The 57,671-nt window shown below is 39.2% G+C and carries 51 protein-coding genes (2 of these 51 cut by a window edge); 18 read left to right on the top strand and 33 right to left on the bottom strand.

Annotated features, from left to right (window positions below; genetic code table 11):
• The 8 genes from BUA96_RS01965 to BUA96_RS01930 all read right to left on the bottom strand — a co-directional run.
• On the bottom strand, positions 1-76 hold the beginning of the coding sequence (locus BUA96_RS01965; protein ID WP_072979787.1) for a DUF1684 domain-containing protein. The gene continues 530 nt to the left of window position 1, outside the view; the window shows 76 of its 606 coding nt (coding positions 1-76); it begins with the start codon at positions 74-76; its stop codon lies off the left edge, out of view.
• Between the two features lie 92 nt (positions 77-168).
• The gene (locus BUA96_RS01960; RefSeq protein ID WP_072980439.1) at positions 169-3,411 is read right to left on the bottom strand and encodes a S41 family peptidase; all 3,243 of its coding nucleotides are present in this window, start codon (positions 3,409-3,411) and stop codon (positions 169-171) included.
• 105 nt (positions 3,412-3,516) lie between these two features.
• Complete coding sequence (locus BUA96_RS01955) at positions 3,517-6,216, bottom strand: prolyl oligopeptidase family serine peptidase (protein WP_072979785.1); 2,700 nt, start codon at positions 6,214-6,216, stop codon at positions 3,517-3,519.
• A 179-nt stretch (positions 6,217-6,395) separates the two neighbouring features.
• Positions 6,396-6,881 carry a hypothetical protein gene (locus BUA96_RS01950; RefSeq protein WP_072979783.1) on the bottom strand — a complete coding sequence of 162 codons (486 nt, stop codon included), beginning with the start codon at positions 6,879-6,881 and terminating at the stop codon, positions 6,396-6,398.
• Positions 6,882-7,090: 209 nt separating this feature from the next.
• Positions 7,091-8,416 carry a DEAD/DEAH box helicase gene (locus BUA96_RS01945; protein ID WP_072979781.1) on the bottom strand — a complete coding sequence of 442 codons (1,326 nt, stop codon included), beginning with the start codon at positions 8,414-8,416 and terminating at the stop codon, positions 7,091-7,093.
• Positions 8,417-8,603: 187 nt separating this feature from the next.
• Positions 8,604-9,479 (bottom strand): CPBP family intramembrane glutamic endopeptidase, encoded by an 876-nt coding sequence (locus tag BUA96_RS01940; RefSeq protein ID WP_072979779.1) that lies wholly within the window; start codon positions 9,477-9,479, stop codon positions 8,604-8,606.
• Positions 9,480-9,512: 33 nt separating this feature from the next.
• Complete coding sequence (locus BUA96_RS01935) at positions 9,513-10,049, bottom strand: hypothetical protein (RefSeq protein WP_128755715.1); 537 nt, start codon at positions 10,047-10,049, stop codon at positions 9,513-9,515.
• Positions 10,050-10,274: 225 nt separating this feature from the next.
• A complete protein-coding gene (locus BUA96_RS01930) occupies positions 10,275-11,318 on the bottom strand; it encodes an arabinan endo-1,5-alpha-L-arabinosidase (protein WP_072979774.1) in 1,044 nt (347 codons plus the stop codon).
• Between the two features lie 284 nt (positions 11,319-11,602).
• Here BUA96_RS01930 and BUA96_RS01925 point away from each other — a divergent pair, with 284 nt between their 5' ends.
• Together BUA96_RS01925 and BUA96_RS01920 are read left to right on the top strand one after the other, a co-directional pair.
• Positions 11,603-12,118 (top strand): peroxiredoxin-like family protein, encoded by a 516-nt coding sequence (locus BUA96_RS01925; RefSeq protein WP_072979772.1) that lies wholly within the window; start codon positions 11,603-11,605, stop codon positions 12,116-12,118.
• A gap of 12 nt (positions 12,119-12,130) precedes the next feature.
• On the top strand, positions 12,131-12,550 hold the full coding sequence (locus BUA96_RS01920) for a hotdog fold thioesterase (protein WP_072979770.1): 420 nt from the start codon (positions 12,131-12,133) through the stop codon (positions 12,548-12,550).
• Between the two features lie 89 nt (positions 12,551-12,639).
• Here BUA96_RS01920 and BUA96_RS01915 read toward each other — a convergent pair whose 3' ends face one another.
• On the bottom strand, positions 12,640-13,545 hold the full coding sequence (locus BUA96_RS01915) for a LysR family transcriptional regulator (protein ID WP_072979768.1): 906 nt from the start codon (positions 13,543-13,545) through the stop codon (positions 12,640-12,642).
• A gap of 91 nt (positions 13,546-13,636) precedes the next feature.
• Between BUA96_RS01915 and BUA96_RS01910 the strand changes: the two genes are divergently transcribed.
• Positions 13,637-14,242, top strand: coding sequence for an NAD(P)H-dependent oxidoreductase (locus BUA96_RS01910; RefSeq protein WP_072979766.1), 606 nt, complete (start codon positions 13,637-13,639; stop codon positions 14,240-14,242).
• Positions 14,243-14,341: 99 nt separating this feature from the next.
• On the opposite strand, the gene BUA96_RS01905 is transcribed toward BUA96_RS01910, so the two are convergent.
• The 8 genes from BUA96_RS01905 to BUA96_RS01870 all read right to left on the bottom strand — a co-directional run bounded on the left by BUA96_RS01905 (position 14,342) and on the right by BUA96_RS01870 (position 21,307).
• Positions 14,342-15,379, bottom strand: coding sequence for a serine hydrolase domain-containing protein (locus BUA96_RS01905; protein WP_072979764.1), 1,038 nt, complete (start codon positions 15,377-15,379; stop codon positions 14,342-14,344).
• Between the two features lie 252 nt (positions 15,380-15,631).
• The gene (locus tag BUA96_RS01900) at positions 15,632-16,252 is read right to left on the bottom strand and encodes a hypothetical protein (RefSeq protein WP_072979762.1); all 621 of its coding nucleotides are present in this window, start codon (positions 16,250-16,252) and stop codon (positions 15,632-15,634) included.
• Positions 16,253-16,401: 149 nt separating this feature from the next.
• Positions 16,402-16,596: a hypothetical protein gene (locus BUA96_RS01895; protein ID WP_072979760.1), complete on the bottom strand. Its 195-nt coding sequence runs from the start codon at positions 16,594-16,596 to the stop codon at positions 16,402-16,404.
• Positions 16,597-16,800: 204 nt separating this feature from the next.
• Complete coding sequence (locus tag BUA96_RS01890) at positions 16,801-17,730, bottom strand: helix-turn-helix domain-containing protein (RefSeq protein ID WP_394365237.1); 930 nt, start codon at positions 17,728-17,730, stop codon at positions 16,801-16,803.
• Positions 17,699-18,058 (bottom strand): hypothetical protein, encoded by a 360-nt coding sequence (locus BUA96_RS01885; protein WP_072979756.1) that lies wholly within the window; start codon positions 18,056-18,058, stop codon positions 17,699-17,701. The genes BUA96_RS01890 and BUA96_RS01885 overlap by 32 nt, the downstream gene beginning before the upstream one ends.
• A 9-nt stretch (positions 18,059-18,067) precedes the next feature.
• Entirely contained in the window at positions 18,068-18,973 is a 906-nt protein-coding gene (locus BUA96_RS01880) for an alpha/beta hydrolase (protein WP_072979754.1), read from the bottom strand.
• Positions 18,974-19,449: 476 nt separating this feature from the next.
• On the bottom strand, positions 19,450-20,346 hold the full coding sequence (locus BUA96_RS01875) for a DUF5677 domain-containing protein (RefSeq protein ID WP_072979752.1): 897 nt from the start codon (positions 20,344-20,346) through the stop codon (positions 19,450-19,452).
• A 145-nt stretch (positions 20,347-20,491) separates the two neighbouring features.
• Positions 20,492-21,307, bottom strand: coding sequence for a hypothetical protein (locus BUA96_RS01870; protein ID WP_072979750.1), 816 nt, complete (start codon positions 21,305-21,307; stop codon positions 20,492-20,494).
• A 619-nt stretch (positions 21,308-21,926) separates the two neighbouring features.
• On the opposite strand from BUA96_RS01870, the gene BUA96_RS01865 reads away from it, so the two are divergent.
• Together BUA96_RS01865 and BUA96_RS01860 are read left to right on the top strand one after the other, a co-directional pair.
• The gene (locus tag BUA96_RS01865; RefSeq protein ID WP_072979748.1) at positions 21,927-22,664 is read left to right on the top strand and encodes a hypothetical protein; all 738 of its coding nucleotides are present in this window, start codon (positions 21,927-21,929) and stop codon (positions 22,662-22,664) included.
• A 312-nt stretch (positions 22,665-22,976) separates the two neighbouring features.
• Positions 22,977-23,972 (top strand): NADP-dependent oxidoreductase, encoded by a 996-nt coding sequence (locus BUA96_RS01860; RefSeq protein WP_072979746.1) that lies wholly within the window; start codon positions 22,977-22,979, stop codon positions 23,970-23,972.
• A 78-nt stretch (positions 23,973-24,050) separates the two neighbouring features.
• Here BUA96_RS01860 and BUA96_RS01855 read toward each other — a convergent pair whose 3' ends face one another.
• Positions 24,051-25,028, bottom strand: a complete 978-nt coding sequence (locus BUA96_RS01855; RefSeq protein ID WP_072979744.1) for an acyl-ACP desaturase — start codon at positions 25,026-25,028, stop codon at positions 24,051-24,053.
• 253 nt (positions 25,029-25,281) lie between these two features.
• On the bottom strand, positions 25,282-27,732 hold the full coding sequence (locus BUA96_RS01850) for a S9 family peptidase (RefSeq protein WP_072979742.1): 2,451 nt from the start codon (positions 27,730-27,732) through the stop codon (positions 25,282-25,284).
• Positions 27,733-27,964: 232 nt separating this feature from the next.
• Here BUA96_RS01850 and BUA96_RS01845 point away from each other — a divergent pair, with 232 nt between their 5' ends.
• Positions 27,965-28,972, top strand: coding sequence for a 3-oxoacyl-ACP synthase III family protein (locus tag BUA96_RS01845; RefSeq protein WP_072979740.1), 1,008 nt, complete (start codon positions 27,965-27,967; stop codon positions 28,970-28,972).
• A 78-nt stretch (positions 28,973-29,050) separates the two neighbouring features.
• Here the strand turns inward: BUA96_RS01845 and BUA96_RS01840 are convergent, their stop codons facing one another.
• From BUA96_RS01840 to fahA, 3 genes are all read right to left on the bottom strand, one after another.
• Positions 29,051-30,055 (bottom strand): acyl-CoA dehydrogenase family protein, encoded by a 1,005-nt coding sequence (locus tag BUA96_RS01840; protein WP_072979738.1) that lies wholly within the window; start codon positions 30,053-30,055, stop codon positions 29,051-29,053.
• Positions 30,033-30,638 (bottom strand): nicotinamide riboside transporter PnuC, encoded by a 606-nt coding sequence (gene pnuC / locus BUA96_RS01835; RefSeq protein WP_072979736.1) that lies wholly within the window; start codon positions 30,636-30,638, stop codon positions 30,033-30,035. The genes BUA96_RS01840 and pnuC overlap by 23 nt, the downstream gene beginning before the upstream one ends.
• A gap of 249 nt (positions 30,639-30,887) precedes the next feature.
• The gene (fahA, locus tag BUA96_RS01830; RefSeq protein WP_072979734.1) at positions 30,888-32,180 is read right to left on the bottom strand and encodes a fumarylacetoacetase; all 1,293 of its coding nucleotides are present in this window, start codon (positions 32,178-32,180) and stop codon (positions 30,888-30,890) included.
• Positions 32,181-32,289: 109 nt separating this feature from the next.
• Here fahA and glyA point away from each other — a divergent pair, with 109 nt between their 5' ends.
• On the top strand, positions 32,290-33,564 hold the full coding sequence (gene glyA, locus BUA96_RS01825; protein ID WP_072979732.1) for a serine hydroxymethyltransferase: 1,275 nt from the start codon (positions 32,290-32,292) through the stop codon (positions 33,562-33,564).
• A gap of 132 nt (positions 33,565-33,696) precedes the next feature.
• On the opposite strand, the gene BUA96_RS01820 is transcribed toward glyA, so the two are convergent.
• Complete coding sequence (locus tag BUA96_RS01820; protein ID WP_072979730.1) at positions 33,697-34,140, bottom strand: hypothetical protein; 444 nt, start codon at positions 34,138-34,140, stop codon at positions 33,697-33,699.
• Positions 34,141-34,363: 223 nt separating this feature from the next.
• Here BUA96_RS01820 and BUA96_RS01815 point away from each other — a divergent pair, with 223 nt between their 5' ends.
• Positions 34,364-36,553 carry a transferrin receptor-like dimerization domain-containing protein gene (locus tag BUA96_RS01815; protein WP_072979728.1) on the top strand — a complete coding sequence of 730 codons (2,190 nt, stop codon included), beginning with the start codon at positions 34,364-34,366 and terminating at the stop codon, positions 36,551-36,553.
• 35 nt (positions 36,554-36,588) lie between these two features.
• On the opposite strand, the gene BUA96_RS01810 is transcribed toward BUA96_RS01815, so the two are convergent.
• Together BUA96_RS01810 and BUA96_RS01805 are read right to left on the bottom strand one after the other, a co-directional pair.
• Positions 36,589-37,188, bottom strand: coding sequence for an RDD family protein (locus tag BUA96_RS01810; RefSeq protein WP_072979726.1), 600 nt, complete (start codon positions 37,186-37,188; stop codon positions 36,589-36,591).
• The gene (locus BUA96_RS01805; protein ID WP_072979724.1) at positions 37,189-38,145 is read right to left on the bottom strand and encodes an alpha/beta fold hydrolase; all 957 of its coding nucleotides are present in this window, start codon (positions 38,143-38,145) and stop codon (positions 37,189-37,191) included.
• Between the two features lie 171 nt (positions 38,146-38,316).
• Between BUA96_RS01805 and BUA96_RS01800 the strand changes: the two genes are divergently transcribed.
• The gene (locus BUA96_RS01800) at positions 38,317-39,237 is read left to right on the top strand and encodes a metallophosphoesterase family protein (RefSeq protein WP_084673019.1); all 921 of its coding nucleotides are present in this window, start codon (positions 38,317-38,319) and stop codon (positions 39,235-39,237) included.
• Here the strand turns inward: BUA96_RS01800 and BUA96_RS01795 are convergent.
• Positions 39,230-39,694 (bottom strand): Lrp/AsnC family transcriptional regulator, encoded by a 465-nt coding sequence (locus BUA96_RS01795; RefSeq protein ID WP_072979722.1) that lies wholly within the window; start codon positions 39,692-39,694, stop codon positions 39,230-39,232. The two genes, BUA96_RS01800 and BUA96_RS01795, sit on opposite strands and share 8 nt — an antisense overlap.
• A 166-nt stretch (positions 39,695-39,860) precedes the next feature.
• On the opposite strand from BUA96_RS01795, the gene BUA96_RS01790 reads away from it, so the two are divergent.
• The 4 genes from BUA96_RS01790 (at position 39,861) to BUA96_RS01775 (ending at position 44,573) form a co-directional block, all read left to right on the top strand.
• Positions 39,861-40,823, top strand: coding sequence for an NAD-dependent epimerase/dehydratase family protein (locus tag BUA96_RS01790; protein ID WP_072979720.1), 963 nt, complete (start codon positions 39,861-39,863; stop codon positions 40,821-40,823).
• Positions 40,824-40,833: 10 nt separating this feature from the next.
• A complete protein-coding gene (gene kbl / locus BUA96_RS01785; protein WP_072979718.1) occupies positions 40,834-42,021 on the top strand; it encodes a glycine C-acetyltransferase in 1,188 nt (395 codons plus the stop codon).
• Between the two features lie 263 nt (positions 42,022-42,284).
• A complete protein-coding gene (locus BUA96_RS01780) occupies positions 42,285-44,183 on the top strand; it encodes a PAS domain S-box protein (protein ID WP_072979716.1) in 1,899 nt (632 codons plus the stop codon).
• Positions 44,184-44,186: 3 nt separating this feature from the next.
• Positions 44,187-44,573: a response regulator gene (locus BUA96_RS01775; protein WP_072979714.1), complete on the top strand. Its 387-nt coding sequence runs from the start codon at positions 44,187-44,189 to the stop codon at positions 44,571-44,573.
• A 1-nt stretch (position 44,574) separates the two neighbouring features.
• Here the strand turns inward: BUA96_RS01775 and BUA96_RS01770 are convergent, their stop codons facing one another.
• From BUA96_RS01770 to BUA96_RS01760, 3 genes are all read right to left on the bottom strand, one after another.
• Positions 44,575-45,885, bottom strand: a complete 1,311-nt coding sequence (locus tag BUA96_RS01770) for a rhamnogalacturonidase (RefSeq protein ID WP_072979712.1) — start codon at positions 45,883-45,885, stop codon at positions 44,575-44,577.
• Between the two features lie 208 nt (positions 45,886-46,093).
• On the bottom strand, positions 46,094-47,122 hold the full coding sequence (locus tag BUA96_RS01765; RefSeq protein ID WP_072979710.1) for a LacI family DNA-binding transcriptional regulator: 1,029 nt from the start codon (positions 47,120-47,122) through the stop codon (positions 46,094-46,096).
• Positions 47,123-47,345: 223 nt separating this feature from the next.
• Entirely contained in the window at positions 47,346-47,786 is a 441-nt protein-coding gene (locus BUA96_RS01760) for a hypothetical protein (RefSeq protein WP_072979708.1), read from the bottom strand.
• 89 nt (positions 47,787-47,875) lie between these two features.
• Between BUA96_RS01760 and BUA96_RS01755 the strand changes: the two genes are divergently transcribed.
• Positions 47,876-48,907 carry an LLM class flavin-dependent oxidoreductase gene (locus BUA96_RS01755; RefSeq protein ID WP_072979706.1) on the top strand — a complete coding sequence of 344 codons (1,032 nt, stop codon included), beginning with the start codon at positions 47,876-47,878 and terminating at the stop codon, positions 48,905-48,907.
• On the opposite strand, the gene BUA96_RS01750 is transcribed toward BUA96_RS01755, so the two are convergent.
• The 4 genes from BUA96_RS01750 to BUA96_RS01735 all read right to left on the bottom strand — a co-directional run bounded on the left by BUA96_RS01750 (position 48,904) and on the right by BUA96_RS01735 (position 50,950).
• Positions 48,904-49,842, bottom strand: coding sequence for a cellulase family glycosylhydrolase (locus BUA96_RS01750; protein ID WP_233430591.1), 939 nt, complete (start codon positions 49,840-49,842; stop codon positions 48,904-48,906). The genes BUA96_RS01755 and BUA96_RS01750 overlap by 4 nt on opposite strands.
• 76 nt (positions 49,843-49,918) lie before the next feature.
• Entirely contained in the window at positions 49,919-50,302 is a 384-nt protein-coding gene (gloA2, locus tag BUA96_RS01745; RefSeq protein WP_072979704.1) for an SMU1112c/YaeR family gloxylase I-like metalloprotein, read from the bottom strand.
• Between the two features lie 9 nt (positions 50,303-50,311).
• A complete protein-coding gene (locus BUA96_RS01740; protein WP_072979702.1) occupies positions 50,312-50,617 on the bottom strand; it encodes a DUF6122 family protein in 306 nt (101 codons plus the stop codon).
• 9 nt (positions 50,618-50,626) lie between these two features.
• A complete protein-coding gene (locus tag BUA96_RS01735) occupies positions 50,627-50,950 on the bottom strand; it encodes a YbaB/EbfC family nucleoid-associated protein (RefSeq protein WP_072979701.1) in 324 nt (107 codons plus the stop codon).
• 113 nt (positions 50,951-51,063) lie between these two features.
• Here BUA96_RS01735 and BUA96_RS01730 point away from each other — a divergent pair, with 113 nt between their 5' ends.
• The 4 genes from BUA96_RS01730 to BUA96_RS01715 form a co-directional block, all read left to right on the top strand.
• On the top strand, positions 51,064-53,145 hold the full coding sequence (locus BUA96_RS01730; RefSeq protein ID WP_128755716.1) for a S9 family peptidase: 2,082 nt from the start codon (positions 51,064-51,066) through the stop codon (positions 53,143-53,145).
• Between the two features lie 85 nt (positions 53,146-53,230).
• A complete protein-coding gene (locus BUA96_RS01725; RefSeq protein WP_072979696.1) occupies positions 53,231-54,271 on the top strand; it encodes a cysteate synthase in 1,041 nt (346 codons plus the stop codon).
• A gap of 106 nt (positions 54,272-54,377) precedes the next feature.
• A complete protein-coding gene (locus BUA96_RS01720) occupies positions 54,378-55,637 on the top strand; it encodes a cysteate-C-fatty acyltransferase (protein WP_072979694.1) in 1,260 nt (419 codons plus the stop codon).
• Between the two features lie 386 nt (positions 55,638-56,023).
• Positions 56,024-57,671, top strand: the 5' portion of a protein-coding gene (locus tag BUA96_RS01715; protein WP_072979692.1) for a SusC/RagA family TonB-linked outer membrane protein. Its footprint extends 1,409 nt past the window's final position; 1,648 of the gene's 3,057 nt are visible here — the first part of the coding sequence; the start codon lies at positions 56,024-56,026; the stop codon falls past the right edge of the window.

Here is a 57,671-nt window from a genome sequence, read left to right as displayed (position 1 = left end):
CGGCTTCATATGTAGTTTGGGAAAAGGAATAAAGACTGGTAAATATTAAAATGACGGTTTGAAATAGGTTTTTCATAGCTATAAAAAACGGGTGTTTTTGTTGGTGTCGTCCAAAGTCGTTTTACTCAACTTGGCTACTTTACAAGAACAAAAACACCCGATATGAATTTAATTTTTGGTTTTATCCGGATATTCCGGAGTAGTGAGTGACTTCGGTGGATTTTCTTTAAGCTGTTGTAAGATGATCTCGATCGCTTTTTCTAACTGTGGATCTTTACCGGCGATCACGTCTTTTGGAGTTTGCTCTACTTCAACATCTGGTGGTGTTCCCACATTTTCAATTCCGAAGCCTTCTTCATTGTAAAAGGCCACGTTAGGCGCAGTCACATAACCGCCATCGATGAATTCCGGATATCCTAAAACGCCCACGAGTCCGCCCCAGGTACGTTTTCCTACCAGCGTTCCTAGTTTATTTCTTCGGAATAAATAGGGTAAGTAATCTCCTCCCGAACCTGCAGTTTCATCAATGAGCATCACTTTTGGTCCCTGAATAGAAGCGCTAGGTGCTTTCATATCCTTACCATATCTGAAATTCCAATAACTCTGCATCGGCTTGTTTAACAGGTCAATCACATAATCTGCCAGTTGACCACCACCATTAAAGCGCTCGTCAACAATAATCGCTTTTTTGTCTGCCTGCGGATAGAAATAGCGTTTAAAATACTCGTGGCCTGCTGTTGCGGTATTTGGCACATAAACATAAGCGACCTGGCCGTCTGTGGCTTCGTTCACTTTCTTGATGTTGCCTTCTACCCAATCGCGATTGCGTAACGCACGTTCTGAAGCGATCGTGGTTACTTCTTCGTCATGTGCATTGGTTCCATTGGCATTGCTAGACAAGGTAAGGGTCACAATATCTTCGGCTTTATTTTCAAAAAAGCGGTAGAGGTTGTCTTCGCCGGTTACTTCTTTTCCGTTTACTTTTATGATATAATCGCCTTCGCTGGCATTTACACCAGGTTCGGTAAGTGGAGAACGCAGATCTGGATTCCAATTGAGTCCACCGTAGATTTTAGTGATCTGGTAACGGTTATTTTTGATCTCAAAATCAGCACCTAGTAAACCTCCGTTGATGTTTTCTTTTTCTACGCGAGAATCACCTCGGTAGTCAAAACGATGATGCCCAACTGAAAGCTCGGCAAACATCCAACTCATCACGCGGTAGAGGTCGCTTTTTGAAGGAACATCAGGAAGGAATACGCTGTATTTTTCTTTCATCGCATCCCAGTCTACGCCGTGCATTCCCGGGTCATAGAAGTAATCGCGATTCACGCGCCAGGCTTCATTAAATATGTTTTCCCATTCTTGTTTAGGATCGATCTTAACCTTGATCGCATCAAAAGCCAACGGACCTTGATCTGATTTTTTTCCGGTGTCAGAAACAAACCAGCTTCCATTACTGTAATACATCATTTTCTCTCCGCTCGCAGAAATTTCAAAGGAATCTACCTCAAAAAGTTCTTCGTCTTTTTGTTCGCCTAAATTGTACAGATGCAACATCGCAGGAGCATCATAGGAAGGATAGGAAATGTAGTACAGCATTCCTTCTTTAGGAGCAGCAAGCGACATAAAATTGCCTGTGCCTACCGGTACCGAAACCATACGATCCATAATGCCATCCCAATCAATTTCTAAGGTCGGTACGCTTTCCTCTTTTTTATCTTCCTTTTGTTCTTCTTCAGCTTCAGCGATTTTTTCAACATCATTTTCTTTAGCAAAAGGCGATTTCACCTCCTTTTGAAGCGTAATTAAATACAAAGCATTTGATGAGGTCATATCTTGATTAGACTGGTCAAACCAGTTTACCACAGGGCCTGCATCGGTAGAAGCGGTGAGGTAGAGGTATTTTCCGCTAGGGTCAAAGGTAGGTTCGGTTACGTTAGATAAGCCGTCTGAAATGGGATAAGACTTGTTTTCGCTAAGCGAATACACATACGCCTGTTCAAAGTTGGTGTTGGTGATTAAGGTGTAAGCGAGCCAATTTCCGTCTGCAGACCAGCTTCCGAATAAATCCCGGTAATCGCCCGGCTGATACAATACATCTTGAGCTATTTTTTGGGTTTTACCAGTTGCAATGGTGGTGATGTATAAGTTTCTACCGTTATCTACGTAAGCGATTTTTTCACTATCTGGAGACCAGTGCAGGTGCGCATAAAATCCGGTTCCTTCAAGGGCGATCGCTTTGGCAGCGTCGGAGCTGTTTTGATCTTTGATATGCAACGCATACTCACCGCTAGCATCAGAAAAATAAGCAATATGCTTGCTATCCGGCGACCATTTTGGGAAGGTCTCGTGAACTCCGGGAGTTTGGGTAAGATTGACCATATCTCCCTTTTCTGAAGGAAGCGTTACAATTTCTCCTCTAAAATCAGCAACCACACGCGCTCCGGAAGGGGAAATACCGCCGCTGCGTACATAGTAACTTCCGCTTACAAAACGCGGACGTAGCTCTAATAAATCAGTTGCGATACCTATTTTAAGCTTGGTAAGCTGCTTGTTTGAAGGATTGAAGGTGTGCAAGTATCCGGCTTGCTCTAAAATCAACATTCCATCGCTACTTGCTTCTAAATCTTCCAGACCAAAATCTTGAAAGTCGGTCAACTTACTCACTTGTTTTGAAGCCACATCATAAGCGTAGAGGTTGAATTCTCCATCGCGATCGCTTCTAAAATAAACAGTATTCCCAACAAACTCCGGTTGCGCATCGTTGCTTCCTGCTGCCGGTTTTGGGATTTCTACCACCTCTTGCGTTGCAGTATCATAGATATAAATGCGAGTTTGCGTTCCGCCGCGGTAATGTTTCCATTGGTTGAACCGATCAGGAATTGGCGTATACGCGATGTATTTTCCATCATCAGAATAGCTTGCCCAATATGCGTTAGGAATCTCTAACTCTGAAACCGGACCACCATCTAGAGCCACTGTAAATAGTGAAGTATAACGATTGGTAAATAAGGTACGCTGCGAGGCAAAAACAACCTTTTTTCCGTCAGGTGTAAAATCCCTAGCGATATCCGGATACGGATGATAGGTTAATCGAGTAGGGACACCACCGGTGACCGGCACGCTGAAAATATCCATATTGCCATCATATTCTGCACTGAAAGCGATGGTTTTACCGTCTGGTGAAAAAATAGGATTAGACTCTACGCCTTCGTCGATGGTCAGGCGTCTTGGTTGAGATCCATTACGATTAGCAACCCAAAGATCTTCGGCATAGATAAATGCGATATGGCTATCGCTAATGGCCGGTTCGCTCATTAATCGGGTATCTGTCTGATTGATCTGTGCCACCGCCGTGACTGAAACTGTCCCAACAATGAAGTTTAAAAAGTACTTTGTGATTTTCATGATTTGATTGATAAAATTTATTGGCGTCACCAAAAGATATCAAACCCTTTGGCTTGCCTAACATTTAATAGTTGTTTCTAACGAATGCCTCGTAACTGCGTTTATTTATTCTTTTACTACTCTAAAACCCACGTGTTTACTGCTCACAGGTTTCTGATCATAAGGGTCAGCAAAATCGTAGGCGCTGTAATCGTAAGTTCCTGTGGCACTGTATTCGGCGACATTTCCTCCCAAATCATAGAGTGTTGCATCGCCAACTTTTACACCTTTATTAGAACCTACCGGCTTTAAAAGAGAATAGTTTAAGCTTTTTACTTTTTGAAGTAACAGGTCAGCATCATCTGCGGTGAGGTCGTATCCCGCCCAAGTATTCAGGTTGTTTTGACCTTTAGAACTTTTTGCTGCTTTTAGCTGAAGTTTTTCAGCTTCTTTAGCATTGGGAAGGCGATAGGTTTTTCCGGTTTGTGCTGAAAGCCAAGTCACATAGTTTTCAGCATCTGTTTTGGAAACCACGGCCGGATAATTATCTTTTCCGGTATCAAAAGAGAATGTGTTTTTAAAAGCTTTAAACTGTGCGTTAGTAACTTCAAAACGACCTAAACTGATGGAGTCTTCTTTCACCTGAACAGTTTCAGGAATCAGTATATCTTTATTTAAAACTCCATACAGCCCGTTTTCTTGTTGCGCTTCTTCAAGTTTAAATATTTCCGCCAGCGGACTATCTTCTTTGAATGCTTCGTTATCGGTAGGTTTTTTATCAAAAAGGTAGGTGTCAATCCAGGCAATCTCTTCTTTCATTTTACGTAGCTGGTGCGTGATCTTTCCTAAACTGTGAGGCTGACCGGGAAACCATAAAAATTTCACCGGTGTTTTGCCTACTTGCTGTAAGCCGCGGTAATATTCCCAACCCTGATCGCGTGGCACTGCGCGGTCTTCACTTCCGTGGAAAATTATAGTTGGGGTTTTAATCTTTTCAATCTCAAAAAGTGGCGATTTGATGAGGTAATTCTCGTTATAGGTTTTGCCGTTGGTATCATCCCAAGGCGCACCGCCAAAATAACTCTGGTCAAAACTCACCCCAAACTGGCAAGTACCAAAATCAGAAGTCCAGTTCACATCGCCGGCACCCGGCGCAGCAACTTTAAACATATCAGGATATTTGACCGTAAGCATTGTGGTAAGGATCGCACCGTTAGACCAACCCATAGTTCCCATTTGATCCCGATCTACTTTGCCTTCGGAAACAAGTTTGTCGATCCCTTTGGTGATGTCTTCTAATTCAGGTTCGTAATAATTGCCCTTTATCGCTTCGGTATATTCTAGTCCGTGATTGGTTGAACCGTGATAGTTGGGCATCAATACAAACATATTTTTTTGCGTTAAAATCGAAGGATAATACGCCCAGCTGCCCGACCATTCATCGGTATCTTGACTTGATGGGCCACCGTGAATATTGAGCATCAATGGATATTTCTTTCCTTCTTGATAATCATTTGGATAGTATAAGATCCCGGTTACTTCATCACCGTTATAGCCCGTCCAGGTCATAATTTCGCTTTTAGGCATATACTTTTTTTCAAGCTTTTTGTTGAGCGTGATGAATGTTTCTTCGTTGCTAACTTTAGCTTTTTTTAGATCTGCGATCAGGTACTGCGGAAGTTTTGAAGCGGTAGAGTAGGAGTACACGATCTTAGAAGCATCTTCAGTAATTGCATTGAGACTTACGTGCTCATTTTTGTCATCAAAATCCATTTCAGAGCGTGACCAGCTCGTTCCTTTTTTGGTGTAATAGGCAAGCTTCATTGTGGCTTTATTGGCTAATGAAACGATCACGTCATTCCCCGCCACGGTATAGCCGCCACCTACACCAAGTTTCCAATCGAGATCAACTTTAGTTGCTTTAGCCGAAGCCAAATCGTAATAATACAATTCGGTGATCCCGGCGCCATTCCATTCAGGATCTGAAGAAAAGCCGGTTCCGAAATAAAAACCGCTATCATCAGCCGTGAATTGTACGTCATAAATAGGGAATTCAAAGTCTTGCAAGACTTGCTTTTTGGCGCCAGTTTTAAGGTTTACAAGATAGCTGTACGGATCTTTCTGTGCATCTGCGCCATAGCTCAAACTGCGTGTGATAGTATAATATAACCAGTTGCCATCGTGCGAAAGTTGGTAGCTGCGTATGGGTTTTTCATTATCGGTGATTCTGGTAATTTGGTCTTCTTTAAGGTCAAATGCATAAATGTGACTTGGCTGCCAGTGCAGCGAATCTTCAATGATCTGAACATCATCTTCTTTTTCTTCTGCTTCAAGATCGTATAATGTTTTTCCGTTTTTAGCAGTGAAGAACAAGGTGTTTTCATCTTTAAGCTGAATGCTCGAGATACCGTTGTCAAACTCGTGGATTTCTTCGGCTTCGCCACCATAAAGGCTGAGTTTCCAAAGTTTTTTGCCTTTGTCTCGCGAACTCAAAAAATATAGTGATTTTCCGTCTTTAGAGAATATAGGGCTGTAATCGCTATCGTCACCGTAGGTGAGTTGGGTAGTGAGAAAGGAATCGTCTTCTTGGATGTTCAGACGCGTCAGATAAAGATCAGCAACAAAACGGTCTTTTTTCTTTACCGCTTTACTTTTGCTCCAGACCACCATAGTACCGTCTGGCGAAAAAACAGGCGAGCGCATAGACTCGGTGTAAACAATATCTTCTGGAGTCCAGGCTTTAGGGTCTTTGTTGTCTTCTTGACTAAAAACCTGTGAGAGGCTTAAAATGCTAATACTTAGTAGCGTGAAAATGTTTTTCAGCATGAATGGAAATTCTATTGATGTGGAATTATTAAATCTTTGAAGTTACTAAAAACTCCTCTTTTTTAATGCTGAAAAATGGCTGTTGCGCTATAAAAAAGTCCGTTGAAAACAATTTCAACGGACTTGTAGTTATTGCCAGTTATTTTTAGAAAATCGAAAAATACAGGTGTTATAATTTGTTATTCTTCAGAATCCTGATTTTTTAGGATCTCTTGTTCTGCTTCAATTTTTTGTAATTCGGTTTTGATCTGATTTAAACGAGCAGCGATCTCTTCGTTATTGGCTTCCATGTCCAATAGTTGTTGCTCCATTTGCTCCACCGAAATGCTGTCTGACATAAAATAGCCCTTTACATCGGCGTGGCTTTCGATCAATTTTTTGAGTTTGGCGAGGCTGGTTGCTTGCGCTTTCAATTGCATTTGATGTTCTTGTACATCGGTCATTGCGATAGAGTCTGTGGCCTCAACATCCTTAAGTTTTTGGGCTAGCGTACGTGTATCTGCTTTTACAGCTTTGTGAGATACAACCATAGCTTCGTGCACGGTTTCAAGACTGTCTGTATGCATTACAAATTCTAAGTATTCATCGTGCATTGCTTTACGGGTATCGTCGCAGGCGGTAAAAAGTATTGTAGCCAAAAAGCTAAATACAAGGTATTTTTTCATAATAAATAATCAATTAATTTATGATTAAAGATAGCCAAGAATGCGATGCACGTGCTGTTAAATAATCGTTAGAATTTAAAGGAAAAGTTAGAAATCTAAAGTTGCTTTTGCTGAAGGTCTAAATATAGCTCGAATAAAAAAATCCGTTCTAGAATTACTAAAACGGATTTCATTGATACTGTCAATCGCGTGGCATTTTCTGCGCTCGTTTATTCAGTCTTTGGCTTGCTGCCAAAACGTTTGTTAGGTTTTCGGGCAGTCTGCTTTTTTGGTCCGTTGTTGTTCTGACCTTTAGGTTTGTTGCGGTTTCGGTTGCGGTTTCTAGAACGGTTACGATTGTTGCGTTTAGGCTGCTCTGGCGCATCACCACCTTTCATCTGGCCGGCTTCAGAAGCTTCATCGCTTAAAAATGGATGCTCTGCTACCACGTGCACTTTTTGTTTGATGAGTTTTTCAATATCCTTTAAATATGTGCGCTCATCAGTTGCGCAGAACGAAATTGCAATTCCGCTGGCTTTAGCTCTTCCGGTACGGCCAATGCGATGCACATAAGTTTCGGGCACATTAGGCAGATCATATTGAATAACGAGTTCGAGTTCAGAAACATCAATTCCGCGGGCAGCGATATCGGTAGCGACTAGAACGTGCAATTTTCCATCTTTAAAATCATTCAATGCTTTTTGTCGCGCCCCTTGTGATTTATTACCGTGAATCGCAGCTGATTGAATTCCGGCTTTATCTAGAACTTTAACGATTTTATTGGCACCGTGCTTGGTACGCGAAAAAACCAAAAGCGACTGAGGTTTTTCGGTTTCAATAATAAATTTTAGCAGATTAGCTTTATTGCGTTTTCCCACAAAGTAAACAGCCTGATCTACACGTTCTGCGGTGGGTTTTTCCGGAGCGATGGTAACTTTTTCAAAATCGCCCAGAATCAGTTTAGAAAGATCAACGATCTCTCTGGGCATTGTTGCCGAAAAGAACAAAGATTGACGCTTGTGCGGTACCAGTTTCAGAATTTTTTTAATGTCGTGAATAAAACCCATATCAAGCATCTGGTCTGCTTCATCAAGCACCAGATATTCAATGCTCCCCAGATCTATAAACCCTTGTTTTACTAAATCTAATAAGCGACCGGGAGTAGCAGTGAGCACGTCAACGCCTTTACGCATAGCCAAAACTTGCGAGGCTTGTTTAACGCCCCCAAAAATAACGGTACTTTTAATACCCGTGTATTTGCTGTACTCGGTGACATTGTCATTAATTTGGATAGCGAGTTCACGTGTAGGTGTAACGATAAGCGCTTTGAGCTTTCGTCCCCCTTTTTTAGCACCAATACCGTTGTAGATCTGTTGCAGGATAGGAATGGTAAAAGCTGCGGTTTTTCCGGTACCGGTTTGCGCAGAACCCAAAAGATCTTTTCCTTTTAAAAGTATGGGTATCGCTTGCTGTTGAATTGGGGTAGGGTGGGTATATCCTTTGTCGGTCAATGCCTTAAGGATGGGGTCAATAAGACCTAAATCTTTAAATGTCATATAGTGTTATAAGCGGCAAAGATACGGTTATTCTTTTAGCCAAAATAACATTGTACATTTTGCCGACGGTAAGTGCTTCGGCCGGTATTAAAAACCGGGAAGTAGTTGCTTGAGCATATCCCAATTTGAAAACAGGGCATAGCCTAATAGAAAAGAGACCGCTAGCAAAAGCAATGATTTTTGTTTTTTAGTATTCGGTTGTTGATGTTGTGACGGCATCCGTTTTTCTTTTTGAATTATAATATATCGCGATCGCAGCAATGGTAATTAATTGTGCAATGACAGCAATATACGAACCTTCAAAACCAAAAGCGCCTCCATTTAGCCTATTTGCCTGATCTACCTGAATTTTTACTACGGAATAGAATCCTTGACCGCTCACGTTAAACCCGAAGAGCGACTGAAATAGATTCCAGCTGAGATGCAAAGCGATTGGAAACCAAAGATTTTTAGTGTACACATACGAAAGGCCTAAAAGAATTCCCGCTAAAAAAATATTGAATAGCGCAAAACTACTCACGTTAGGATTGAAGGCGTGCATCAAAGCAAAAACCAAAGCCGAAACACTCAACGCAATATATTTAGGCATTGAGAGCATTAAATTACGCAGGATGTAACCGCGGAAAATACTTTCTTCAACTACGGCGATAATACTGAAAAACACCACTGATTGTATCAATTTTGTAGCATCTAGATCTGTTGTGATTACCGTTATTTCGCTAGAAAAATACAAGATGCTATACCCCATGAACATAATCAGAAATCCAATGGCTATCCCCGTCCAGAATTCGCGCTGTCGTTTGTGTGTTTGAAATCCCAGCGCGACAAAAGGTTTTTTGTCTAAAAAGGTCATAAAAAAATATAAAACCAATAGTGTACCCACGAGATCAAAAACTCTAATAATGAGTTGATGACTGATACTCTTTGTAGGTTGAGGGTCAGTAATGTCAAGGCCTGCGATCAAATACCCCGCATATTGAAAGAGACCTACTACAAACAAATAGGGAATAATGAATAGTATAATACGTTGCCAACCTTTGTGGGAGTAGTTTTGTTCTTGCATTTAATGAGTCTTGGAAAGACAAATATGCATAAACTAATTGCAATATTTTGATCGGAGCATTTTTGCTTCAGCATCACTTGAATAACCGTGTAGGAGTAAGCCTTCGGTACAATTGATGCGACCTGCTTTAATTTGTTGGATTACAAATTCCTTATACCTACCGTGTGCTCTGAAACGTTCCGGGATCAGTTTGATAGTTCTTTTTGCATCTAACCTCGAAAATCTGTTAGTGGTTACCAAGTTTAAAAGGGTTTGTTCTAGAAGTTCTTTACGCAGTTTATTTTCAAGTTTAAAGTAGCGCGTGAGTTTACCGGTTTCTGTTTTAAAGCTAATCGTATTCTTTAGGCCTAAACTTTTTTGTTCCATTGGTGTTCGCATTGCCATATTTATCCTTTGCTCATAATAAGCATCAATATGAAGACTAAAATATTCAATAGCTGCATACTGAACAAGGACCTTATGATCGATGAGAATCCCTTCTTCCAAAATCGTAATTGAACCTCGGTCGTAAGTTTCTATTTTTTCATAATCAAAGAATTGATAGATATAAGAAATTGTATAAAATACCATTCCAATAAGAGCAATTATACTGATCCAAACAGTTAGTTGGTTGACTGGTGTTGTATTAGAATCAATAAAGAAAAGGAGTAAGGCAAATGCAATACAACCTAGACCGAGGTTAACAAGTTGCGTAGTGTACGAACTTTGTTCTTTAATTTTTTTGAATGTTGTAGTCGAAAAATTTATTTCTTGTTTTGGAATTGGTGGCAATTTCTTATCTGAAAATTTTAATGATTATTTTGTTAATCGCTCATTAATATCAATTATCGGCCAGTCGTCATTATCCCAATGAATAGGAGTAATAATGAGTTTAGATTCTCCGTCGTCAGGTATAGAATACCCGTGTGCAAACAAGTAATCTTCACCATCGATCTCATAAACCGAATTATGACCCAAGGCGGCAAATTGCTTTCCGTCACCAATGGCGATCACGGTACTGTTGCCATCGAGCATGGTAAATCCGGCGCGGTCAATATATGGACCGGTAAGTTCTTTTGAACGGCCTACTGCTATTTTATAATCACTGTTTATGCCTCGGCAACACATATCTAGAGAAACAAAAAGGTAATAATAGTCATTATGTTCATATAAAAATGCAGCTTCTATCTGACTATCGGTCAATTCGTACTCATAAGGTTGTTGGGTACTAGGCCTTCTGGCTAAACTATGCCACTCTTGAGGCCAAGCCATTGCACTCATATCATCTTTTAATTTTACAAGTTTAATACCGTCCCAAAACGATCCAAAGGCCAACCAAGGAGTGCCGCTCTCATCAATAATTGCATTTGCATCAATCGCTTGCCAAGTGTCGCGACCCATTACGGATTGTACGATTTTCCCGTGGTCTGTCCATTTAAAATCGGAACTTTCTGGATCTAAAGTTGGAGTAGAAGCGTGGCCTATAGCAGCGTGAGGTTTGCCGGGCTTGGCGTTACAGGAATAAAAAATGTGGTATCTGCCTTGATAAAAAATAATATCTGGAGCCCAAATATGATTGCTAAATCCCGGTAAAGCTTCTTTAGTCCATTCAGGAACTTCACTAAATATAGGCGCTTCCTTTTTCCAGGTTTTTAAATCTTTAGAAGACATCACCGAAATACCAACTCCTGTTCCAAAAACATAATACGTATCACCATCTTTCGCCATTACCGGGTCGTGAACATAAGGATTATTGGGCTCAAAAGGAGGTTCGCCGTTTTCGTTGGTTTGTACTTCTTGAGCGTTGCTTTCTAAATTAAAAGCAATAAGTGTTAAGAGCGATAGTAGTACTATTTTCATAAGTGTATATTTTATACTTAAATATACTAATAAAAGTACTTCGCTAACGATTTCGGAAAAAGCTATCCTATTTTAAATGAAAAGTAAGTTCAAGCGCTCTTTTACGGCTAAAGATTTAGAAAAGTATCTGCTGCTTTAGCCGAAAGAATAAAACAAGGTAGTTAATACCAAATGTTCTTTGCTTAGCTGATTTGGGCTAGTGATTTTGCCAATACAGAGCTGAAGCAGTTCTAAAGTCACGGCTTTAGCAGTTTGAGATACATCTATTAATCTAAAAAAAGACTATGAATCGACCCACACCAAAACAACCTGCACCTGAATTAGAATTTCCAATTTTGGGAGCCAATTCGTGGAATTTAAAAGCGCAACAGCCTAAAAATTTTACGTTGGTAGTATTTTACCGCGGCCTACATTGCCCAATTTGTAAAAAGTATTTACAAGAATTACAAAACTTGCTACCTGACTTCAAAGAACGTGGAGTGGAAGTAGCTGCGGTAAGTATGGATGCTGAAGAGCGCGCCAGACTTTCCCGCCAAAAGTGGGAACTTGATGCGCTGACTTTAGGCTATGATTTACCTGAAGCAACCGCCAAACAATGGGGTTTATATTTAAGCGAAGGCATTAAAGAAGGCGAGCCAGATTTGTTTAGTGAACCCGGTTTGTTTTTAATCGATAATGAACATAAAATTTACTATTCCTCGATCACCAGCAATCCTTGGGGAAGACCTTATTTACCTTCTTTTATTAAAGCTATAGACTTTATCTTGGAGAATGATTATCCCGCCAGAGGCGAAAAATAGTATTTTTAGAATATGGATGCGATAACCAAAGAGCGACTGATCAAGTTGGCCGAAGAAGAGATACCTATTCATAAATTTCTAGGCTTAAAAGTAGCAACGCTGGAGCAAGATTTTATCAGAGTCGAAGTACCTTATCGAAGTGATTTTGTTGGCGACATACGTAAAAACCGTTGGCACGGAGGCATTATTGCCACCATAATGGACTCCGTTGGCGGGGCTATAGGTGTTGCCAATTTTAAAACACCAGATGACAGTCTTGCGACCATTGACTTACGGATAGATTATCTGCGTGGCGCCAAAGCAAAACCGCTCACAGTTGAAGGTAAACTTGTGCGTATGGGTAATCGTATTATGGTGACTAAAATGAAAGCGTTTCAAGAAACCGTTCTGGTTGCTGAAGGCAAAGGCGTATATAATTTTATCAGATCTTAGCTTGAAACGTTTTGGCGTAGCTCAAGAATTGAAAATGCTGAGGCTTACCTCGATATCGCTTTGTAACACTAAAAAAGAAATGCAACACCTTAATGGGGTTGCATTTTTTGCTTAAAAACCTCTTTAATCGTATTCACTTCTTCTTTGTATTGCAGATCACTTCGTGTGGCAAAATATAAGGTGTTTGCACTTTCTTTAATCCCCTGCCAAACCAAGTGAATGCTTCCTTTAGCAATCGCTTCTTGCACCAGAAAATCAGGAACAATCGCAAAGCCGTTTTCAGCTTCTAAACAGCGGATTATAGAACCAATGTTCGGTAAAATGTAATTGGGTTTAAAGTCGGCTCGTGACTTAAAATTATCATACCAAAACCTCCTAAAATGATCCATTTCATTAGATGCACTGTACCAAATCTGCTGTTTTAAATGCGCAGACAAGGCTTTAAGATCTTTTTGCTCCAAAAGTTTGTTTACTTCGTTAAGCGAAGTTTTAGATCCCGCAACCAGCACGATGCGCTCTTTAGAAAATGCCTCGTACTCCGCCAGTGTATTGGCGTGGTTATTTTTAGGTGTAATGACCAGATCTAGGAGGCCTTTGTTGAGGTCTTTGATCAAGTCTTGATGACCTCCAAACTTGGCGACAAGATTGAAGCGCAGTTTTGAAACTTCTGGCTCTAAAATGGTCTGAAATGTTTCGGTACACATTCCTATATGCAAAGAAGGCACTGTTTCTTTAGTGGATTTTTTAAAATGCTGCTCGGCTTGCTCTAATCGCTCTAAGGCTTCCACCACAAAATTATAGAGTTGTTTTCCTTCTTCCGTAGGAATCATTTTACGTGACGTACGCTCAAAAAGCTTTCTGCCTACGTAAGCCTCTAAGGCATTGAGGTGGACGCTCACACCAGGTTGCGAAGCATACAAGGCTTCCGCAGCACGCGTTAGCGTTTTCTTCTCCACAATTGCCCGAAAGGTGCGATACCATTCTAGATTTACCATTATCAAAAATTTTATACAAAGCTATTATTTATATTATTTTTATAATAGTTAGTCCTCTTCTAATTTTGTCCCGAATTAAATAATCAATCTGATGAAAAATATTTTAATCCTCAACGGCGGACATCCATTTGCGCATTCTCCGGGAGCTTTTAATAAAACTCTTTTAGAAACCACCGAAGCTTTTTTTACAGCTAAAAAAGGGTATACGGTACGAACCACGCAAGTTGCCGAAAGCTATGAGCTGCAGGAGGAAGTTGAGAAATTTACTTGGGCAGATTTAATAATATATCACACCCCGATCTGGTGGTTTCAACTGCCGTTTGGTTTTAAAACTTACTTGGACAAGGTTCTAACCCACGGTCACCAGAATGGGATGTACGAGAGTGACGGAAGAACGCGTAAAAATCCTGCTATCAATTACGGAACGGGAGGTACTTTACACGGGAAAAAGTACATTATCACTACGAGTTGGAATGCTCCGGAAGAAGCTTTTACCTTAGCAGGTGAATTTTTCGATCAAAAGTCTGTTGATGAAGGAGTATTGTTTGGTTTTCATAAAATGAATCAATTTTTAGGATTGGAACATTTAGATTCTAATCACTTTCACGATGTAGAAAAGAATGCAGATGTGCCTAAAGCCTTACGAGACTATACCGCTTTTCTCGAGCATCATTTTGAGGAAGTTTTACAGGACTGATCTCAATAACTGTTTACAGAAGTCAAAGACGTGCAGACCCTTAGCTTGAACTATTTCCTAAGAATAAGTTGGTATTGATCTAGGGTTTGCAGGTCTTTTTTAAGATTTCTGTTTTAGAATTTTCACGACTTTGTTGTACATCACTTCTGAAAGATTCCAGTTGTAGCCTTCAAAATCTACAGTATTGGTAAACTGAATCACGACAGCATCGAGTTCGTTATGATATTTGGCGATGGTTTGATAGCCCGGGATCAAACCGGTGTGTTCAAATTCATAGAGTGAAGCATACAAATCCCGTTCCTCTTGGTTATTGAAGACGCTTCCGTCATTAAGGGCTCTAAGAAAATCGCCCAGATCTTGAGCTGTAGCAAGCATAAGATCGTTATCATTGGTTTTTAAATCCTGCGCGTAGCCCACATAATACCCGCTCATTACTCGGTCTAGATCTACATCGTGCACAGAGCCGTGGGTGTTGTTGAGGTTTAAAGGTTCGAGAATCTCTTTTTTGATAGTATAAAATGATGGCTGGCCGGTTACTTTTTTAATGAGTTCGTGCAAAAGTAAATAGTTGGTATTGCAATAGGCGTAATCAGTATCTGGCGCAAAATCTGCAGGTAAATCTAGTATTAAAGCCAGACGTTCTTCATTGTTGTCTTCAGGATGCGCCCAATACGAATTGATATCTGTAAAGTTTGGTATTCCGCTGCGGTGTTTTACCAACATCTTTATAGTGATTTCATCTGCGTATTCAATACGATGTGCCAATTCCGGAAAATAATGTGCAAGCGATTGATCTAAATCTAATTGCCCTTTACTTGCTAATTTGGTAACAGCTAAAGCTGTGTATAATTTACTTACGCTGGCAATTTTAAATAACGCATCGGCACGAGCCGGTTCTTGCGTTTCCCTACTATGCGTACCTGCAGTATACCAGGCAGGCACTTTTCCGCCTTGATCAATATAGACGATAATTCCGTCAAAACCATAGTCTGGAGCTTTATCCACTTGCTCTTGAATGGTGTCAGGTAAGGATTTGATCCACGCCCTTACAATAGGCCAAGGAACAAAATATAAGGAGATGAGCGTTGCTGAAAATAGTAAAATTCTGATGATCGTGGTTGTACGCTTTGAAGCCATTGGGTAGTTGCTGATTGTAACTTATATGTTTAAAAACCTTAGAATTAGTTACAATGTTAGGCGTATTTAAACGAAGAGAAATTAATTGAAGTTATCGTATTTGCATTAATCCCTTTAGACGACCTACATATTGATATACGAATAGGGTGTTTTTGAAAACACAATTTACATAAAAATGGCATCTACTGTTGTGAGGTTATAGGTAGAAGAGGTTTGGTGAACTAATGAATTGTAAGGGGAGTAGCGTGTATGCTATTCTGAAATTAGATTTATAGCATTCCAAACATATTCTTTACTAAATTCTCCGAAATAAGAAACATATTCTCCATCTGACGAAATTACTACGAAACTTGAGCAGGGATAATGATATTTAAAAAACAGTTTTTCAGTTAGGCCATCAGGATCTTTATGCCAATTGAGTATTCCATCATATTTTTCTAAAGCCTCTTTTTCCTTATATAGATAAATAGGAGCGTTAGCTTTTAATTGTTGAACTCCATCTTCTAAAGTTCCATACCAATTTTTAAGTGTTTCTTTTGTAGCTGATCCGGACGAATTGCAAGCGTCCTTTCCTGGATGATAGATAATTACTAAAGGCTTAGTGTTATCTAATTTTTCTGAGGTTTTATTGGAGACTAAGGTACGATATGCTACAAAATTTTCGAGTTTTCCGGTTTTAGTTCTCTCAACTAATTTTTTCTGATTTAAGGAATCAATCTGAATATCTAAATATTGATTCGTTGATCTCTTTTGTCTAAATTTTGATCTAGATATTTCTTTATTATCAATATCTAAATAAGTAAAATCTCTTAGTGAAGAGGAACAAGAAAAGGTAAGTATTCCGCTTATTATTAGAGTTAGGATTTTTCTCATAGGCGTTGCAACGGCTTTGTGTAAGTATTACTAAGTACAAGCAGCTAACTTACTAAATACAGAATAAACCAGATGAAAATCTATAGGAATTTTGGAATAGGCGAAAACGTGCTATTGCTAACAACCTTTGCTGCGCAACGTTTTTAAGTTCAGTTGGCAATTCCAATTGCAGAAAACACCTTTTTTAATTCATTAAATTCTGATTGCGTTTTTATTTCATTTAGTTCTCTGCTTTTTCCATCTTTTAATTGAATTGAGAATCTTCTTCTTCCGAAAACTGATTTTTTCTTTATTCCGTCTGTTATTTCTATTGACTCATCAGCTTCGTTATAGTTTATTGTCATTACGAGATATTTTTGTCAAATGTTGCTTAACCTGTTTGGTATTGGTTTCGTTGCGTAAAAACATCCGCTAGCGTAGAAGTTTTAGGAGGCTTAATTGTGTTCGTAATATTACGTTTTACAGTCTTATGCAACGGTTAGCGGTACTAGCGATATGTGGCTATCAGCTTTCTATTGTGCCTGCCAAAAAAGTCAAGAAGTATAAATTTAATTAAATGATTTTCTATACTTCAGGGGTGATATTTTGGTTTTATTTTTAAAAAGTCGATTGAGCGATTGAGGTTGCTCAAAACCCAATTCATAAGCAATTTCACTTACAGATAAATTGGTGGATAAAAGTTTTTCTTTAGCTACTTCAATGATTTTATTGTGAATGTGTTGTTGTGCATTTTGCCCTGTAAGTGAACGCAACATATCGCTTAAATAATTTGCTGAAATGTTGAGCTTATTTGCCAAATATTCAACTGTTATTAAGCCATTTCTCTGTTGTTCAGCATCATTAAAATAGGCATTGAGTAATTGTTCTATTTTAGAAAGCAAATCATTATTTACGGCTTTTCTGGTAATGAATTGACGTTCATAAAAACGGTTACAATAGTTCAATAGCAAATCCATTTGTGACAAAATAATGTCTTGAGTATGCTTATCAATGTGCTGATATTCTTTTTCTATTTTCTGAAATAGCTCAACGATATTTTTTTCTTCTTGTTCTGAAAGATGCAAGGCTTCGTTTACAGCATAAGAAAAGAAACCATAATTTTTAATCGTAGTTTGCAATGGATGCTTTTTCAAATAATCAGCGTGAAACATCAGCACGTAGCCAGTCCCATCTGTTTCATTAAACGTATTGGTTTTATTTACTTCAACAAATTGTATTTGTTTCGGTGCGGTAAAAATCATTGTGCCCTTATCAAAGTCGTAATACTGCTGTCCGTATTTTATTTTGGACTGAATATTATTTTTTAGTGATATGGTATAAAAATCGGTAGAGAATTTTTTCCATACTTCAGAATCTGTTGCGTGTATTTCAGAAACCATAGCCACACTTACCAGAGGATGTAACGGTGGTGGAATGGATAATAAACGATGAAACTCAGATAAGGAGCTAATTGTGCGCATATTTATATAAAATTCCAAAAACAATTAAAATAACAAATTCAATGCTTAGCCATAAAATTTGTTTTATAAAAAAAACATCCATAATGATCCCAAATGCGCGAGCTATAACAATCCCTATGGTTAAGAAAAATAAAAAAGCAGAAATTATTACTTTCCAAGAGTTCCAATGATTGAAAGCAAAAATAAAAATACCCAACCCAATCAAGAATCCCCATCTAACCCTCATTTCAATCAAGTGATAGTTGTTTTCAGGTAAAGGGGTGTGACTAAGTAAGTTTGGTTTATATGTTAGCACACACCCCAAAATAATCACCAGGACTCCTATTAGCTTAAGCAAAGTAGCCATTGATTTATGCTAAAGATTTTCTTGAAAAAATGGAACTAAATTGTCCAGCGCTTCTTTTGTTGCCTTGGGTTGGTCATATAAGTCGTAATGACTTGCACCTTTTACAACGTGAATATTTTTATTCTTTGAAGCGGCTTTGTTGTATAATTCGAAACCATCTCTATACGAGCCAAACGCTCCCACTTTATCCCCAACGATTACCAGCAAAGGTTGTGTGAGCAAAAACTCTGCAAAATGAAAAGCGTCAAACATAATAAGATTGGACATGCTTGTAAAAAGCAATTTATTGTTTGATGTAGGATAGTTACCTCTCGAAGTTCTGTAATAGTCGATAGCTTCCAACATATCAAATTCGTCCATTCCCATTTGTTTGGCTTCTTCGTCAGAATTGGGTGTCCACTGCGTAATCATTGGTTCTGCTCCTTTAGCTTCTGTGGTTCGTTGGATTGAAACCGTTTTCAGTGTTTCTAAAAAATTTGCTTCTCTGAATGCTCTACTTGCATTCGTTCCTACAACTGTCGCAACGGCTTTTATTCGCCTTTCTTTCATTGCAGCGTTTGATGCATAACCACCTCCGGCACAAATTCCTAACAAACCAATACGGTTTTCATCAATAAAATTCAATGTTGTAAGATAATCTACAGCATAGCAGATGTCTTCCACACGAGCTGCAGGATCTTCCAAATATCTTGGTTCTCCGCCGCTTTCTCCCTGAAAAGAAGCATCATAAGCTAGCGCAATAAATCCTTGTTGAGCAAGTTGCTGTGCATATAAACCTGCGGTTTGTTCTTTTACACTACTTCCTGGATGAACACAAACAATTGCTGTGTATTTTAGTGTTTCGTTAAAGTTGTCAGGCAAATGAAGATTGGCAGCTGTGTCCCAATTTCTATTTTTAAATTTTACTTTTCGCATTGTTCTAATCTTTTACGTTCACAATGCAAAATTTGTATTTCTTTAAAAAGTAAAAGTCACCAAATCAAGGTTAGTTGTTTCCAAAACGGGGCAATATTAGTGCTTATGGCAATGAGCCTTCAAAACTACCTGCTTAAGTTTTAAAGGTAATTGAATAGAGTACGATATCATACGAAAACAGCATTTGAGGAGTTTAGCACTTTTGGGGTGATATAATTCAAATGGAGTCTTTAAACTCAAAAAGCACCTTAAGTTCACCCAAAAACGAGCGAAAAGCGGAGCAGGAATGCTCGCTTCATTTTTTTCTCTGAAAAATAGACTAACAAACAGCGATAAATCCGTTTTAAGAGTTCTGAATTTGGTCTAAATCCAGATGATCAAAAAAAGAAAAACCGCTTAAAGCGGCTTATTTATGTTTATAATATTGCGTTTTACATTCTTGTGCAACGGTTAGCAATGTTAGCCACTGTACTTTTTTATCCCGTTCCAAATTCATTCCAAAATAGTATTGTCGTTTTTGTCTCCTCGTCATACTTTTCAAATACTTTGGAAGCAAAATCAAATTTATTCTTTAAGCAAACCATTGAAATACAATTAATCATTTTTACAACTCGCAAAGAATTTAAAATTGATTGGTCGTTTTCTTTTGAACCTTTGTTTAGAGTATTTGCTCCATTCATTTGAATTAGAGAAATAAACTCCGAATGAGCATAATTTGAATAGAGTTTATATGATGTTTCAAACAATGATGTTTTTAATATACTCTGTTCAATTAGTTTTTGCCAACTTACGAGTCTTGGAAGTCCAAATTTATCGAGTTTCCATAAATTTTGCCTATTTAAGTCAGCATAATAAGGTGATTTCTCAATAATAGACAATAAACGTTCAATCTCTGAAAGTTCCGTTTTCAGTTTTTCGGTCACATTTTCTTTGAGTCCTTTTCTTTTCTCGAAAAAAATTTGTCTTGCTTTATAACCTGATATTTGCCAAATATAAAATCTAAAATTTCTTTCGTTCAATTCGAGGTTGTTGTAGAAAAGATATTCCATTGTAAGAAATGCCTCAATTATTGAGCGTGTAAGAATGTTTATTGAAGCAAAATCTAATAGCTTTACATTACTTTCTTTTGTAAGAGCAGATACTTTTGTCCCATTTCCAAGTTCAATAATACTTTTTGTTGCAAGTAAAATTTTTATTGAAAGTGTTTCTATAAAAACTTCGCCTTCTCCAAGTTCAGGTTTAGAATCGTAAATTGATTGGATTAATTCAGTAGAAGCTTTTGTAATAAGTTCTAAACTCTCAAAAGTAGCTGGAACTGAATCGATGAGATAAAGTTCTTTTAGTCCTACAAAAGTTTTTAAATCAATTTCCAAAGTTTTTTTTCAGTTTTGTGGCTAACGGTCTCGGCTATGAGTAGTTGCGTGGTTTTAGCACTTAACTTTGCAAGTACACACCAAACTGAAAATCCGCAAGGATTTTCAGAAGTAGGCGAGAACAAGCAATTACTTATAGCCATTGTTACCTGCTGGCTTTTATTATTTCCGTTGTTTGGTCTGTTATACTTTTCGTTTGTAATTCAATACTAAATACTTCTAATTCCGTTTTTAAATTCATTTCCATTTCCAAATAGAATTTAGTGAAGAATTGTTTTTCAATGTCATAATCAATTTGTCCTTTACCAATTCCGTTCAATTCCATTTCGTAATCTTTAGTTGCAGATTTTATAGTGTAGACTTGGTCAAGGTCAAAATATCCAATTCCGTTTTCTACTTTTCTCAAAGTGTAAATTGAATTAATTTCCATTTCTATTGTAACGTCTGCAATAGGCATTGACATTGGGTTTTTCTGCTCAAAACTTTCTCCAACTTTAATTTTTCTATTAGGATATTTGATTTGATTCATCATCGATTCCATTGCAGGAAGTAATGTTCTCTTTTTTTCTTCTGTCATTGTCGAAGAATAAATAGAGTCAATTCTAGTCTTTCCGTCAATTGATTTTCCGAAAAATTTGGTTCCACTTGTTAAAGATGGATTGTTGGATTCTAACAATTCTATGTTAATCGGAAATTCGTTTCCTTTGAGTTTTCCTGTTTTAGAAACACTTTTTAAAAGACTTGTGTCTTTAGTTAAAGTAGGATTTTCAATTCCGTTGTTTTTTAAATTTTGAAGTATTTCGTCTGATGCAATATATTTTACATTGTTTTCTGAAATCTGTTTTTGGGTCAACGTGTAATTGTAATTTGGTAAGTAACCAACTTTAAAATCAATTTCCTCTTGACTTTTACAAGAAGTAATTGAGATTGTCAATAAAATAAGTAGGATTGTTTTCTTCATTCTGTTTTTTCAGCTTGCAGGTAACTCGTTATACCATCACTAAATATATACATATCCCCTTAGAATTTAGGGGATATCCATACTTTTAAGTGGTGTCATTAAATGCCTAAATAACACGCAGTCGCGTATTACCTACATTGATCTCCTGGCAGTTTGCTTCGTACTTCCTTCGGTAAAATGTGTATTTTTTAAAAACAGGTGTAATATTCTGTACCAGCTCCGCTGTTTTTTAATCCTTTATAACCCGATGCAGTACCGAATCAATACCGAACGAATACCGAAGGAAACCCCTTATTTTTCCGAAAGATCCTGCTGCTATATGCACATCAATGCATAAGCCTGCCAAACCCTGCGAGCCTATGCATTTTTAAAATTCGGCTTTAGAATTGGCTTAAAGAACTTCTAGACTTCAATCTTAAGATTTATATGGTGTGCGATGCAAGAACACAATTTTAACGGTATGCTTGATTAAACGTTCCTCGTTTTTTTATGTCCAACATAAATAAACCCTACGTGTAGATCGCGCGTTAACGTTAAAATGAGTTGAAGCGCCGTATCTACCGTAACACTTGATCTATTTGCCGGTCTTTTACATGTAGATCAATCAAATAAGAATTTCATGAAAACGATTGCGCATCTCGAAGAACAGATTGAAGAATTACCAGAAGGCTACGTATTTACTCATAACGATTTTAAGGAATTTACAGAAAACGAAAATTATGTTGAGCACTTTTTGAATACCCTTGCAAAACGCGGAACGATAAACAAATTGGCTAAAGATAAATTCTATAAACCCGAAATTCTTGCAGAAGGGGAGCAGCTTTTGAAACCCTATGAGGTGGTAAAGGATTTGCTTTATGATGGCGAACAACAAGTGGGTTATCTCACAGGTGCTTCGGTATTTGCAAACTTTGATTTTGATGCTGTTAAAGCTACACAATTAGAAGTGGGGCTGGCAGAAAAGCGTAATCCCATAAAACGAGGTGCGTTCAAAATATGTTTTGTAAAACAAAATAATCCCATTATTGCAGCGCACATTCCTTATTTTCAAATTCTTGATGTTTTGCGGGCGGTACATAGCACTAACAACGCAACACCAGAAGAATTGTGTTATCATATGACCAAGCGGCTTACAGCGCTGAGCAGCCCGGAGCATAAGACTATTGCTAAACTTGCTTTGAATTATAATGCGCGCACCCGCGCACTTACCGGTGCAATGCTTCAGAAAATTGGTTATCTAAAGGAAGAGATTTTGACGCTGCTCAAAGATTCCATTGCAGCCTACAGCAGTTTTAGGTTTCATATTCCGAGTAAAAATTTACCACACGCCAAAGCATGGAAAATACGCTGTGATTAATACCAAGCCCCTTTGTAATAATTTTGGTATTGTAGTCTCTTTTTAAAGTTATGTTGTTTTTAAAACGTCTGATAGCAAAGCTCATATCTTTCAAAGGCAAATATCTTATAATGTTGGCGATGAACTCAGATTTTAAACTTGTATTGTCTTTTAAATAATCGATAAAACGAGGTCGTCTTGTAAAGTACTATCGCTAAAAGATGGAGCTACGACTTACCTAATTTTTATTCTTCAATAGATAGTTAAATAAGTATTAAAAAGAATATTTCACATTTTAACTGTTTGCCGTCTTGTAATTTTAAAGAAAAAAATATGGGACAAACAATTTTATTGAATAATCGACCTGAAGGAACTCCTAATCTAGGAAACTTTAAATTTGAAGAACAATCTGTTGGAGACCCTCAAGAGGGAGAATTACTTGTGAAATCAAAGTATGTATCGGTAGATCCGTACTTGAGAGGACGTATGAACGATACGAAATCATATGTCCCACCATTTGAAGTTGGAAAACCTTTAACATCTGGTATTATCGCAGAGGTTATTGAATCAAAACATCCAGATTATAAAGCAGGGGATTATGTTTCTAAAGTAATGCCTTGGAAAACCTTACAAGTTATAACAACTGAAGATTTACATAAAGTAGATGCGTCGAAGGCGCCTTTGTCTGCTTATTTGGGAATTTTAGGAATGACCGGCCTTACTGCATATACTGGTCTTACCGAAATAGGAAAACCAAAAGAAAACGAAACCCTTCTAGTTTCAGGAGCAGCCGGAGCTGTTGGAAGTATAGTAGGCCAAATAGGTAAACTTTTAGGCCTGAGGGTTGTGGGGATTGCAGGAAGTGACGAAAAAATTAATATGCTTAAACAAAATTTTAATTTTGATGCAGGTATTAATTACAAAACAACAGATGATCTAACTGCTGCAATAAAAGAACACTGCCCTGAAGGAGTTGATATTTATTTTGATAACGTAGGAGGAGAGATTTCAGATGCTGTTTTATATCACATTAATAAATATGCACGCATCATCAACTGTGGTGCGATCGCAGTTTATAATGAGACCACTATTCCTAAAAGCTTAAGTGTTCAACCTTTTTTAATAAAAAATAGTGCGCTAATGCAAGGGTTTATTGTATCTAATTATGCTTCAAAATTTGAAGAAGCTATCGCTCAATTAGCAGAATGGCTAAAACAGGAAAAGCTAGTGTATACAGAAACAATTGTAGAAGGTTTTGAAAATATTCCTCAAGCATTTCTAGATCTTTTTGATGGAAAGAACAAAGGTAAAATGATTATTAAAATCTGATTTTATACTTACCAAATCGTATAAAAAATCCCCGATAAGTTTCTTATCGGGGATTTTTTATAAAATAAAAGTAAAGAACTAGGTGGCGATCCATTTAAATGTATGATCACGTTTAGGCACTACAATACGTTGAGAAATACGTTCTAGACGGTCTGGTAGCTTCATCAGATAATCGCGAGCGCGCTCTCCTTTGTCGTTAAGTCCTTTTATATCATTGATATTCCAATCTGCAATTAAAGATTTTAAGATCGTGATGTAGTCCTGAGTGGTGTACACCATAGAACGCTGTGCAGCATCAGAAAAATGCTCCCACAGTTCGCCAATTTGCTGACCGCTCTCGCGTAAGAACATCGCCGGCATTACGATCTTATTTTTCATCATGGCTTCAAAGGCCATCATCATTTCACTAGGATCCAGTTCAAAAATTCGGCGTACAAAATCCATATATGCCGAAGCGTGCCTTGCTTCATCCTTCGCGATCGTATTACAAATTTTAGCCAGCTGTTTGTTGCCCGCTTTACGCGAAAACGATGCTACACGGCGGTGCGATACGTTAGTTGCCAATTCCTGAAAACTGGTGTATACAAAGTTTTTATAAGGATCCATACCGGTACCAATATCAAAACCATCGCTAATGAGGTACTGCGTACTAACTTCCATCTCGCGCATATTTACGCGTCCTGACAGGTATAGATATTTATTAAGCAGATCACCGTGACGGTTTTCTTCTGCAGTCCAGGCGCGCACCCATTTAGACCACCCATTGCCGTTTACTTGATCTACGCCTTGTACGCTCATTAACCAAGACTCGTACGTAGGTAAAGCTTCCTCTGTAATCGTATCACCTACTAAAACGGTAAACAGATCATAATCCATCTCGCGGCAGAGCTCTTGAATCTCTCTTACATCTTCTATAAATTCAGGATTTGTCGCGTCTGGAAGCATATCGGTAGGTTGCCAGTTTTCTTCAACCGACTTCAAATATTTACCAATGAGCTCGTCCATAGACTTTCCTATGGTTTGCATCACTTCAAGACGTATATTATTTAAATTCATCGTGTGTGTTCAAAAATTAAAACATGTTTAGGGGTGCGAGCTTGTCTGTTACTCGCATAGGCGTAAAGGTAGCTGTTTTAAACGGTATGCACCCTATTTGTGATAGACACTTGTTATGCACGCATAGTTTTGAATACAGCTTAAGTATAGAGGTTTGATGTTCAGTTTGAAATCTCTAGCAATTAACAAAAAAGTCTCAGCAAGCATTCAAAAACTTGCTGAGACTTTAAGCCGAAACTAAAAAGTATAAAACTTATTGTTTTACTTCTTTTTGTTTTTTGATCTCTTGTACGTCACGATTCTTCACATACTTTTCAAGCCACTGGTCTTGTTCCCAAAGCATATGTAAGATAGATTCTTTGGCAGCATAACCGTGACTTTCTTTAGGTAGCATCACTAATCGTGCCGTGGCGCCTAAACCTTTTAGTGCATTGAAGTAGCGCTCGCTTTGAAGCGGATATGTACCACTGTTATTATCTGCAACTCCGTGAATGAGTAAGAGCGGAGTTTTCATCTTGTCAGCGTGCATAAACGGACTCATTTCATAATAAATCTCTGGAGCTTCCCAATAATTACGCTCTTCAGACTGAAAGCCAAACGGCGTTAGCGTACGGTTATACGCACCGCTTCGGGCGATTCCGGCGGCAAATAAGTTGGAGTGGCTTAACAAGTTGGCCGTCATAAAAGCTCCGTAGCTGTGGCCACCTACTGCTACGCGATCACGGTCAATATATCCTAAGTCATCTACAGCGTCAATTGCAGCTTTGGCATTAGCAACTAGCTGACTTCTGAAGGTATCATTAGGTTCTTCATCGCCTTCTCCTACGATTGGGAATGCCGCATCATCAAGCACCACATAACCTCTGGTTACCCAGTACACCATAGAACCATAATAAGGATAGGTGAATTCGTTAGGGTTTGTGGTTGTTTGGGCTGCACTGCTTTTGTCTTTATACTCGCGAGGATAAGCCCAAAGCAACATAGGTTTCTTTTCTTTTTTGTTCATATCATAACCTACCGGAAGGTATAAAGTTCCAGAAAGTTCAAGTCCATCTTCTCGCTTATAGGTGATCACTTCTTTATGCACATCTTGAATACTCTTAAACGGATTTTCAAAACGCGTGATTTGATCTAACGAGTTGTCGTTAAGATCTCTGATGTAATAGTTAGGATATTCTGTTGGCGCTTCTATGCGCACCAAGATTTTACCGGCTTCAATATCTAAAGCTTTTTGAAGACTTTCTAACTTATCGGTGTATTCAGACTCATAAATACGCTCAGTTTCTTGTGTTTTTAAATTCATTTTATCAATGAACGGAAACTGGCCTTTATCGCTGAATCCGTCTCCCATTAAATAGGCACTACCGTTTACTAAAGTCAGTACCGAACGTCCATATTCGTTATCGTGGGTTACAAAATTACCGGGGTCACTATACACATCTTGATAGCTTCGGTCAGAAATGACTTCGCCCATATTGCTTCCATCCGAAGGATTAAAAACATAGGTTTTAGTGTTTCGGGTATTCCACCAGCGATCGTAAGCAATAGCTGTATTGGCATCCCCCCATAAGATTCCGCTGTATCGGTTGATCGTTTTGATCACTTTTTGCGGAGCCGCGCTAAAGGGTGCTTTTTGCATAAAAACCTGATCTCTGAATTCGACTTCAACCTCAGGATCTCCTTGGTCTAAGGCTTCTACCCAATATAAAGTTGCCGGTTGATCGGCACGCCAAGAAATGCGTCTTTTACCGGTTTGTGTAGCCATAAACCCTTGCGGTAATTCTTCAAGAAGTGGGGTTTCATTAACCACTTTTACCTCAGTACCATCTTGCTGATAAACCGTTACGGTTTCGGGAAAACGATAATAAGGAACGATGTACGAGAAGGGCTTGTGGATGGTACTTGTCATAATGTAGTTGCCATCAGGCGAGAACGAAACATCGCTATACATCGCTGCGTCTTTCCATAAGGTCGAAGTTCCATCTAGGTTTACTTTTACGAGAGCAGAAGTCGCCAGTTGCTCAAAGTTGAATACATCGTTAGGATTTTGAAGAAGATCCTGATAGGTGCGGTTTTGCGCTTTAGAACCGTCACTTGTAGAGATCGTTGGTCCGGTTGGGACTGCCTCTGCGGTGTTCACAAGCTCTTTACGCGTCGCCGGAAGCATATTAACCAGCAGGCTCTCCCCATCTTTAAACCAGCTAATAGGATTCCCCATATTAGCATTCACAAAAGCTTCGGTTACGCGCTTTGCAGTTGCTGTTTCCAGATCAAGAACCCAAACTTGTACTCCGTCTTCAATGGTATTAGTAAACGCCATTTTACTTTCGTCTGGAGACCAGTTAAAATTACTGAGTTTAGCGTCTTCAGGAAGTCCGCTGATGGTGCCGGCTTCGGTTTCCTCAATGCCTTTGATCTTGATGTCGTTGTAAAAAGTAGTACGGCTACCTATATTCGTTTTAGGATTGATACGCAGTCCGCCAAGGCGTAGCTCTTCTTCAGAAAGTTCGGCGATGGTTTTATAGCTGTCGCGATACATTAAGAGCATCGTGTCACCTTCAGTATTCATCAATACCCACGGCGCACGCGGTACATCTACAAGATCTAGAATTTCCTGAGGTGGTTTTTGGTAATCCAGATTTACCTGTGCGACTACCGAAGCAGTAAGCAGTAAAAACAAGCTCAGCAGGTTAAGTTTTTTCATAGTTTTTGTGTTTGTTGATTTAAATGGCTTAGCGTCTAGGTGTTAGACAAAAAGTGGCTTTTTAACTGTTTTAAAAATACTTAAAAAATATTCTTAATGCCACGCTATTGCTATGCGTGCATAGCTAAATAGGAACTCACTAACACGCTACAAATTGAAGAAATACTATATTACCACCCATATAACCTCTGTAATTTTACAGATTCTTATTTCAACTAGATTTTAATAAACTATGTATAATTCTCGAATTGCCGGAATGGGCGCTTATGTTCCCGAAAATGTGGTCACCAATGAAGACCTTTCAAAGATGATGGATACTAACGATGCATGGATTCAGGAGCGTACCGGTATTAAAGAACGTCGTCATATAAAAGAAGGGGACGGCAACACGACTGCGGTAATGGGTGTGAAAGCTGCAAAAATCGCATTAGAGCGAGCAAAGATGACAGCTCAAGATATTGATATGATCGTTTTTGCGACGCTTAGTCCAGATTATTATTTTCCGGGCTGTGGGGTGCAGGTACAAGAAATGCTTGAGATGCGTACGGTACCGGCGCTCGACGTTCGTAACCAATGTAGTGGTTTTGTTTATGCGCTTTCTACAGCAGACCAATTTATCAAAACCGGAATGTATAAAAACATTCTCGTGATAGGCTCTGAAAATCATAGTGGTGGTTTAGATATGACCACGCGCGGGCGTAGTGTTTCGGTGATCTTTGGTGATGGGGCAGGAGCTGCTGTGCTCACTCGAGAAGAAGATAATAACAAAGGTATTTTATCTACGCATTTGCATAGTGAGGGAGCGCACGCGCTAGAGCTTTCACTTAAAGGACCTAGTACTATGGAGTGGGTGCCTGAGTTGATCGAGAAAGATCCGCAAGAGGATATACCCTATTATCCGTATATGAACGGACAGTTTGTATTTAAAAATGCTGTGGTGCGTTTTGCAGAAGTGATCAACGAAGGTTTACAGCAAAACAAACTCACAGCAGAAGATATTGATATGTTGATTCCGCATCAGGCTAATTTGCGTATTTCGCAGTTTGTGCAAAAACAATTCAAGCTGAAGGACAATCAGGTATTTAACAATATTCAGAAATATGGAAATACCACTGCGGCGTCTATACCTATTGCGTTAACCGAAGCTTGGGAGGAAGGTAAGATCAAAGAAGGCGATACGGTAGTCTTGGCTGCCTTTGGTAGCGGATTTACCTGGGCAAGCGCTATAATAAAATGGTAATGACCTAACGATCATTTTAAATATATTAATTAAAAAGGAACCACGTCGGTTCCTTTTTTTTATGCTGTACAATTCGTTTTATCGTGTAAAGATATGGTGCTGCGTTGCCGTAAAATAATCCCTGAAAATCTGATTGAGCGGATGCTCCACTCGTGCCGCTTTAATTCCCAAAAGCGGGTGCAATTCCATCAGTATTTTAGATAGCCATTTAACCGAAGCTGCCGCTGCCGTATGTAATGCTTCGATTTGAACATCTGAAAACGAAGCATTGTCAGCCGTTGCCGCTTCGACTTCATTTGCATATTTATAAAGTAAATCTTCTGCTTCGGTAGTGGTTTTATGCGGATCTTCTAGTGTTTTTTCGTCTAGAAGTTTTGAGGCTTCCGCCAAGTAATGTTGCACCATCCCAATATAATTTATCCAAAGTGTAAGATCTGCAAAAACCCTGAAGTTGATCTTAAAAATATCTTGAGGCAGATAAAATCGATTGTAGATAAAACTATAATCCTGGTGCACCAGATAATCCGTTACCACAAAAGATTGTGTTGCCGTCGCCTGTAAACCCATCGTATGCCAATCGTCTATGATGTGCACCGCTTCGCACGGAATAACAAAAGATCTGAAAACGGGAGCGCCATCGTCATCTGTTAATTCTATTCCGTCTTCAATGATCTTTGCATTTAAAGTGAAGTGCGTAAGGTAAGGTGCTCCGGTGGCATATTTCCAAGTTCCGTTGAGGAGGTAAGCATCTCCTTTTTTTTCGGCGAAGCCAAAGAGTCCCCCGCTTCCTCCCAAAATAGTAACTTCATTAGGATTGAAAAGTTCTGCTGCTGTTTCCGGTTGTAGATTTCCTATAAAATAATTAGCACCGCTACACAGCGTAACCGTCCAACCTAAGCTTCCATCAATGCTGGCAAGCTGTTGGAGTGTGCGTAAACCTTCGGTAAGATCTAATTCTAGACCGCCGTGTGTTTTCGGTACCCAAATATTCCAAAGTTTTGCAGCTGCGATAGCTTTTAGCGTATCCGCGTCAAAAACTTTTTGATGACCGTTACAGGTTTTAAGATCGTGCCAATGCTGCATGCGAGTGATTTTGTTTGATGAGTTTACGCCATTTTAAATAGCCCGAAGTACCAACGATAAAGAGAAATACCGTGAGACCGGCGTAGATGTACAATTCTTTGTAGATCAATAATGGGATCGAAATGATATTGCTGATGTTGAGGTACACCCAATTCTCGATCTTACGTTTAGCCATCAACCACATTCCTGCCCAAGCAAAGGCGCTAACTACGGCATCCAGATACGGCACATCTGAGTCTGTATGTTGTGTGAGCCAGTAGCTCATCAACACAAAACAGCCCAAGACAATACCGCCGGCTTTTAGGTGTTCATCACGTTTAGAATAGGCGATTGGCGCTTCTTGCTTTTCTTTGCCAAATTTCCAATACAAATATCCATAAATACTCATCACCAGATAATAGAGATGCAGTAAAATATCTGCATAAAGCTTTGAGTGATAGAGTACCCAAATACCGATGAGAATACCTATGATTCCAAAAATATAGTTGTTGACGTTGTTTTTGCGAGCGAGCAAGACTTGAGTAACGCCAAAGGCGGTCCCAATCCATTGCAGCCAAACAAAATTCATAAAAAACTCCTCCATTGTGATCAGTTAAAAATGTGTTGAATGAGGAGATGAGCCCTATAGGCAGAAGCACACGCGTGGTGTCGTTTAAAATCCCTACGCCGGTACTAACCGGATCAGGTGCAAGGTAAAGCCTCTGGGTATCATCTCAGCCTGCATCATTAGAGCAAGCACCCCATTTTGTGGTGTAAAGGTACGTGTCTACAATTTAAAAACGCGCTAAATATTTAAGGATTTAGCGCGTTTTTAAATAAGTATGTTTTGGTTTTATTTTTTCTTGTGTTTAAACACGGGTAGGATCTTTGTGGTTACTTCTCCAAACCCTATGCGGGCTGCACCGGCTTTCTCACAGTGCCCACGCACGATCACGGTATCATTATCTTCAATATATTTTCGGTCGCCGCCTTCGGTAAGTTTTACCGGTTTTGAACCTTTCCAGCTGAGTTCAAGCATTGAGCCGTAAGAATCAGGAGTAGGTCCAGAAATGGTACCACTGCCCATCATATCTCCACTATTTACGGGACAACCATTGATAGTATGATGCGCCAATTGCTGACTCATATTCCAATAAAGATATTTGAAATTTGATTTACTTACGATGGTTTCCGCTTTGTCTTCCGGCTTGATACTCACTTGAAGATTGATATCAAAAGTCTTTTTTCCTGAATAATTCAAATAAGGAAGCAGTTCTTCTTCGGGCTTCGGACTTGTAGTTCTAAAGGGTTCTAAAGCGTCAAGAGTTACGATCCAAGGAGAAACAGACGAAGCAAAGTTTTTTCCTAAAAAGGGCCCAAGAGGCACATATTCCCAACGCTGAATATCGCGCGCACTCCAGTCATTAAATAAGACCATCCCAAAGATGTATTCTTCAGCCTGATCTGCTGGAATGGGTTGGCCTAACTCATTAGCATCAGTAGTGATGAATGCCATCTCCAATTCAAAATCCAACTGACGCGACGGACCAAATATAGGTTTAGTCGCTCCGTTAGGGAGCTTTTGCCCCTGCGGTCTGTGCACTGGTATCCCAGAAGGAATGATCGAGCTGCTTCTTCCGTGATAGGCAACCGGCATATGCATCCAGTTAGGCATTAACGCATTTTCTCCACCTCGAAAGATTTTACCCACATTGGTAGCGTGTTCTTTACTGCTGTAAAAATCAGTATAATCACCAATCTGAACAGGAAGTTGCATTTCTACTTCATTCAATTCAAAAATTACGATATCCCGGTGTTCTTCATTATCGCGTAAATCAGCATTGCTTTCCTCAAAAATATGAGAGATGCGATTGCGCACGGCACGCCAAGTTTTGCGACCGTCAGCAATAAAATCGTTCAAGGTATCTTGTAGGAAGATATCATCAGTAAGCGGGATTCCTTCAAAGTAGCCCAGTTGATGCAGCGCACCTAAGTCAATTGCATAATCTCCAATTCGGGTACCAATGGTAATGATATCATCACGGGTAAGAAATACGCCAAAAGGAATATTTTGAATAGGAAAATCAGTATGCGTAGGGGTCTCTAACCAGGTTTTACGTTTAGGGTCGTTTGCTTTGGAAGGCATAAATTCTTGATAAAATGTTAGTAAATGCTCATTTCAAATATAGAATTAAAATAGTACCAACCAATTCTAATGACTACTTTTGCACCTAATTTAACAAACTTTATAAAGCATGCAACGGGATACTGAAATCTTTGATCTTATTCAGGAAGAAAAACAACGTCAACTTAATGGTTTAGAGTTAATTGCATCAGAGAACTTCGTCAGCGAACAAGTGATGGAAGCGGCGGGCTCTGTGCTTACTAATAAATACGCCGAAGGGTATCCCGGAAAGCGCTACTATGGAGGTTGTGAAGTAGTAGATGTGGTAGAACAAATCGCTATTGACCGCGCTAAGGAACTCTTTGGGGCCGAATATGCAAACGTACAACCACATTCAGGATCACAAGCAAATACAGCAGTATTTCACGCTTGTATGAAGCCTGGCGAAACCTTTTTAGGTTTTGATCTAGCACACGGAGGTCACTTGACCCACGGTTCGCCGGTAAACTTTTCTGGTCGCTTATATAATCCTGTTTTTTATGGGGTAGACCAAGAAACCGGATTATTGAACTACGATAAGATAGAAGAACTTGCAGTAAAGGAGCAACCTAAAATGATCATCGCAGGAGCTTCTGCGTATAGCCGTGAGATTGATTATAAGCGTTTTCGAGAGATCGCAGATAAAGTAGGAGCGATCTTGTTATGTGATATGGCGCATCCTGCAGGTCTTATTGCCAAAGGAATTATTGGTGATCCTGTACCACATTGTCATATTGTTACCACCACTACCCACAAAACCTTAAGAGGACCTCGTGGAGGTTTGATCTTGATGGGGAAAGATTTTGAGAATCCATTCGGGATTAAATTGAAGAATGGTAATCTGAGAATGATGTCTTCTTTATTAGACAGTGGAATCTTCCCAGGTAATCAAGGCGGACCATTAGAGCACATCATCGCTGCAAAAGCAATTGCTTTTGGTGAGGCGCTTACTGATGATTTCTTACATTATATGGTTCAGGTTAAGAAAAATGCTGCTGTGATGGCTGCAGAATTTGTAGCTAAAGGTTACGATATAATTTCCGGAGGAACTGATAATCATATGATGTTGATCGACCTTAGAAATAAAGATATTTCCGGTAAAGATGCTGAAGAAGCTTTAGGCAAAGCAGATATTACCGTTAATAAAAATATGGTGCCGTTTGATACGCGTTCGCCATTTGTAACTTCAGGAATGCGTATTGGAGTTGCTGCGGTAACCACACGCGGATTGGTAGAAGACGATATGAAAAAGGTAGTTGAACTTATTGACGCAGCGATTGTAAACTATCAGGATGATGAGAAGCTTGAAGAAATCGCCGGCCAAGTAAATGAAATGATGGGGCACAGACCGCTTTTTAAACACTAAAAAGCTGCTTGCACAAGCATAAAAAAAAATCCCGAAGTTCTGCTTCGGGATTTTTTTATTGGCGTAGCCTATGGTATGCTACTTTGAGGCTTCTTTCGCAATGAATTCAAAAACTGTCCTGAGGTAGTTTGCCTAAAGAATTTCTTTAACGGTTATCTTTTGTTCTCTAAAAGTGATCACCTCGTCTTTTTGTGTTCCGGTGAGCAATTCACCAATAGGAGAAGCACTCGAAATGCAATACACATTGCCGGTTTCTAATTTAAGTTCGCCGTACGGAATTCCTATTAGATAGCTTGCTTTATCAGTAAGCACGAGACTTCCTTCACCCACTACGGCATTCGGAGTGAGGCTGATTCGGTTTAAAAATTCTTTCTGCTTTTCAACCTGATCAAGCTGTCCTTGCGTACGCTCTAATTCCTGCTGAATCATTTCAACGCCGGTTTCATATTTATCTCCGGCACTGCTTTTAGTATCACTATCACGCGATTCGATAAGACCCGCTTTGGTCTCTTGTAGCTGATCAAATTTGGCGGTTAAGCGCAAGCGTAATTCTTGTATAAGTACTTTCTTTTGCATGTAGCGTTTCTGTTTTTAAGGCGGGCGAAATTAGTCTAAATCTGTTTACCACGCTCGCTATTTTTTGGGTTGCAACAATTTATTTTATTGTCAATTTAAACAATTATCACTCCAATAATTTCCGAATTGATAAAAGTAATTCTTGTATAAAGCTATGATGTTATTTGGCGCTACTTATTTCATAACTTAATGGCTGAAGTCTAAACTAATACAAACATTATTTATGAAAAAACAGTACGTTTTGTTATTGCTTTGTGTGTGGTCGCAAATAGCGCTAGCGCAAACTATTCAGGGATTTACCACTAAAAGCACACAAGATCAGTTGGCTTTAGAGACTCAGTTTGATGCTAAGCTTCAAAAAGAAAATCTAGATGAGTGGATGCAGTTTATGGCAGCAGAACCGCATTATGTAGGTACGGAGTATGGTAAAAAGAATGCCGAATGGATGAAAAAACAATTTGAATCCTGGGGCTACGATGTGGAGATCGATGAATATCAGGTGTTATTCCCGTATCCTAAACTTCGGCTTTTAGAACTTATGGCACCTACTGCTTTTAAAGCCGCTTTGACACCAGAACCTATTGCCGAAGATAAATATACGCAACAAGGAGAAGCCTTATTACCCAGCTACAATGCCTTTTCAACTGATGGCGACGTGACTGCAGAATTGGTTTTTGTGAATTATGGTGTGCCAAAGGATTATGAAGAACTAGAGAAATTAGGAATAGATGTGAAAGGCAAAATTGTGATCGCTAAGTATTACGGTTCGTGGCGCGGGATTAAACCGAAGCTGGCCGCCGAAAAGGGAGCGATAGGTTGTATCATTTATTCTGATCCTGCAGATGATGGTTATGTACAAGGCGATGTGTATCCTGAAGGTGCATTTAAGCCTGAAACCGGCGTACAACGCGGAAGCGTGATGGATATGCCTTTATATCCCGGCGATGTGTTAACCCCAGGTTACGGAGCTACAAAAAATGCTAAGCGTTTAGATCGTAAAGAGGCGCCTACCATTACTAAAATCCCGGTTTTACCTATTTCTTATGCAGATGCACAACCTTTTCTTGAGGCTTTAAACGGACCTGTAGCACCTTCTGCTTGGCGCGGAGGTTTACCAATTACGTATCACATAGGTCCCGGTCCTGCCAAAGTGCATTTAAAACTAGAATTCGACTGGCAGTTAAAACCGGCGTATAACGTCATTGCAAAACTTAAAGGTGCTGTTTATCCGGAGGAGTGGGTGATGCGAGGTAATCATCACGATGCCTGGGTTCACGGTGCTTCAGATCCTGTAAGTGGGATGGTCGCTTTGATGGAAGAAGCCCGTGCAGTGGGAGAATTGGCTAAGGCGGGTCAACAACCAAAGCGTACCATTGTGTATTGTGCTTGGGATGCTGAAGAACCCGGTTTGATAGGCTCTACGGAGTGGGTTGAAGATCATCAGGAAGTACTTAAAGATAAAGCGGTAGTCTATATCAATACTGACGGAAACGGTCGCGGATTTTTAGGAGTGGGTGGTTCGCATACCTTAGAAACTATGGTTAAGGAAATTGCCGGTAGCATAGAAGATCCACAAACCGGCGTTTCACTTGTAGAGCGTCGCGCTGCAGCTGCAAAAGTTGCTAATCGTGATACTGATTTTAGACTTTCAGCTTTGGGCTCGGGATCAGATTATACGCCATTCATTCAGCATACGGGAATCCCTTCTCTTAATCTGGGCTTTGGCGGTGAAAGTTCTGGAGGGGAGTATCATACGATCTTTGATACCTATAGTCATTATACACGTTTTAAAGATCCCGGATTTCACTACGGAATCACTTTAGCTAAAACCGCGGGGCACATTACGTTGCGTATGGCAAACGCTGACATTCTTCCTTTTGAAATGAATGCGTGGTACAAAACTGTTTCAGAATATATGGATGAGGTTACCGAAACAGCCGAAGCGATGCGTAAGCAGGCCGAAAAACAGCAACAATTAGTCGCTGAAAATGCTTACGTTATTGCGGCAGATCCTAAAGATAATTTGAAAGCTCCAGAAGCTGAAAAAGATATTCCGTATCTAGATTTTTCTCCTTTGCAAAACGCTTTGGCTTCGGTAAAATCAAGTGTTCATGATTTTTCAAAAACTGATTTCACCAGTTTAAGTGCATCGAAGCAAAAGATGGTAAATGCCAAATTGAAAGATCTTGAAAAAGCCTTATTGAGCGAAAGCGGATTACCCAGACGTCCTTGGTTTAAACATCAAATCTATGCTCCGGGATTTTATACCGGCTATGGTGTAAAAACCCTACCCGGCGTGCGCGAAGCGATCGAACAAAAGAATTTTGAAGAAGCTCAAGAACAAATTGAAAAACTAGCGAAGACTTTGACCGCTTTTAAAGGTAAGTTAGATGAGATCGTAAAAATGGGATAGGAAAATCTAAATATCCTAATGAAAGGCCTCAGCAACTAGCTGGGGTCTTTTACTACCTGAGTATTTGAAAAGCGATCGTGAAAACCGTTTTTGGTGATCAAAAAAGACAAACGATCAAATGGAATCAACCTGCACAGCGTGCGTAATGCAATTGTACCGGCATCCGGCTTTTCACCATCCTTGGTGACCACAATGGTTTTGGTAATATATTTCCCCACAGTTTTTTGGAAGAAATATTCGGTGAGGCCGTGATATAATAAAAAAATCAAGAGTACCATTCCGTAGCCTACGGCGAGTAAGAAGTCACTGTTTGAAGTAACAAAAACAGAATCTAGAGATAAGCTGCCAATGAGTACGAGCAGTAGAAATACGATAAAATCAATTAGAAAATTCACAAAACGCGTCCAGGTAGTACTCATATAATCTTGTATTTCCTGAACAGCGGTATTATCCTGAGCCACTTTTTTAACCAGATGCGCCATACGCATTTTGTCAATGCCACGTCGGGAGATTTCCGCTTCGGCTGCTTGTACGGTATGCGGTTCGTACTTATGAACCTGAACCGTTACAATTCTGACGAGGTCTTCATCAGAACTTTGTTTAAGATTGATTTGCGGGGCTTTGTCTGAACTCATTTACTTGCTTAAAAAGGACACCAAAGGTGCAATAAATTTTTCAAAACGCTCAATGTGCGGAAGATGCCCTGTATTAGGAATTTCAACCAATTCGCTATTTGGAATTTTCTCCTGTGTTGCTTTCCCTAACTGATCGTAAAGCCCCATAGTCGCACGAACTTCCTCGCTAACTAACGGCTTGCCTAAAGCGGTACGATCTCGAGTACCAATTATGAGCAGCGTAGGGGACTGTATATTTTTAAATTCATAAACTACTGGCTGAGTAAAAATCATATCGTAGGTAAGGGCGGCATTCCAAGCGATGGTTTCATAATCAGAATTGAGCGTCCAACCTGCCAGAAGGTTTACCCATTCATCATATGCAGGATCCCAATTACCATCATAGTAGCTTTCTAATTGGTATTTTTTGATTGATTCATAATCTTTCTTGAGTTCGTTTTCATACCACCAAGTAACAGGTTTATATGGCACTTTCAATTTCCAATCTTCAAGTCCAATTGGGTTTTCTAGAATCAGTTTTTCAGTAGTTTCAGGAAACATTAAAGCAAATCGGGTGGCGAGCATTCCGCCCATAGAGTGTCCTAAAACCGCAGTTTTTTCAACACCTATACTGTCTAAAACCGCTTTAGTATTTATGGCCAACTGTTGAAAGGTGTAGTGAAAATGATCTGGCTTAGAAGATTTTCCGAAGCCTATTTGGTCAGGAATGATGACACGAAATCCTTCGGCGGTTAACGCAGCGATTGCGGTCTGCCAATAAGCACCGTTAAAGTTTTTACCGTGTAAGAGCATAATGTTTTTACCGTTGTAGTTCTTCGGTTTAACATCCATAAAAGCCATCTCGAGCGTTTGATTTTGAGCCTCTATTTGAATAGTAGCAACTTCATAAGGATATTCATAATTGGCTAGCTGAAGATCTATGAGTTGCAACTGATCTTCCTGAGCTTTACAAAGCATAATACTGAAACAACAAAGGAGTGCAAGCGTTATTTTTTTCAAAGCAGTAAATTTTTCTTTAAATAATACATAAGAATACTAAATCTACCAGCGCCGCTCAACTCTTTAATAAATCTTTAAACTACATCGAAACAGTTTTGATCTCTTGTATTAAGTTTAATTTTGTGATCTATGAAACAAGTCAGCATAACCCGTCGCAATTCTCTTAAACTTTTTGCCCTCAGCGGAACCACAATTCTCACAATGCCCAATGTATTGTGGAGCGCTAAGAAGATAGCGAAACCTTTACGTTTTGGGATTATTACAGATTCACACTATGCAGATCGGGATCCTGCCGGAACACGTTTTTACCGCGATGCATTGCCAAAAATGAATGAAGCAATCGAAGCTTTAAATGAGGCCGACTTAGACTTTTTAATTCATTTGGGGGATTTTAAAGATCAAGGAGTTGAAGCAAATCCGCTGGAAACTTTGAAGTACTTGCAAGAGGTTGAGGCAGTTTTTCAACGCTTTGAAGGAGACGCTTATCACGCCTTAGGCAATCACGATGTAGACAGCATTCGCAAAGCTGAATTTTTGAGAAATATAATGAATGCAGGGCAGGAGCTGGCGAGAAGTTACTATTCATTTGAAACTTCAGCGTTTACTTGTATTGTGCTAGATGCAAATTATGATGCAGCCGGGAAAGACCATTTTTATGCTGAAGGTGCTAACTGGGAAGATGCTCATATTCCGCTGGAAGAGCTAGCATGGTTTAAAAATACATTGACCCAAGCGCAAAAACCGGTCTTGGTGTTCTGTCATCATCCGCTATACCCATTTTACAAGGAGGGTTCAAAATTTCACGTTACCAATCATCAAGAGGTGCAAGAACTTATGGAAGCTTCTCAAAAAGTGATCGCGTGCTTTCACGGGCACGTGCACAAAGAAGAATTTAAAACCATCAAGGGTATTCATTACATCACACAGTTAGGGATGGTTGACTACGAAGGACTCGAGAATAATAGCTTTAGTATCGTAGAACTCGACGAAGCTCAATTAAAAATAGAAGGTTTCAAGCGTGCGTCAGACTATGAAACCCGGCTTAAATAGCAATGGTCGTGGTGTTGTAAATTTCTTTCAGCACAAAGTAGCTTTCTAAAACCCCAATATTCTGAATTTTTGAAAGCTTGGTGCGCACAAATTCGTGATATTCTTCAAGGCTTTCCAAATGAATTTTAAGGAAAAAGTCAACTTTTCCTGCCATATGATAGCACTCTTGAACCTCGACCAATTCTTTAATCTGAAGCTCAAAAGTTTCAATAAAGCCTTCATTGTGATACCGTAAAGACACCATGCAGATCGCCGTAACCGGGCGGTTTAATTTTTTCTTGTCGAGCAGTGCGACATAGTTTTTTATATAGCCTTTTTGCTCTAATCGCTTAATGCGCTCATAAACCGGAGAAGCGGTTAGATGTAGCTGATCTGCAATTTCTTTTGTGGTCATTTTTGCATTCTCCTGAAGGATTCTTAAAATCTTTAAATCGGTATCGTCAAGTCTTTCGGTCATCGCAGAAAAATTTACTGTGTAGTATGTGCTATAATTTGCTTAGAAGTATAAACAACTTCTAAAATACTATTTTAAAGTTAAAAACACTTAGTTTTTTAGGTTTAACAGATAATTAAAAGGTTGTGCCTTGTAGTTTATTAATTTTATATTGAAAATATAAATAGCTATGAGCACACATAAACTATTGATTACAGGAGCTTTTGGTCAGTTAGGAACCGCCTTAACCGAAGCTTTAATTTATAAATACGGCAGCGATGCGGTTATCGCTTCAGATCTTAAAGTTCGTGATGATTTTGATTGCGAAACTTTAGAGCTTGATGCAACCAATTTAGAAGCGATTGATGAGGTGGTGCGCAAATACAGAGTTACGCAGATCTATCATTTAGCTGCGGTACTTTCAGCCAAAGGAGAACAGCAACCCCTTAGAACCTGGGATTTAAATAATTCGACCTTTTTTAATGTGTTAGAAGCTGCGCGTTTAAATGATGTGCAGAAAGTCTTTTTTCCAAGTTCTATCGCAGTATTTGGACCTGATGCGAGACAAGAAAATGTGGCTCAAGATTTTGCTTTGAACCCAACCACAGTTTATGGAATAAGCAAAGTTGCGGGAGAGCATTGGGCACGGTATTATAACACAAAATACGGTATGGATGTACGTTGCTTGCGTTACCCCGGTTTGATTAGCTATCAGTCTTTACCCGGCGGCGGTACCACAGATTACGCGGTAGATATTTTTCATAAAGCCATTAATAATGAGGAGTTTGTTTGTTATCTTAAGCCTGACACACAGCTTCCTATGTTGTATATGGACGATGCCATTGATGCAACCATAAGAATGATGGAAGCCTCAAAACGAGATATTAAAACCGTAGGATATAATATTCAAGGCGTGAGTTTTTCACCTGAAATTATTGCTGCTGAGATCAAGAAAACTTTCCCTGATTTTGAGATCAGTTATCAGCCAGATTCGCGTCAACAGATTGCAGAAAGTTGGCCAATTTCGTTAGACGACGCATGTGCAAGAGACGAGTGGGGATGGGAGCCAAGCTTTGATCTTAAACGTTTGACCGAAGAAATGATATACCGTCTTGAATTAAAAAAAAATAGAAACCTGAGCGTTTTCGCCTAAAAATAAAACCATGTTTACATCTGTAAGAGAAAGTATACAACAAGAATTAGAAGAGATAAAAGAAGCCGGTCTTTACAAAGAAGAGCGCATTATTACTACCCCGCAACGTGCTGAGATTAACACGCAAAAAGGAAGCGAAGTACTTAATTTTTGTGCTAATAATTACTTAGGACTTTCGGCACATCCAGACATAATAGACGCCGGAATTTCTGCGATCAAAAGTCACGGTTTTGGACTTTCTTCTGTGCGTTTTATTTGTGGTACTCAGGACATCCATAAAGAATTAGAGCGAAAAACTGCCGAATTTTTAGGGATGGAAGATTGTATTCTTTACGCTGCAGCATTTGATGCCAATGGTGGTGTTTTTGAACCCATTTTGACTAGCGAGGATGCGATCATTTCAGACGAATTGAATCATGCGAGTATCATAGACGGAATACGTTTGTGTAAAGCAGCGCGTCACCGTTATATGAATAATGATATGGAAGCGCTTGAAGAAGAATTGAAAAAAGCTTCAGGAGCGCGTAGAAAACTAATTGTAACTGATGGGGTATTCTCAATGGACGGCACCATCGCACAGCTGGATAAAATTTGTGATCTGGCAGAGAAATATGACGCAATGGTGATGGTAGACGATTGCCATGCCACAGGATTCATTGGTGAGAGCGGTAAAGGAACTCATGAGTACAATAAAGTAATGGGTCGTGTAGACATCATTACCGGTACTTATGGTAAAGCCCTTGGCGGAGCCTCGGGCGGTTTTACCGCAGCTCGCAAAGAGATCGTAGATATGCTGCGTCAAAAATCGAGACCTTATTTATTTTCTAACACACTAGCGCCGGCGATTGCTGGAGCTTCGATCAAAGCGATCGATATGTTGAGTGAGTCTGGTGACTTGATCAGAAAGGTGCAAAACAACGCGAAGCGTTTTAGAAAAGAAATGACTGATGCCGGTTTTGATATCATTCCGGGAGAGCATCCTATCGTACCTATAATGTTGTACGATGCAAAATTAGCTCAGGAATTTGCCGCTCGGTTATTAGATGAAGGAATTTATGTCATTGCCTTTTTCTATCCAGTGGTACCTAAAGAGAAAGCCCGCATTCGTGTACAACTTTCCGCAGGTCACGAGGACGAGCATATTACCAAAGCGGTAGCGGCATTTACTAAGGTAGGTAAAGCACTGAATGTGATATAATTGAAAATAAAGAGAATTTAGAAAGCCTCACTTTTGAAGTGAGGTTTTTTTATTTTTAAGCGTAATGTATTTATATTCAGTAGGTTATTTATGAAATAAATGATTTGCATTGAGCAGCGTGCCTAAGTGAATGTGTTAAATTATAGGTTACTTTATTGAATTCTAATGTATTGTGAACTAAAAATTCTTAAATTAATAGTTTTAAATAATGCCCAACATCAGTAAGATTATAAACCAACGTCATTACCAACCAGAAGTGATTTATGTTGAATGTTTCGGAAAAAGAAAAACAGCGCCTTGAAGTTGTTAAATCTTACCAAATAATAAATACTGCGGCCAAACAAGATTTTGATGAACTCGCACGTCTGGCTTCCATCGTGTGCGATGTTCCTATTGTCCTGATCAGTTTGATGGATGATTGTACTCAACATTTTCTGGCACATCACGGTGTTGATCTTGAAGAGGTGCCCAGAGAAGAGACTTTTTGTCAATTTCTTTTAGAAAATGAGCCGTACGAGCCACTGATTATTGGTGATACGTTACAAGATTCCCGGTTTTCGTCTAACAAATATGTGCAGAATGAACCGAATATTCGTTTTTACGCCGGGTTCCCATTAATTACCAAGGACAACTTCTTGATAGGTTCTCTCTGTATTATAGATCGTGTTCCCCGCGAATTGACACCAAAACAATATGAAGCGATCTCGTGTTTAATTAACCAAACGCTTCAAATCGTAGAACTTCAGAAGAACAAATTTGATCTAGAAAAAAGCAAAAAGCTACACAAATTAAATGCTAATAGGCTTTCAAATATCATCGAAGCAGCTAACGTAGCTACCTGGGAGTGGGATCTTAAAACCAATTATCTCAAATACAACGATAAATTTTTTGAGATCATTGGTTGGAGTGAAAAAGAACTGGGTAATACAAGTTTAGAACGTATGCAAAAAGAACTTCACCCTGAAGATCTGCAGCGTGCGCTGGTGAAACTCAATGATTATTTTGATGGCATTACTGACTTTTATACAGGGGAATACCGAATTAAACATAAAAATGGATCTTGGGTGTGGATTTTAGATCGGGGTAGTGTCGTAAGAGAAGATCACGAGGGAAATCCGCTGGTAATGTCTGGAACCATTACAGATATCACGAGGCGAAAAATAGCCTCAGAGCGTCTTACACTTTCTAATAAAAGGTTGAAACTGGCCCAAAAAATCGCCAAACTGGGTTATTGGGAGGTGGATAAAAAGGATCATTCTTTCTATTGTAGTGAGCAAGTTTATGCCATTTTAGAATTAGAATTTTATTCTCAGGAATTGAGTTTTGATCGCATGATGGAATTCATTCATCCAGATGATCAGTCTGTCGTAAAGCCTTATTACCACGATGATTCTTTTGAGCTTGAAGCGGATTTTGAGTTTAGGATCATTACAGCAACAGGCAAGACAAAATGGATCTATGCCAGTCGCCTCGTTGATACAGATGATACCAGTATTATTGAAGGTACACTGCAAGATATAACCTCGCAAAAGGCATTAAAAATCTCTTTAGAAGAATCAGAATTGAGGTATACCAATCTGTTCCAGCTGATGCCTATTCCTTCTTGGATCTATGACCTGCGTACGTTAAAAATCATAGAGGTAAATCAGGCTGCGATTAAAGAGTATGGCTATTCTAGAGCAGAATTTTTAGAAAAGACTATTAAAGAATTAAGGCCGGCAGATGAAATCCCAAAACTGCTGGATGTAGTTGAAGATACTCGCCGTAATATGGGTGTCAATAAAGTTGGCGTGTATACGCATCAACGAAAAAACCAATCAGAATTTACCGTAGAGATTCATAGCAACCAGCTTAAAAAAAGCAACCAGCTTTCTCGCGTTGTGATGGCGATCAATGTTTCAGAACGCTATCAATACATTAAGCAAATTGAAGGTCGTAACGCCACTCTACAAGAGATCGCCAGAATACAGTCACATGTGGTACGGGCTCCTTTGGCCAAACTCATGGGAATCATTCAGCTGATACAATCTGATCTCAATTTAGGAGCCGAAGAACACGCGTTCTTTTTAAATGAACTATTAGGAGCTGCGCACGAGCTAGATACTGTGGTGCGCGAAATTGCAGCTAAAGCTTCATTAGTAGAAACCATTCAATCCAATTAGCGTATGCAGGGAGAAGTACTCATAGTTGACGACGATAAAACCATTTGCTTGATTCATAAGTATTTGTTGAAAACCGTTCATAATATTGAACCGCGTTTTTATACCTGTGCCGGCGATGCGCTAAAATGTATTGCTGACAGTCCCAATTCTAGCAAATACATTATTTACTTAGATATCAATATGCCTGTATTAAATGGTTGGGATTTTCTTGAACGTTTGTACCAGTTTAAAAATAAGGATCGCTTTTCGGTTATATTGGTAACTTCCTCTATTGACGCTGTAGATAAAAGTAAAGCTAAGGACTATGATCTGGTACAAGGTTATATTGAAAAACCTTTGAATAAGCCTAAAATTTCTACCTTAGATCAAATGATCGGCAATTTTAGTTAATTCACTTTACTTCTACCTTTTCTAAGGTGAGTTGGTTAATGCTTTCGGTATTATCTAGCATTGCATTTTGCGTATTAAGTTTGATGTTTTCAAACGTGAATTTTGAAAGTTCATATTGATCTGAAGCTTCTATATTAAAACCCATCTCACAATTGAGTTTTATATTTTTCATTGTAATATTATTAGCCACAGAAGTGATCATATCCTTTTCGCCCTTTAAATTGAAAAATTGCGTCCAAGGTTTGATGAGTACCATACTTCTTACGCTTCCTTTAATATCTTCGATAGTGATGTATTCATAATGCTGTGGAGTATCCGGACGCATTTTTAACCAAAAAATGCGGTGTGCCGTATCTACAGTGCTTCGGCGAAAAATAATATTATAATTGTGTATAGATTCGCTTCCGCAGGTTAGGGCGCTGTGACAAAAACCATATGTGTTGTCTTCGATGATGATATTTCTATTCTCGCCATTGTTAGGATCTTCATCGGCGTGTGGTCCTTTTCCACCTTTTAAAGCCACTGCATCGTCATTTACAGCCATATAGCAGTTTTTGATCAGCATATTCTGGCAGGCATCAATATCCACAGCATCGGTACTGGGAGCCTTTACAGGCTCTTTTGGGGAAGTGATGTGCAGGTTTAGAAGTTTTATATATTCACTTTTGTAATAATGCGTGGTCCAAAAGGGAGAGTTTTTCAGTTTGATATCAGAAATCTGTACGTTTTTACAATTAGAAATATACACCAGACGTGGTCGCATTTCATCCTTGTTGGTGCAGTCTGGATTCCACGCTCTTCGTAACCAAAAGGCTTTCCAATAGCGCAGGCCGTTACCGTCAAGGGTTCCTTTCCCGGAAATCGTAAACCCATCGATTCCGTCTGCATTGACCAATGCCGGAAAATAATCTACGCTTTCGCCTTCAATGCGGGTCATAAGTACAGGGAAGTCGCTGATGTCATCGCTACCTTTAAGAACTCCGTCTTGTTCCAGATACAGATGGGTACCCTGTTTGAAAAACAAAGCACCACTTAAAAAAGTTCCTTTTGGAATTATAATGACCCCGCCACCATTCACAAATGCAGTATCTATTACGGCCTGGATGGCTCTAGTTTGTACAAGGCTGCTGTCTCGAGAAACTCCATAATCAGTTATAGTGTATTGCTTACCAAGAGCACTTATATCAGTTGGAGTCGTATCTCTAAACCATTCCGGAATTGGTGTACCGTCAGGAAAAAGATCCTGAGCCTTCGCCGGGTTGGACACTAATACAATAGAAATAAGAATTAAAGAGCTAAGTATAGATTTCATTTACTGAATTTTCGATTTTGGCACTTTAAAAGTATTTATATATATCGATATAGTAATCCTGCGGTATCCTGCAATGCCGCTAATTTTTAACGCGTCTTCACATAATCTAATGAAACAAAATTCGTTCAGAAATCACTAGTTGAGCCACAAGGAACGGGCGTTGAGCTTGCTTCTAGCGAGTTTGATAATAAAAGTAAATGCCCCGTACTTAAACGACTTTAGCTTTGGAAGATTCTCTTTTTACGAGTGTTCCTTCTAACACAAGTTGTTCGGGTTTTGCGTTTCCTTTATTTTTCAGTTTTTGAAACATAATACGCATCAGGTTTTCTGCCATATCTTCTACCGGTTGCGCAAAAGCGCTTATGGTAGGAGAATACATCTCAAAAAATCCGCTATCATCAAAACTTACGATACCTAGCTTATCTATAAGTTGGGTGTCAATTTGATGAATACCTTTTAATCCGCTTTGCGAAAGATAGTTGGTTGCAAAAAATATGGCATCCAGATCTTTACTGTTATTGATAAACTCCTTCATGGTTTCGCGAGAAGAGCCCACAGTCGAAGTATTATAAGGAAGTTTTAGAATGTTAGGCGTAAGTCCGGCCTCGTTCATAGCAGCAATATAGCCCGCTTCTCTGTCGTGCATTTGCACCTGATCGAGATCAATGGTGATAAATGCGATATTCTTAAAGCCTGAATCAATAAGGTGTTCCGAAGAATTTTTAGCGCCTTCAAAATTATTGATAATGACGTAGTCGCAGTCAATTTCAGGGATTTTACGGTCAAAAAGAATAACAGGCATTTCACTTTCTATCAGATTCTCAATGTCTTCTTGAATACCCGGAGGAGGAACGATAATGAAGCCATCTACTTGACGTTCATGAAAAACCTGAATAAGATCTTGTGTGCGTTTGAGGTCGTTTTCGGTACTACAAAAGAGCACGCGGTAATCATTTTTATAGGAGATATCTTCGATGAGTCGGCCTACTTTTGAGAAAAAATGATTGCTAATATCTTCAACCATAAACACGAGAATGCGTGTGCTTCCCGTGCGTAGGCTACGGGCAACTAGGTTGGGTTTATAGTTAATTTCTTTGAGGTATGCTTCAACTTTAGCTATGAGTTCGTCAGAGATCTTTTTCTCTTTTCCTTTACCATTTAAAACAAAAGAGACGGTTGTGGTAGAAACATTCAAAACCTCTGCAATATCTTTGAGAGAAGGTCTTTTTTTCTTCATGGAATTTGGGCGGGTAATTTTTTCTAATAATTGATTATCGGTTAAGTATCTGTAAAATCTGAGATTTCTTCAAAAATAATGCATTAACTAAAACGATTGATTGAAAAATCAAGAGTGTTTTTGAGATAAATGTAAAATAAGTAAATTTTTACAAGTATTTATGTTTGGCTCCGTTTAGTCAAGTAAGACTTTACTTGCAGGATAAATCAAATAGGATTGCAATTTAATTAGCACATTGATCTTTTGTTAAGGTCACAGAACCGTCAAAATTCAGGGCAGAAGCATTTTTAAAAGCGACCATCTTTCCGGAAGAAGTCACTTCGCCAAACCCTTCAATAAGTTGGTCTCCAGATATTTTGAAAGCCACTTGGCGCGTACTTTCAACGCCTTCAGATATAAAGGTGTATGTGCCCAAAATGATATTATCATCAATGCTTCCGCTGAAGCTACCCGAGTTACGGTCTTTTTCTGCCCAATTATAAATCAATGTGCCTTGAACCATAGGGTCAACCCGCGTAACCTGAAAGGTAATTGTAGAACCGTTTTGCGTGTAGCCGTAGCACCCTACACTAATGGGAAAATCAGTTTCTTCGGTTTCTTTTGGTGTTTGTTTACAGCTTATAGTTAGGAGTAGAATACAAACTACTGCGATATATTTTTTCATAAAGTATTGAATACGAATTAGATTGAATCAGAAGCCTGGTCGTTGAGGTTCTTCCGTAAGGAAAACGCTCTAAAACAGACTATATTTTTATGAAAAGTACAAACAATAACACGTTATCCTCCATAAAATATTCAGTTTTAGATTTAGTTCCTATTGTTGAAGGAATTTCTACAAAAGAGGCGATAGACCGAAGCGTTGACCTAGCGCAGCATGCCGAGCGTTATGGATACCAACGGTTTTGGATTTCTGAACATCATAATATGGAGAGTCTGGCTAGTTCGTCTCCGGTGATTTTAATAAATCAAGTAGCCCAAAATACACAAAGCATTCGCGTGGGATCAGGCGGAGTGATGCTACCTAACCACGCGCCCTTAGTGGTTGCAGAACAATTTGGTACGCTTGCCAGTATTCATCCCAACCGTATTGATCTGGGGCTGGGTCGCGCTCCTGGCACCGATCAGAGAACGGCAATGGCATTAAGACGATATCAGCAGGAAACGGTTCAAGATTTCCCGAATAATATTGACGAATTGCAAATGTATCTTTCTGAGGAGAACAGTACCGCACCTGTGAGAGCAACTCCGGGAGAAGGACTTGATATTCCCTTGTATTTGTTGGGTTCAAGCACTTTTAGCGCTCAGCTAGCGGGTAAAAAAGGACTGCCTTACGCGTTTGCAAGTCATTTTGCACCCACGCATCTGCACGATGCGTTACGTCTATACCACCAGCACTTTAAGCCTTCTGCTCAGTTAGAAAAACCTTATACGATGGCTTGCTTGAATATTATAGCTGCTGACACTGATGAAGAGGCAGAATATTTAGCAACCAGCGCTAAGAAGTTTATGCTTGGCGTCATCAGGAATACAAGAAAACCTTTACCACCGCCGGTTAAATCGATGGAAGGCGAGTGGTCTACAATGGAGCGTATGCAGATCGAAAAAATGATGTTTTATAGCTTTATAGGTTCTAAAGAAACGATCGCTCAGGGATTGCAAACTTTTGTTGAAGAGACGCGCGTTAACGAGATTATTGTGATCGCAAATATCTATGATCAAGCAGCGCGTTTAAAATCATACCAATTGGTAAGTGAAGTTTTTGACGCTTTAGAGGTGGCGGTTTAATCAGTGAGGAAATTGAAAAATGTAGTTCCCCAAGAATTATTATTTAGATCGTTAGGATTGCCTTGACCATCCATTAGGGCATTTTGATCATTTTGATCTTTTTTCCAAAGCCAGCCTAAGGTGGGAATTTTAGCTCGATTAGCGACTTTTAGAAAATCTTGTACTTGCATTAAGCCACTGGTATTTATGACGCCAATTTCTCCGAAGATTATTGGGAAGTTGGCGTTTTTCAGTTTTGTAAATCGGTTTTGAATTGTTGTTTCATTGCCGTTGATAAGCCAATTTTCGTAAGCGTGCAGGTCAAATACGATATTATCGTAAGCTGTTGTAATTTGATCGCCATAAACAAGAATGGCATCTTCAGACTGGCCTTGCCCATTTCCGGGAACGAGAATAATATTATCAAAACCGGTTTCTCTAAGATTTTGAATCATTTCTAACTGATCCTTTAGCCACATTTCGTGAGTATACCCATTGCTGTCATCAAAGGCATACGGTTCATTCCATAGTTCAAGCCATACATCACTCTGCCCTTTAAATTGATTTGCGATAGCCTGCATACGTTCTTTATACGCCTCAAAAAATAGCTGTTCAGACGGATTCAAACCGGTTAAAAGTTGTTGATTTCCGTTAGTATCAACCCAACCAAACGGACAAAGAATGGTAACTCTACCTTGTTGTCTGTGCATCTCTACAATTTGCTGAAGTGAGTGAAGCCATTGATTTTTTGAATCTCGGACCGCATTTCCTGTAATAGGCTGTTCTCTTAAATTGCCAATAAACTCCCTAACGATCTTTATGTTCCAATCCTGCATTAAGGAAGAATTATCAATGCCAAAAGTATTTAGAGCATTAACGCCGTTTTGGTCTATCGCATTGCCATCTTTTAAAATTTGAGATCCATCGGTTGTGTAGATACTATTTCGACTACTCAATGATTCATTTTCCTCTGAACTGCAGCTCAAACAGAAATAGAATAGAAGTGCCAGTTTTGTAACTTGTGATATGCATTTAAACCTCATAGAGTTCTAAGGGTAATTGATCTGGATCTTCAAAAAAAGTAAAACGCTTTCCGGTAATTTCGTCAATGCGAATGGCTTCGGTGGTCACACCTTTTGATTGGAGTTCCTTAATGGCAACTTCAATATCTTTTACCGAAAACGCAAGATGGCGTAAGCCTTGTGCTTCGGGACGTGAAACCCTGTTGGGCGCGTCGGGGAACGAGAAGAGTTCTACGCAATAATTGCCATTTAAGGCAAGGTCAAGTTTGTATGATTTTCGTTCTTCGCGATAGGTTTCTTTAAGGATTTGCATCCCTAAAACTTCAGTGTAAAAAGCTTTAGATTTTGCATAATCTGAGCAAATAATTGCGATATGATGAATGTGTTGAAGCATATAATAAAATTACCAAAGACAGTCTTGAAAATCAGTAAGCATATGGAACAATAGTCCCACGGCAATCACTCTAAATTTAGGAATAAAGAATAAAATACAATAGCCGGCGATGGCCCAGAAGGAGTGAAGCGGGTGAAAATTGATGCTACATCTATTGGGGTCAAATATAGGGCTGGCCAGCAAATGATCAAGATCTACAAGCATAGTGGCGATCATAATTAGCCAGGCCTTAACCCAATACTCAGGAAAAAATACCCGGGCGATCAACCCGGGTACTATAAAATGTAAGCTATAATGTACAAGCGTTTGTAGCAAACTGAAACCCTATTTAAACATATCAAGTCCGGGAATATCCGGCATGCCTTCTTTTGCGACCGCAGCTAGTTCTTGGTCGTAGGTTGTTTTAGCTCTTGAGAGTGCTTTATTTAAAGTGAGAATCAAATAATCTTCTAATTGTTCTTTGTCTTCAAGTAGTTCATCTTTAAAATCTACTTTCTTGACGTGTCCTGCAACGCTCACAGTAACTTCTATGAGTCCGTCGCTGCTTTTCTCATCGATATAAACGTTTTCTAGGCGTTTTTTTGTGTCTTCGGCTTTTTGCTGAGCTTCTTTGATCTTGCCCATCATTCCCATCATATCTCCAAACATAGTTTCAATTTTTAATTAATAGTTATGCTGCAAATTTAGTGTGCATAATCGAGCTTAAGAAATTTAAAAAAATCTCGGTGATTGTAGCGATTACTGCTATTTTTGCGTTCTGTATGAAAAATGAATTAGAAGCCCTAAATGCATCGGTTTTGCCACCGGATGCCAAGCAAATACCGCACGAATTAGAAAAGCACGGAGATATTCGTATTGATGAATATTACTGGATGAATGAGCGTGATCATCCTGATGTGATCGCGTATCTCGAAGCAGAAAATGCGTACTACGAGCAGATGACGGCACACACAAAGCCTTTGCAGCAACAGTTGTTTGAGGAGATGAAGGCGCGCATTAAAGAAGATGATTCTAGTGTGCCTTATAAATACAATGGATATTGGTATTACACCAGATTTGAGACCGGAAAAAACTACCCGCTGTATTGCAGAAAAAAGGAAGAGATGTCTGCTCCCGAAGAGGTCATGTTTGATAATAACGTGATGGCCGAAGGGCACAGTTATTTTAAGCAGGCAGGTTATTCGGTTTCTGAAAATAATGAGATCGCTGTTTTTGGAATCGATACCGTAAGTCGCAGACAATATGTTTTACAATTTAAAAATCTATTGACCGGCGAAGTCTACGATACTAAGATTGAAAACACCACAGGTAGAGCGATTTGGGCAGGAGATAATAAAACTATTTTTTATACGCGAAAGGATCCACAGACGTTGCGCAGCAGCCAAATCTATAAACACGTTTTAGGTACTAACCCTGATACCGATGTTTTGGTTTTTGAGGAAGAGGATGAAACTTTTGATGTAGGGGTTTTTAAGACCAAATCAAGAGACTACATTTTTATTGGTTCGTCGAGCACGCTTACCACCGAATATCGTTTTACCGAAGCTAAAGGACCTGATTTTGAATTCAAGATGTTGCAAGAACGAACACGCGGATTAGAATACAGCGTTTCGCATTTTAAAGAGCATTTTTATCTGGTTACTAATAAGGACGAGGCGACCAACTTTAAGCTGATGAAAACTCCGGTTAGTCAAACTTCAAAAGAGCACTGGGTAGACGTGATCGCGCATCGCGAAGACACGTTGCTGGAAGACGTGGAGATTTTTGAAGACTTTCTAGTTGTCGAAGAGCGTAATGAAGGATTGAATAAAATCAATATTAAGCGTTGGGACGGTACAGCAGATTATTATCTTCCTTTTGATAGTGAAACCTACACAGCGTACATAGGAATTAATCCTGACTTTGATACACAGTATCTGCGCTATGGATTCAATTCACTTGATACGCCACCATCTGTGATCGCTTTCAATATGATCACAAAAGAAAAGGAGATCTTAAAGGAAGTTGAAGTATTAGGCGGAACTTTTGATAAGAACAATTATGAGTCTAAACGACTTTGGGCAACCGCTGACGACGGAGTCAAAGTACCCATCTCTATTGTTTACAAAAGAGGAATCACCTTAGACGGAAGTCACCCATTGCTTCAATACGCTTATGGTAGTTATGGGATTACCTCAGATCCGTCGTTTTCTACTTCAAGATTAAGCTTGCTTGACCATGGTTTTGTGTTTGCTATAGCGCACATACGTGGGAGCGAGTATTTGGGCAGAAACTGGTATGAAGATGGGAAACTGCTTAAAAAGCGTAACACCTTTACCGATTTTATCGCGTGCTCTAAATATTTAATTTTCGAAGGTTATACTAATGCGGGAAATCTGTATGCTTATGGAGGTTCTGCCGGAGGCTTACTTATGGGAGTCATTTTAAACTTGGCGCCAGAATTATATAATGGTGTGATTGCAGCCGTACCTTTTGTAGATGTAGTCACCACGATGTTAGATGACTCTATCCCGCTTACGACTTCAGAATATGATGAGTGGGGAAATCCTAATGAGAAGATATATTATGAGTATATGAAATCGTATTCTCCTTATGATCAGGTAAAGGTGCAAAATTACCCTAATATTCTGGTAACTACGGGGTATCACGACAGTCAAGTACAGTATTGGGAACCTGCAAAATGGGTTGCTCGCTTGCGAGATAAGAATATTGCAGATACTAAAATTTACTTTGAAACCAATATGGATGCGGGTCACGGCGGGGCTTCGGGACGTTTTGAGGCCTTAAAAGAAACCGCAAAAGATTACGCCTTTTTAATTGATTTAGCAGGAAAAGCCAAGTAATTCCAAATATTTCCTGTAAATTTGCAAGGTTTTAAATAACGGTTTTAGGAAATACTAAACGAGTACTCCAAACGATAATTCTTCTATGAAAGAACACCTTAACGTTTATAATGACGTCCTTCAGCTGGTAGGAAATACACCTTTAGTACGACTTAACAGAATTACCAAAGATCTTCCAGGGTCTTATTTTGCAAAGGTCGAGGCGTTTAATCCGGGAAATTCTTCTAAAGACCGCATTGCACTTTACATCATTGAGGATGCAGAGCGTAAAGGTATCTTAAAACCCGGCGACACCATCATAGAGACTACTTCGGGTAACACCGGTTTCAGTATTGCAATGGTGAGTATAATTAAAGGTTATAAATGCATTCTGGCCGTTAGTTCAAAATCTTCAAAAGATAAAATAGACGCCTTGCGCGCAATGGGAGCAAAAGTATATGTATGCCCCGCAAATGTAAGCGCGGACGATCCACGATCGTATTATCAGGTTGCAAAGCGCTTGCATAGTGAGACAAAAGGTTCGGTCTATATCAATCAATATTTTAATCAATTAAATGCCGAAGCGCATTACGCGTCTTCAGGACCAGAGATTTGGAAACAGACCGAAGGTAAGATCACGCATTTAGTTGCTTGCAGCGGAACCGGAGGAACCATTTCCGGAACGGCAAAATACCTCAAAGAAAAAAATCCAAACATTAGAATTCTTGGGATTGATGCTTATGGTAGTGTTTTAAAAAAATATCACGAGACGCAAGAATTTGATAAAAACGAAATTTACCCTTACCGCATTGAAGGTTTGGGGAAAAACTTGATTCCAACTGCTACTAATTTTGACGTCATCGATTACTTTGAGAAAGTTTCAGATGAAGATAGTGCACACACCGCGCGCAAAATCTGCAAGACCGAAGGTTTGTTTGTAGGTTACACCAGTGGTGCTGCCGTTCAAGGAACTATTCAAATGGCTGAGCACGGAGAATTTGATGAAAATTCTAAAGTGGTGATTATGTTTCCGGATCACGGAAGAAGTTATATGAGTAAGATTTATAGTGATGATTGGATGAATGAGCAAGGATTCTTTGACAGCCAAAATGAATTTGCTGCTCAGAAAATTGAATTTATAAAGTAGTATCTTGAGTTGTTCTCAAATACAAATAGATAACCCTAAATTGATTAAGGAATTAGAATGAATAACAAAAAGTGTGAGTAGAAGCTTTTTGTTTGAATATTGATGTATGAAAGATTTATTTGACAAAATTTACAAGGACAAGGGTCCTTTAGGAAAATGGGCAGCACAGGCAGAAGGATATTTTGTATTCCCTAAGTTAGAAGGTCCTATTTCAAACCGAATGAAATTTCAGGGTAAAGATGTTATTACCTGGAGTGTAAACGATTATTTGGGTCTTGCAAATAACGCCGAAGTGCGTAAAGTGGACGCAGATGCTGCTGCACAATATGGTTCTGCATACCCAATGGGCGCTCGTATGATGAGTGGTCACACTTCACTTCACGAGCAGTTGCAAGATGAGCTTGCTGCTTTTGTTCAGAAAGAAGCTGCGTATCTTTTAAATTTTGGATATCAGGGAATGGTATCTACCGTTGATGCTTTGGTAGCTAAAGATGATATCATTGTTTATGATGTAGATGCTCACGCTTGTATTATTGATGGAGTGCGTTTGCATATGGGTAAGCGTTTTACTTACAAGCATAATGATATTGAAAGTATCGAGAAAAACTTACAGCGTGCGACCAAGTTAGCAGAACAAACTGGTGGAGGGATCTTATTGATTTCTGAAGGAGTGTTCGGTATGCGCGGTGAGCAAGGTAGATTGAAAGAAATCGTTGCGCTAAAAGAAAAATATAACTTTAGACTGTTTGTAGATGATGCGCACGGTTTTGGAACTCTTGGAGCTACAGGAGCAGGAGCAGGTGAGGAGCAAGGTGTGCAAGACGGTATTGACGTATACTTCGCAACATTTGCAAAGTCTATGGCGAGCACCGGAGCTTTTATCGCTGCTGATCAAGAAATCATCGATTATCTAAAATATAACCTGCGTTCGCAGATGTTTGCAAAATCACTGCAGATGCAATTGGTAGTAGGTGCCTTAAAGCGTTTAGATATGTTACGTACTATGCCAGAGCTTAGAGAAAAGCTTTGGGAAAATGTAAATGCGCTTCAAAACGGACTAAAAGATCGTGGTTTTGATATTGGTACAACGCAAAGTTGTGTGACCCCGGTTTATCTAAAAGGAAGTATTCCTGAAGCGATGGCACTGGTTAAGGATTTACGTGAAAATCACGGAATTTTCTGTTCTATTGTTGTATATCCGGTGATCCCAAAAGGATTAATTCTTCTAAGACTTATTCCTACAGCGTCTCATACGTTACAAGATGTAGAAGAAACCCTAGATGCTTTCTCAGCAATTAGAGAGCGCCTAGAAAATGGGACGTACAAAAGACTATCTGCAGGAGTTCAAGCTTCAATGGAAGCTTAATTCTAAATTAGTTACAAATTATAAAGCCCGATTCTGAAAAGGATCGGGCTTTTTTTTTGCGTTTATCTATTCATTGTATGCATAGGGTCTACTAAAAATCTTGATTTTTTGGGATTGTCATATGTGTATGTTTTAGTGTAATGTGTTGTCTATAATTGCTTTAAATGGAGTTTTAATGTGTGTTTTTGGTACTTATTAAAGATGATGTTTGCTGAATATATAATGTTGTTTATACTCCAAACGATTCATTTTATACTGTTTCATTTGTTATTAACCTACTTACAACTGTTGTACGTCGAAATAGTTTCTTTTAACACATTTTTATAAACACCTTTAAGTTGTATTAAGTTTTTCATAACAATTAATTAACTCAAAATTCAACAAACATGAATGTGAAGGTAAAGTACATACTTGGGTTTGTTTTACTGCTCTTTATGCAAGGGGTCGTGGCACAAACCATTACCGGTACGGTAACAGATAATACCGGAATGCCCCTGCCTGGAGCCAATGTGATTGAGAAGGGTACCACTAATGGTGCCTCAACAGATTTTGATGGTAACTACACCATTGATGTTTCTTCTTCTGATGCGGTTCTTACATTTTCATCTTTAGGATTTCTTTCTAAAGATGTGACGGTAGGCAATCAAACTGTAATTAATATGCAGATGGAAGAAGATGCACAGCAACTTAGTGAAGTTGTGGTAACTGCTTTAGGTATTAGTAAAGAACAGCGCAAACTGGGTTACTCAGTAGCCGAAGTTGGAGGTGAAGGTCTAACTCAAGCTCGTGAAACTAACGTTGCTAACGGTCTTTCTGGTAAAGTATCTGGTCTTGTAGTAAAGCAAACCAATAGTGGGCCAGGTGGTACTGCAAAAATATTATTGCGTGGTGTTGCGAGTACAGCAGGAGGTTCAACTTCTCCTTTATTTGTAATTGATGGTGTACCTATGGATAACACCCAGCGAGGATCTGCAGGAGAATGGGGTGGCTCTGATGCCGGTGATGGTATTGGTAACATCAACCCTGATGATATCGAGAAGATGACCGTATTAAAAGGTCAGGCAGCATCAGCACTTTATGGTGCTCGTGCTTCTAATGGGGTAATTTTAATTACTACTAAAAAAGCTAAAAAAGGAGATTACAACATCAACTTCAATAGTAACTTCACTATGGAGCAAGCGATGGATTTGACTAATTTTCAATCTGAATACGGTCAGGGTATCAACGGTGTGAAGCCGGCTACTGCAGCTATCGCTCAAGCGACTAATCGTAGATCTTGGGGTGCGCGTTTAGACGGAAGTGATGTAATAGGTTATGATGGAAATACATATTCCTATAGCAAAGCAGATAACAGCTATATTGATTTTTATGAAACAGGAACTACATTTACAAACACGCTTTCGGTATCTAAGGGAGTAGGTGATGGCGCTTTTAGACTTTCGTTATCTAATTTAAGTTCAGAATCTATTGTTCCTAACAGTGGGCTTGATCGTATCACTGTAAACCTTACCGCCGATCAGAACATCACAGATAAGTTGAATGTTTCAGCAACTGTAAATTATACTGATGAGCGTTACGATAACCAACCATTCTTAAGTGATGGTCCTAAAAACCCAACTAACTTTATCCTGCTTGCGCCTAACGTAGATCACACTATTTTTGCGCCGGGTTATGATGAAAATGGACAAGAGATCATTTTTAGTGATGACAATTATGCAACTAACCCATATTTCATCACAAATCAAGGAGTTAATGATCCTTCACGTAAACGCTTTATTTCGATCTTATCTACCAAATATAGCTTTACCGATAAAATTTATGGTCTATTACGTTTAGGTAATGACACTTCTAACGATAAGTTTTTCAGTATAGATCCTTACGGATTGGGTTATTTATCTGAAGCGAACTCTAATGGTAACTTAAGCGGAAAAGGGCAATCAAGCAGATCTGAGCTTAACGTTGATGGTATTTTTGGTGCGAACTTCAATTTAACCGAAGATTTTGAGGTAGACGCATTAGCGGGTGCTACTTTAC

Source organism: Leeuwenhoekiella palythoae (assembly GCF_900130045.1).
Lineage (GTDB): Bacteria > Bacteroidota > Bacteroidia > Flavobacteriales > Flavobacteriaceae > Leeuwenhoekiella > Leeuwenhoekiella palythoae.
Note: the sequence above shows the minus strand (reverse complement) of the source record. Positions and strands in the feature narration are given on the sequence as shown.

Excerpts from the sequence above, each read along its gene's own strand:
- BUA96_RS01960 (WP_072980439.1), bottom strand. The coding sequence starts at position 3,411 with ATGAAAATCACAAAGTACTTTTTAAACTTCATTGTTGGGACAGTTTCA.
- BUA96_RS01955 (WP_072979785.1), bottom strand. The coding sequence starts at position 6,216 with ATGCTGAAAAACATTTTCACGCTACTAAGTATTAGCATTTTAAGCCTC.
- BUA96_RS01950 (WP_072979783.1), bottom strand. The coding sequence starts at position 6,881 with ATGAAAAAATACCTTGTATTTAGCTTTTTGGCTACAATACTTTTTACC.
- BUA96_RS01945 (WP_072979781.1), bottom strand. The coding sequence starts at position 8,416 with ATGACATTTAAAGATTTAGGTCTTATTGACCCCATCCTTAAGGCATTG.
- BUA96_RS01940 (WP_072979779.1), bottom strand. The coding sequence starts at position 9,479 with ATGCAAGAACAAAACTACTCCCACAAAGGTTGGCAACGTATTATACTA.
- BUA96_RS01935 (WP_128755715.1), bottom strand. The coding sequence starts at position 10,049 with ATGGTATTTTATACAATTTCTTATATCTATCAATTCTTTGATTATGAA.
- BUA96_RS01930 (WP_072979774.1), bottom strand. The coding sequence starts at position 11,318 with ATGAAAATAGTACTACTATCGCTCTTAACACTTATTGCTTTTAATTTA.
- BUA96_RS01925 (WP_072979772.1), top strand. The coding sequence starts at position 11,603 with ATGAATCGACCCACACCAAAACAACCTGCACCTGAATTAGAATTTCCA.
- BUA96_RS01920 (WP_072979770.1), top strand. The coding sequence starts at position 12,131 with ATGGATGCGATAACCAAAGAGCGACTGATCAAGTTGGCCGAAGAAGAG.
- BUA96_RS01915 (WP_072979768.1), bottom strand. The coding sequence starts at position 13,545 with ATGGTAAATCTAGAATGGTATCGCACCTTTCGGGCAATTGTGGAGAAG.
- BUA96_RS01910 (WP_072979766.1), top strand. The coding sequence starts at position 13,637 with ATGAAAAATATTTTAATCCTCAACGGCGGACATCCATTTGCGCATTCT.
- BUA96_RS01905 (WP_072979764.1), bottom strand. The coding sequence starts at position 15,379 with ATGGCTTCAAAGCGTACAACCACGATCATCAGAATTTTACTATTTTCA.
- BUA96_RS01900 (WP_072979762.1), bottom strand. The coding sequence starts at position 16,252 with ATGAGAAAAATCCTAACTCTAATAATAAGCGGAATACTTACCTTTTCT.
- BUA96_RS01895 (WP_072979760.1), bottom strand. The coding sequence starts at position 16,596 with ATGACAATAAACTATAACGAAGCTGATGAGTCAATAGAAATAACAGAC.
- BUA96_RS01885 (WP_072979756.1), bottom strand. The coding sequence starts at position 18,058 with ATGGCTACTTTGCTTAAGCTAATAGGAGTCCTGGTGATTATTTTGGGG.
- BUA96_RS01880 (WP_072979754.1), bottom strand. The coding sequence starts at position 18,973 with ATGCGAAAAGTAAAATTTAAAAATAGAAATTGGGACACAGCTGCCAAT.
- BUA96_RS01870 (WP_072979750.1), bottom strand. The coding sequence starts at position 21,307 with ATGAAGAAAACAATCCTACTTATTTTATTGACAATCTCAATTACTTCT.
- BUA96_RS01865 (WP_072979748.1), top strand. The coding sequence starts at position 21,927 with ATGAAAACGATTGCGCATCTCGAAGAACAGATTGAAGAATTACCAGAA.
- BUA96_RS01860 (WP_072979746.1), top strand. The coding sequence starts at position 22,977 with ATGGGACAAACAATTTTATTGAATAATCGACCTGAAGGAACTCCTAAT.
- BUA96_RS01855 (WP_072979744.1), bottom strand. The coding sequence starts at position 25,028 with ATGAATTTAAATAATATACGTCTTGAAGTGATGCAAACCATAGGAAAG.
- BUA96_RS01850 (WP_072979742.1), bottom strand. The coding sequence starts at position 27,732 with ATGAAAAAACTTAACCTGCTGAGCTTGTTTTTACTGCTTACTGCTTCG.
- BUA96_RS01845 (WP_072979740.1), top strand. The coding sequence starts at position 27,965 with ATGTATAATTCTCGAATTGCCGGAATGGGCGCTTATGTTCCCGAAAAT.
- BUA96_RS01840 (WP_072979738.1), bottom strand. The coding sequence starts at position 30,055 with ATGCAGCATTGGCACGATCTTAAAACCTGTAACGGTCATCAAAAAGTT.
- pnuC (WP_072979736.1), bottom strand. The coding sequence starts at position 30,638 with ATGGAGGAGTTTTTTATGAATTTTGTTTGGCTGCAATGGATTGGGACC.
- fahA (WP_072979734.1), bottom strand. The coding sequence starts at position 32,180 with ATGCCTTCCAAAGCAAACGACCCTAAACGTAAAACCTGGTTAGAGACC.
- glyA (WP_072979732.1), top strand. The coding sequence starts at position 32,290 with ATGCAACGGGATACTGAAATCTTTGATCTTATTCAGGAAGAAAAACAA.
- BUA96_RS01820 (WP_072979730.1), bottom strand. The coding sequence starts at position 34,140 with ATGCAAAAGAAAGTACTTATACAAGAATTACGCTTGCGCTTAACCGCC.
- BUA96_RS01815 (WP_072979728.1), top strand. The coding sequence starts at position 34,364 with ATGAAAAAACAGTACGTTTTGTTATTGCTTTGTGTGTGGTCGCAAATA.
- BUA96_RS01810 (WP_072979726.1), bottom strand. The coding sequence starts at position 37,188 with ATGAGTTCAGACAAAGCCCCGCAAATCAATCTTAAACAAAGTTCTGAT.
- BUA96_RS01805 (WP_072979724.1), bottom strand. The coding sequence starts at position 38,145 with ATGCTTTGTAAAGCTCAGGAAGATCAGTTGCAACTCATAGATCTTCAG.
- BUA96_RS01800 (WP_084673019.1), top strand. The coding sequence starts at position 38,317 with ATGAAACAAGTCAGCATAACCCGTCGCAATTCTCTTAAACTTTTTGCC.
- BUA96_RS01795 (WP_072979722.1), bottom strand. The coding sequence starts at position 39,694 with ATGACCGAAAGACTTGACGATACCGATTTAAAGATTTTAAGAATCCTT.
- BUA96_RS01790 (WP_072979720.1), top strand. The coding sequence starts at position 39,861 with ATGAGCACACATAAACTATTGATTACAGGAGCTTTTGGTCAGTTAGGA.
- kbl (WP_072979718.1), top strand. The coding sequence starts at position 40,834 with ATGTTTACATCTGTAAGAGAAAGTATACAACAAGAATTAGAAGAGATA.
- BUA96_RS01780 (WP_072979716.1), top strand. The coding sequence starts at position 42,285 with ATGTTGAATGTTTCGGAAAAAGAAAAACAGCGCCTTGAAGTTGTTAAA.
- BUA96_RS01775 (WP_072979714.1), top strand. The coding sequence starts at position 44,187 with ATGCAGGGAGAAGTACTCATAGTTGACGACGATAAAACCATTTGCTTG.
- BUA96_RS01770 (WP_072979712.1), bottom strand. The coding sequence starts at position 45,885 with ATGAAATCTATACTTAGCTCTTTAATTCTTATTTCTATTGTATTAGTG.
- BUA96_RS01765 (WP_072979710.1), bottom strand. The coding sequence starts at position 47,122 with ATGAAGAAAAAAAGACCTTCTCTCAAAGATATTGCAGAGGTTTTGAAT.
- BUA96_RS01760 (WP_072979708.1), bottom strand. The coding sequence starts at position 47,786 with ATGAAAAAATATATCGCAGTAGTTTGTATTCTACTCCTAACTATAAGC.
- BUA96_RS01755 (WP_072979706.1), top strand. The coding sequence starts at position 47,876 with ATGAAAAGTACAAACAATAACACGTTATCCTCCATAAAATATTCAGTT.
- gloA2 (WP_072979704.1), bottom strand. The coding sequence starts at position 50,302 with ATGCTTCAACACATTCATCATATCGCAATTATTTGCTCAGATTATGCA.
- BUA96_RS01735 (WP_072979701.1), bottom strand. The coding sequence starts at position 50,950 with ATGTTTGGAGATATGATGGGAATGATGGGCAAGATCAAAGAAGCTCAG.
- BUA96_RS01730 (WP_128755716.1), top strand. The coding sequence starts at position 51,064 with ATGAAAAATGAATTAGAAGCCCTAAATGCATCGGTTTTGCCACCGGAT.
- BUA96_RS01725 (WP_072979696.1), top strand. The coding sequence starts at position 53,231 with ATGAAAGAACACCTTAACGTTTATAATGACGTCCTTCAGCTGGTAGGA.
- BUA96_RS01720 (WP_072979694.1), top strand. The coding sequence starts at position 54,378 with ATGAAAGATTTATTTGACAAAATTTACAAGGACAAGGGTCCTTTAGGA.